The 57481-nt window shown below is 45.4% G+C and carries 53 protein-coding genes, 7 tRNA genes, 1 other RNA gene and 1 pseudogene; 7 read left to right on the forward strand and 55 right to left on the reverse strand.

The annotated features are described in order from the left end of the window. Window positions 1-231: pseudogene (locus AC0YN6_RS28170) on the forward strand (IS3 family transposase); the annotation flags it as partial. 198 nt (window positions 232-429) lie between these two features. Here the strand turns inward: AC0YN6_RS28170 and AC0YN6_RS28175 are convergent. The 10 genes from AC0YN6_RS28175 to AC0YN6_RS28220 form a co-directional block, all read right to left on the reverse strand. Then, window positions 430-1035, reverse strand: a complete 606-nt coding sequence (locus AC0YN6_RS28175) for a response regulator transcription factor (RefSeq protein ID WP_475751263.1) — start codon at window positions 1033-1035, stop codon at window positions 430-432. Beyond that, window positions 1036-2208 carry a sensor histidine kinase gene (locus AC0YN6_RS28180; protein WP_475751264.1) on the reverse strand — a complete coding sequence of 391 codons (1173 nt, stop codon included), beginning with the start codon at window positions 2206-2208 and terminating at the stop codon, window positions 1036-1038. It lies immediately after the preceding gene. Then, window positions 2209-2952: an ABC transporter permease gene (locus AC0YN6_RS28185; RefSeq protein ID WP_475751266.1), complete on the reverse strand. Its 744-nt coding sequence runs from the start codon at window positions 2950-2952 to the stop codon at window positions 2209-2211. 25 nt (window positions 2953-2977) lie between these two features. Further along, a complete protein-coding gene (locus AC0YN6_RS28190; RefSeq protein WP_475751268.1) occupies window positions 2978-3883 on the reverse strand; it encodes an ABC transporter ATP-binding protein in 906 nt (301 codons plus the stop codon). 286 nt (window positions 3884-4169) lie between these two features. Next, window positions 4170-5051, reverse strand: coding sequence for a hypothetical protein (locus tag AC0YN6_RS28195; RefSeq protein WP_475751270.1), 882 nt, complete (start codon window positions 5049-5051; stop codon window positions 4170-4172). Window positions 5052-5075: 24 nt separating this feature from the next. Further along, complete coding sequence (locus tag AC0YN6_RS28200) at window positions 5076-7505, reverse strand: heavy metal translocating P-type ATPase (protein ID WP_475751272.1); 2430 nt, start codon at window positions 7503-7505, stop codon at window positions 5076-5078. A gap of 50 nt (window positions 7506-7555) precedes the next feature. Further along, window positions 7556-7759: a cation transporter gene (locus tag AC0YN6_RS28205; RefSeq protein WP_475751274.1), complete on the reverse strand. Its 204-nt coding sequence runs from the start codon at window positions 7757-7759 to the stop codon at window positions 7556-7558. 579 nt (window positions 7760-8338) lie between these two features. Beyond that, complete coding sequence (locus AC0YN6_RS28210) at window positions 8339-8668, reverse strand: metal-sensitive transcriptional regulator (protein ID WP_475751276.1); 330 nt, start codon at window positions 8666-8668, stop codon at window positions 8339-8341. Between the two features lie 119 nt (window positions 8669-8787). Then, complete coding sequence (locus AC0YN6_RS28215; RefSeq protein WP_475751278.1) at window positions 8788-10218, reverse strand: MFS transporter; 1431 nt, start codon at window positions 10216-10218, stop codon at window positions 8788-8790. Between the two features lie 128 nt (window positions 10219-10346). Continuing rightward, the gene (locus AC0YN6_RS28220; RefSeq protein WP_475751280.1) at window positions 10347-10667 is read right to left on the reverse strand and encodes a thioredoxin family protein; all 321 of its coding nucleotides are present in this window, start codon (window positions 10665-10667) and stop codon (window positions 10347-10349) included. Between the two features lie 396 nt (window positions 10668-11063). On the opposite strand from AC0YN6_RS28220, the gene AC0YN6_RS28225 reads away from it, so the two are divergent. Further along, on the forward strand, window positions 11064-11459 hold the full coding sequence (locus AC0YN6_RS28225) for a VOC family protein (protein WP_475751282.1): 396 nt from the start codon (window positions 11064-11066) through the stop codon (window positions 11457-11459). A gap of 171 nt (window positions 11460-11630) precedes the next feature. On the opposite strand, the gene AC0YN6_RS28230 is transcribed toward AC0YN6_RS28225, so the two are convergent. Together AC0YN6_RS28230 and AC0YN6_RS28235 are read right to left on the reverse strand one after the other, a co-directional pair. After that, window positions 11631-13268, reverse strand: coding sequence for a S8 family serine peptidase (locus tag AC0YN6_RS28230; protein ID WP_475751283.1), 1638 nt, complete (start codon window positions 13266-13268; stop codon window positions 11631-11633). A 207-nt stretch (window positions 13269-13475) separates the two neighbouring features. Beyond that, entirely contained in the window at window positions 13476-14312 is an 837-nt protein-coding gene (locus tag AC0YN6_RS28235) for a hypothetical protein (RefSeq protein ID WP_475751285.1), read from the reverse strand. A 112-nt stretch (window positions 14313-14424) separates the two neighbouring features. On the opposite strand from AC0YN6_RS28235, the gene AC0YN6_RS28240 reads away from it, so the two are divergent. After that, a complete protein-coding gene (locus AC0YN6_RS28240; RefSeq protein WP_475751287.1) occupies window positions 14425-14847 on the forward strand; it encodes a hypothetical protein in 423 nt (140 codons plus the stop codon). Window positions 14848-15107: 260 nt separating this feature from the next. Here AC0YN6_RS28240 and ssrA read toward each other — a convergent pair. Both ssrA and smpB read right to left on the reverse strand, forming a co-directional pair. Continuing rightward, window positions 15108-15473, reverse strand: a transfer-messenger RNA (tmRNA) gene (ssrA, locus tag AC0YN6_RS28245). 264 nt (window positions 15474-15737) lie between these two features. Then, a complete protein-coding gene (gene smpB / locus AC0YN6_RS28250) occupies window positions 15738-16217 on the reverse strand; it encodes an SsrA-binding protein SmpB (RefSeq protein ID WP_475751288.1) in 480 nt (159 codons plus the stop codon). Window positions 16218-16355: 138 nt separating this feature from the next. Here smpB and AC0YN6_RS28255 point away from each other — a divergent pair, with 138 nt between their 5' ends. Next, window positions 16356-17084: a copper homeostasis protein CutC gene (locus AC0YN6_RS28255; RefSeq protein WP_475751289.1), complete on the forward strand. Its 729-nt coding sequence runs from the start codon at window positions 16356-16358 to the stop codon at window positions 17082-17084. A gap of 83 nt (window positions 17085-17167) precedes the next feature. Here AC0YN6_RS28255 and AC0YN6_RS28260 read toward each other — a convergent pair whose 3' ends face one another. From AC0YN6_RS28260 to AC0YN6_RS28305, 10 genes are all read right to left on the reverse strand, one after another. Beyond that, window positions 17168-17368, reverse strand: coding sequence for a cold-shock protein (locus tag AC0YN6_RS28260; RefSeq protein ID WP_028609190.1), 201 nt, complete (start codon window positions 17366-17368; stop codon window positions 17168-17170). Between the two features lie 257 nt (window positions 17369-17625). Next, window positions 17626-20637 (reverse strand): ribonuclease R, encoded by a 3012-nt coding sequence (rnr, locus tag AC0YN6_RS28265; protein WP_475751291.1) that lies wholly within the window; start codon window positions 20635-20637, stop codon window positions 17626-17628. A gap of 170 nt (window positions 20638-20807) precedes the next feature. Next, window positions 20808-21044, reverse strand: a complete 237-nt coding sequence (secG, locus tag AC0YN6_RS28270; protein ID WP_183570711.1) for a preprotein translocase subunit SecG — start codon at window positions 21042-21044, stop codon at window positions 20808-20810. Window positions 21045-21143: 99 nt separating this feature from the next. After that, the gene (locus AC0YN6_RS28275) at window positions 21144-21911 is read right to left on the reverse strand and encodes a sugar phosphate isomerase/epimerase family protein (protein WP_475751294.1); all 768 of its coding nucleotides are present in this window, start codon (window positions 21909-21911) and stop codon (window positions 21144-21146) included. 120 nt (window positions 21912-22031) lie between these two features. Further along, window positions 22032-23324 (reverse strand): phosphopyruvate hydratase, encoded by a 1293-nt coding sequence (gene eno / locus AC0YN6_RS28280; protein ID WP_475751296.1) that lies wholly within the window; start codon window positions 23322-23324, stop codon window positions 22032-22034. Window positions 23325-23351: 27 nt separating this feature from the next. After that, window positions 23352-24890 carry a 2,3-bisphosphoglycerate-independent phosphoglycerate mutase gene (gpmI, locus tag AC0YN6_RS28285; RefSeq protein ID WP_475751298.1) on the reverse strand — a complete coding sequence of 513 codons (1539 nt, stop codon included), beginning with the start codon at window positions 24888-24890 and terminating at the stop codon, window positions 23352-23354. 1 nt (window position 24891) lies between these two features. Further along, a complete protein-coding gene (gene tpiA, locus AC0YN6_RS28290; protein WP_475751300.1) occupies window positions 24892-25650 on the reverse strand; it encodes a triose-phosphate isomerase in 759 nt (252 codons plus the stop codon). Between the two features lie 41 nt (window positions 25651-25691). Further along, window positions 25692-26876, reverse strand: a complete 1185-nt coding sequence (locus AC0YN6_RS28295; RefSeq protein WP_475751302.1) for a phosphoglycerate kinase — start codon at window positions 26874-26876, stop codon at window positions 25692-25694. Between the two features lie 179 nt (window positions 26877-27055). Further along, entirely contained in the window at window positions 27056-28060 is a 1005-nt protein-coding gene (gap, locus tag AC0YN6_RS28300; RefSeq protein ID WP_475751304.1) for a type I glyceraldehyde-3-phosphate dehydrogenase, read from the reverse strand. Window positions 28061-28158: 98 nt separating this feature from the next. After that, the gene (locus AC0YN6_RS28305; protein WP_475751306.1) at window positions 28159-29214 is read right to left on the reverse strand and encodes a sugar-binding transcriptional regulator; all 1056 of its coding nucleotides are present in this window, start codon (window positions 29212-29214) and stop codon (window positions 28159-28161) included. A gap of 254 nt (window positions 29215-29468) precedes the next feature. On the opposite strand from AC0YN6_RS28305, the gene AC0YN6_RS28310 reads away from it, so the two are divergent. Both AC0YN6_RS28310 and clpP read left to right on the forward strand, forming a co-directional pair. Further along, window positions 29469-29543: transfer RNA gene (locus AC0YN6_RS28310), tRNA-Arg, on the forward strand. 322 nt (window positions 29544-29865) lie between these two features. After that, window positions 29866-30450 carry an ATP-dependent Clp endopeptidase proteolytic subunit ClpP gene (gene clpP, locus AC0YN6_RS28315; protein WP_475751355.1) on the forward strand — a complete coding sequence of 195 codons (585 nt, stop codon included), beginning with the start codon at window positions 29866-29868 and terminating at the stop codon, window positions 30448-30450. 158 nt (window positions 30451-30608) lie between these two features. Here clpP and AC0YN6_RS28320 read toward each other — a convergent pair whose 3' ends face one another. From AC0YN6_RS28320 to AC0YN6_RS28440, 25 genes are all read right to left on the reverse strand, one after another. Beyond that, entirely contained in the window at window positions 30609-30878 is a 270-nt protein-coding gene (locus AC0YN6_RS28320; protein WP_028609180.1) for an HPr family phosphocarrier protein, read from the reverse strand. Between the two features lie 204 nt (window positions 30879-31082). Continuing rightward, complete coding sequence (gene whiA / locus AC0YN6_RS28325) at window positions 31083-32012, reverse strand: DNA-binding protein WhiA (RefSeq protein ID WP_475751308.1); 930 nt, start codon at window positions 32010-32012, stop codon at window positions 31083-31085. 6 nt (window positions 32013-32018) lie between these two features. Beyond that, window positions 32019-32984 carry a gluconeogenesis factor YvcK family protein gene (locus AC0YN6_RS28330; RefSeq protein ID WP_475751310.1) on the reverse strand — a complete coding sequence of 322 codons (966 nt, stop codon included), beginning with the start codon at window positions 32982-32984 and terminating at the stop codon, window positions 32019-32021. 33 nt (window positions 32985-33017) lie between these two features. Next, the gene (rapZ, locus tag AC0YN6_RS28335) at window positions 33018-33905 is read right to left on the reverse strand and encodes an RNase adapter RapZ (RefSeq protein ID WP_475751312.1); all 888 of its coding nucleotides are present in this window, start codon (window positions 33903-33905) and stop codon (window positions 33018-33020) included. Between the two features lie 141 nt (window positions 33906-34046). Then, window positions 34047-34997: an ROK family glucokinase gene (locus AC0YN6_RS28340; protein ID WP_475751314.1), complete on the reverse strand. Its 951-nt coding sequence runs from the start codon at window positions 34995-34997 to the stop codon at window positions 34047-34049. A 288-nt stretch (window positions 34998-35285) separates the two neighbouring features. Beyond that, a complete protein-coding gene (trxB, locus tag AC0YN6_RS28345; protein ID WP_475751357.1) occupies window positions 35286-36233 on the reverse strand; it encodes a thioredoxin-disulfide reductase in 948 nt (315 codons plus the stop codon). A gap of 20 nt (window positions 36234-36253) precedes the next feature. Then, entirely contained in the window at window positions 36254-38005 is a 1752-nt protein-coding gene (locus AC0YN6_RS28350; protein WP_475751316.1) for a tetratricopeptide repeat protein, read from the reverse strand. Window positions 38006-38170: 165 nt separating this feature from the next. Next, complete coding sequence (locus AC0YN6_RS28355) at window positions 38171-39121, reverse strand: ribose-phosphate diphosphokinase (RefSeq protein ID WP_475751318.1); 951 nt, start codon at window positions 39119-39121, stop codon at window positions 38171-38173. A 137-nt stretch (window positions 39122-39258) separates the two neighbouring features. Continuing rightward, the gene (hisJ, locus tag AC0YN6_RS28360) at window positions 39259-40065 is read right to left on the reverse strand and encodes a histidinol-phosphatase HisJ (protein WP_475751320.1); all 807 of its coding nucleotides are present in this window, start codon (window positions 40063-40065) and stop codon (window positions 39259-39261) included. A 44-nt stretch (window positions 40066-40109) separates the two neighbouring features. After that, window positions 40110-40802: a bifunctional phosphoribosyl-AMP cyclohydrolase/phosphoribosyl-ATP diphosphatase HisIE gene (gene hisIE, locus AC0YN6_RS28365; RefSeq protein ID WP_475751321.1), complete on the reverse strand. Its 693-nt coding sequence runs from the start codon at window positions 40800-40802 to the stop codon at window positions 40110-40112. Then, a complete protein-coding gene (hisF, locus tag AC0YN6_RS28370; protein ID WP_475751323.1) occupies window positions 40799-41557 on the reverse strand; it encodes an imidazole glycerol phosphate synthase subunit HisF in 759 nt (252 codons plus the stop codon). Before hisF ends, hisIE begins: the two co-directional genes overlap by 4 nt. A 147-nt stretch (window positions 41558-41704) precedes the next feature. Then, complete coding sequence (gene hisH / locus AC0YN6_RS28375; RefSeq protein WP_475751325.1) at window positions 41705-42322, reverse strand: imidazole glycerol phosphate synthase subunit HisH; 618 nt, start codon at window positions 42320-42322, stop codon at window positions 41705-41707. Between the two features lies 1 nt (window position 42323). Next, complete coding sequence (hisB, locus tag AC0YN6_RS28380; RefSeq protein ID WP_475751327.1) at window positions 42324-42923, reverse strand: imidazoleglycerol-phosphate dehydratase HisB; 600 nt, start codon at window positions 42921-42923, stop codon at window positions 42324-42326. A gap of 682 nt (window positions 42924-43605) precedes the next feature. Further along, window positions 43606-44892 carry a histidinol dehydrogenase gene (hisD, locus tag AC0YN6_RS28385; protein WP_475751329.1) on the reverse strand — a complete coding sequence of 429 codons (1287 nt, stop codon included), beginning with the start codon at window positions 44890-44892 and terminating at the stop codon, window positions 43606-43608. Window positions 44893-44953: 61 nt separating this feature from the next. Further along, window positions 44954-45598, reverse strand: a complete 645-nt coding sequence (hisG, locus tag AC0YN6_RS28390; RefSeq protein WP_475751331.1) for an ATP phosphoribosyltransferase — start codon at window positions 45596-45598, stop codon at window positions 44954-44956. Continuing rightward, a complete protein-coding gene (locus AC0YN6_RS28395) occupies window positions 45595-46818 on the reverse strand; it encodes an ATP phosphoribosyltransferase regulatory subunit (protein WP_475751333.1) in 1224 nt (407 codons plus the stop codon). Before AC0YN6_RS28395 ends, hisG begins: the two co-directional genes overlap by 4 nt. 194 nt (window positions 46819-47012) lie before the next feature. Continuing rightward, window positions 47013-47546, reverse strand: a complete 534-nt coding sequence (locus AC0YN6_RS28400; protein ID WP_475751335.1) for an acyltransferase — start codon at window positions 47544-47546, stop codon at window positions 47013-47015. Then, window positions 47539-48204: a pyrophosphatase PpaX gene (gene ppaX, locus AC0YN6_RS28405; protein ID WP_475751337.1), complete on the reverse strand. Its 666-nt coding sequence runs from the start codon at window positions 48202-48204 to the stop codon at window positions 47539-47541. The genes AC0YN6_RS28400 and ppaX overlap by 8 nt, the downstream gene beginning before the upstream one ends. A 22-nt stretch (window positions 48205-48226) precedes the next feature. Then, window positions 48227-49228 carry a prolipoprotein diacylglyceryl transferase gene (gene lgt / locus AC0YN6_RS28410; RefSeq protein ID WP_475751339.1) on the reverse strand — a complete coding sequence of 334 codons (1002 nt, stop codon included), beginning with the start codon at window positions 49226-49228 and terminating at the stop codon, window positions 48227-48229. Window positions 49229-49249: 21 nt separating this feature from the next. Then, on the reverse strand, window positions 49250-50188 hold the full coding sequence (gene hprK, locus AC0YN6_RS28415) for an HPr(Ser) kinase/phosphatase (RefSeq protein ID WP_475751341.1): 939 nt from the start codon (window positions 50186-50188) through the stop codon (window positions 49250-49252). A gap of 123 nt (window positions 50189-50311) precedes the next feature. Beyond that, the gene (locus AC0YN6_RS28420; RefSeq protein ID WP_475751343.1) at window positions 50312-51676 is read right to left on the reverse strand and encodes a DUF4179 domain-containing protein; all 1365 of its coding nucleotides are present in this window, start codon (window positions 51674-51676) and stop codon (window positions 50312-50314) included. Beyond that, on the reverse strand, window positions 51621-52211 hold the full coding sequence (locus AC0YN6_RS28425; protein ID WP_475751345.1) for a sigma-70 family RNA polymerase sigma factor: 591 nt from the start codon (window positions 52209-52211) through the stop codon (window positions 51621-51623). The genes AC0YN6_RS28420 and AC0YN6_RS28425 overlap by 56 nt, the downstream gene beginning before the upstream one ends. Before the next feature lie 205 nt (window positions 52212-52416). After that, complete coding sequence (locus tag AC0YN6_RS28430; RefSeq protein ID WP_475751347.1) at window positions 52417-53538, reverse strand: ABC transporter ATP-binding protein; 1122 nt, start codon at window positions 53536-53538, stop codon at window positions 52417-52419. A gap of 89 nt (window positions 53539-53627) precedes the next feature. After that, window positions 53628-54773 carry a PucR family transcriptional regulator gene (locus AC0YN6_RS28435; RefSeq protein ID WP_475751349.1) on the reverse strand — a complete coding sequence of 382 codons (1146 nt, stop codon included), beginning with the start codon at window positions 54771-54773 and terminating at the stop codon, window positions 53628-53630. 172 nt (window positions 54774-54945) lie between these two features. After that, window positions 54946-55893: a glycosyltransferase family 4 protein gene (locus AC0YN6_RS28440; protein WP_475751351.1), complete on the reverse strand. Its 948-nt coding sequence runs from the start codon at window positions 55891-55893 to the stop codon at window positions 54946-54948. Between the two features lie 124 nt (window positions 55894-56017). On the opposite strand from AC0YN6_RS28440, the gene ssuE reads away from it, so the two are divergent. Next, on the forward strand, window positions 56018-56572 hold the full coding sequence (gene ssuE / locus AC0YN6_RS28445; protein WP_475751353.1) for an NADPH-dependent FMN reductase: 555 nt from the start codon (window positions 56018-56020) through the stop codon (window positions 56570-56572). A 140-nt stretch (window positions 56573-56712) separates the two neighbouring features. Here the strand turns inward: ssuE and AC0YN6_RS28450 are convergent. The 6 genes from AC0YN6_RS28450 to AC0YN6_RS28475 all read right to left on the reverse strand — a co-directional run bounded on the left by AC0YN6_RS28450 (window position 56713) and on the right by AC0YN6_RS28475 (window position 57306). Continuing rightward, window positions 56713-56788, reverse strand: a tRNA-Lys gene (locus tag AC0YN6_RS28450). Between the two features lie 16 nt (window positions 56789-56804). Then, window positions 56805-56889, reverse strand: a tRNA-Tyr gene (locus tag AC0YN6_RS28455). A 38-nt stretch (window positions 56890-56927) separates the two neighbouring features. Next, window positions 56928-57003 (reverse strand) — tRNA-Phe (locus AC0YN6_RS28460). Between the two features lie 16 nt (window positions 57004-57019). After that, a tRNA-Asp gene (locus AC0YN6_RS28465) sits at window positions 57020-57096 on the reverse strand. A 34-nt stretch (window positions 57097-57130) separates the two neighbouring features. Further along, window positions 57131-57206: transfer RNA gene (locus tag AC0YN6_RS28470), tRNA-Val, on the reverse strand. Window positions 57207-57229: 23 nt separating this feature from the next. Then, a tRNA-Met gene (locus AC0YN6_RS28475) sits at window positions 57230-57306 on the reverse strand. Window positions 57307-57481: the final 175 nt, after the last annotated feature.

The following is a 57481-nucleotide window of genomic DNA, read 5'->3' on the forward strand; positions in this document are numbered from 1 at the left end:
AAAGCGTGGTATCAAACAAAGTATGTCCCGCAAAGGCAACTGCTACGACAACGCCGTCATTGAGAGTTTCTTTGGCACAATGAAATCTGAATTTCTTTATTTAAACGAATTGAGCATTTTAAACAAGAGCTCTCAACATACATTGATTATTACAATCACAAGCGCATTAAGGCAAAACTAAAGGGAATGAGTCCGGTACAGTACCGAACTCATTCCCAAAAAGTCGCCTAATGAAATAACCTGTCTAACTTTATGGGGTCACTTCACATGCGGTTGTGGATTTACATGGTGGAGGCGAACCGTGGCTGTGCAAAACCACTATTCAACGTAGTTCCACTTTGAGGATGGAAGAGAAGCAACCTAAGATAGCTCACTCCAAGAGATAATAAAGACTTGAAATACTTGTGATTACTTTTATTAAAGGTATCCTTAATCCAACCATCCCTTACTACGTGCAATATCTATAGCTTCGATCCGAGTATTCGCCCCAAGTTTCCCAATCGCTTCTGACATATAGTTCCGTACCGTTCCATAGGATAGAAACAGCTGTGCTCCAATTTCTTGAAGAGTCAAGCCTTGGGCAGCCAACTTCATGACATCACGCTCTCGAGGTGATAATGGACATGGGTCATCCCATACCGCGAGAGACAGTTCCGCATTAATCACACGTTTCCCATCGTAGACCCGACGAATTGCGTCAGATAGCTCCTCGCTGCCCGTATCTTTGAGAAGATATCCGTAAACCCCTGCCTGCATAGCCCGCTGAAAGTATCCAGGACGTGCGAATGTCGTTAAGATGATGATCCGACAAGCTGACTTCGTTTTTTGAATCGCCTCCGCAATATCCAACCCCGTTTTTAGCGGCATTTCAATATCCATAACAGCGGCATCCGGTTCATATTGTTGAATTAGAGACATCGCTTCTTCCCCATTTTCGGCCTGGCCGACTACTTCAATATCATCTTCTAATGAAAGTAGAGTTGCCAGTGCTCCCCTTAATAACTTTTGATCTTCTGCCAAAATAATACGAATCATCTAAACGGTACCTACCTTTTCATTGCGTATTACCCTAGGAATATGTAAGGTTAATTCTGTCCCTTTGCCTGAGGATGAAGATAGTGAGATACGGCCATCGATCATGACAAGCCGTTGTCGTAATCCTGCGATGCCATTGCTGCTGGTATAGAGTTGATCCTCATCTACCCCAATGCCGTCATCACTTACAGATACACGGACTTCCCCTTCTTGAATGTCCAAATGAACGTTGCACTTTGTTGCTCGACTATGTCGAACCACATTTGTTATGGTCTCGCGAAAACACATCGCCAAAATCGTCTCCTGCAGCGGTGTTAACGGAAGCTTATTGTTCACTAATTCGTCTATCGTCCCTACATTAGAAGGTTTGCGATTTGAAACCGATTGATATTGAAATGCCAACGTTATGCCCGCAGCTGAACATAAAGATACAGCATGCTTATATTCGTCAGCGAAGTAGGCAACTTTCATCTCAGTAACCAATTCACGCATTTGTTTCAAGGCCGCGCGTGCCGTTTCTCGTATTTCGCGAGCCTCTAATATCGCTCTCTCGGGATGACGATTGATCAGCTTCTCAACGACCTCTCCTTTCAATGCAATCAATGACAGCGTATGTCCCAATGTATCATGTAGTTCACGCGCTATCCGCTGGCGCTCCTCCTGCTGCGCCATTCGTTCAGCGGTGTCTGCTCGCAGTCTCGCTGACGTCTGCTGAAATCGAATCGAAGTTCGAATGATATACGGCAGAATACAGACGCCAAATATAGGCACCAGTCCTATCCACAATTGGCTGCTCGCCTGATCCAAGTAAGGAACAGCAATAGCCCCCATACCTATGGGGAATGCAATGGTAATGGATAATAATATCGGCGTCTTTTGTTTACTAAGTGGAGCTGCGATCATAAAGCCGATAAATGTATACATAGGGTGAAATACAGCCGCTAAAATTAAGAGTATACCCACCTGAGTCATTAAGATTTGTGGAGCCCGCTTTGCATTAAAGTAGAATTGACGAAACAGTAGAGCAAATACACCCAACAGAACAAAGCCAAGCCACTGTATACCTGACGGTTCATGAAGTAAAAAGTACATTGGAATAATTAGATTTGTTAACAAAAAATAAGGGGCGACTCCCTCTGATTTCGGGAAGAGACGCCATTTCTCTCGATTCAATTACACCGCTTCCCGTCGATTATATATATATACAGATAGTACCATAAATAAGAGACCGTATCCTGTTAATATTATGAAATCGATGCTTGCCGGAGCTTTTCCAATAATCATATTCCATGCCCCATTTGCGTAACGGTGAGATGGAAGCCATTCCCCGATCGATCCCATCCACTTCGGCAAAGTGCTAAGCGGCATCCATAGTCCTCCCATAATTGCAAGACCCATCTGTAATACATTTCCGATTGCAACTGCGGTATTAGCATTCTTTAGCGTTCCTAACAATGAACCAAGCGCCAGAAAAGGTATACTTCCAATCCATAACCATAATCCACATGAAATCCATTGCCCAGCTGTCAGTTGTATATCATGAACTAGACCCGCGGATAAAAAAATAATAGCAATTACGATCAAGTGAACAGCCATTTGCGATACAACCTTGCTGCCAATCCAGACTGCAGGAGATAGTGGCGTTAATTTCAGCAAGCGTACCCACCCATCTTGATGCTCGAACGATAGACGTATACCGAATTGAGATACTGCTGTACCAATCAGGCTGAATGCAGTCATCGACATCAATGAAAAAACGCCCCAAGTTGTCGATTGAATCGATTTATCCGTTCCATTCATACTTGCAAATAAAAAGTAGAAAGCAAGCGGCATCGCAATGGAGAAGAGTAAGAAAAATGGACTGCGGGCAATTCGTAGACTTTCTGCTTTGGTTTGGGCAATGAACATATGTAACATAGCAATATTCCTCCTAGAATGTTTCTTATCGTGTAATGGTTGGACGATGTGAATCTGTAAGACTTAAGAAAGTATCTTCTAAGCTGGCAGATTGTATATCAATATCTGAAATTCCCCAGTTAGACTGCATCAGTGAAAATAACAATTCATCTGTCTTTTGAGCGTAAAGACGAATTCGCTCGCCGTTGCACTCTGCCTTTTCTACGCCAGGTAGTGTGAGCCATTCCTGATCAGCTGGTGCGTTCGCCGCTCGAAATGATACAGTCCGAAGCGCAGTTTGTGCCTTTAATCGCTCTGGTGTCCCTTCCGCAACAACCTGTCCACTGGCAATTACCGCGATGTGATCTGCGACAGCATCAGCTTCCTCTAAATAATGTGTCGTTAAAAGCACAGTACGCCCGTCTCTTGCCAGTGCTTGGATTGTGTCCCAAAAGCGACCACGAGCCTCGATATCCATCCCCACAGTAGGCTCATCGAGTAAGAGAAGCTCTGGATTTCCCGCCAAGCTTTGGGCGAAAGCTAATCTGCGTCGTTGACCTCCTGACAGAGAGGACGCGCGCCGCTTCGCATCCGCATGGAGACCCGAAATATCGAACAATCGCTCAAGCGACATCGGATTACGATAATAACTACGGAACAATTGAAGCACTTCTTTGACAGTGAGCCCATCTGCCGCTTTAACATCCTGCATAAGCGCTCCAACGCGTTGCCGTAATTCTTTTGTTCCAGACGGCACACCCAGCATCCTAACTTCTCCTGACGTTGGCTTTATCATTCCGAGCATCATGGAAATAGCTGTTGTCTTACCTGCACCATTCGGTCCGAGCAACGCGGATATTTGACCTTGCTCAAATGATAGATTCATATGATTAACGGCACAGTAGTCACCGAATTGCTTTACTAGATTTATACATTCAATCGCTTTTTTCATTTTGTACCATCCTCCACTAATTTCTTCCTCGTTACTTGATGTCCTTATTATATTGAAAAAGAGCGAGATTCAATTAGTGTAGGTTGTCACAAACTGGTTATGACAAATGTCAGAAAAAAGAGGACTGAGCAAAAAAAGAAGGATCCCTAGACCCTTCTTCAGCATACATACGATTGACACTCATTGATTGAGGTGCCTTGCACAGCAAACCTATAGCTAACAATTTTGACATTTTTAATCGAATACAACAAAAACCCCGACCTCTTGCGGTCGGGGTAGTATTATTTTATTTCACTTCAACTACAAAAGGACTGATAAAAGTTTTACCGTTTCGTTGAAATTGCCCCCAAATCTTATATACGCCTGTATTGGGGAAAGTCGTCATGAATTTCGCATCCGGGCCTTTCGCTTTTTCCTCCATCGGGTGTACATGCAAATACTGCTCTGTATCTTCACTTAGGATCACCACGTGCCCAACAGCGCCTAGGTAAGGCTCTAGATCCGTTATCGGATCTTTGGACTTCGCATCCGAAAGTTTGAAGTTCAACTCAATTTCTTTGCCGGCTTCCGGATGCTTGTTCTCGAGTGTGATTTCTACCCCGTCCACGATCACGGAATGTTCATCCGATGGTTTAATCGGAACTTGTTCAGCGGCTAGCCCTTCTACCTTGATCCATTCGGACTTCGTTGTGGCGGATCCACCGGTAGGAATATAGTCGGCGAATAACTTATAATCTCCACCGGAAGGGAACGATGTCGTGATTTCGAATTGCCCATTCCCTTTGTACTCCGGATGAATGTGGTCAAAGTAAGATAAATCTTTGCTAACCACGATGAGATGGAGCTTCTTCTCGTGATTAATATCGAATTCCTCGATGGCCTTCCCTTCCGTATCTTGAATTTGTACGGTTATTAAGGTATTCTCTCCGGATTTCGGCGTTTCTTCAGACCATTTCCAATCGGCATTCGTCTCTAGCTTCTTCGTCTCGTCGGCATGTTCTTCTCCGTGAGCTTCTCCGTGCTCTCCGGCACCGGGTGCAGCGGGTGATGCTGCTTGAGAATTCCCGCCATGAGCACCATGATTATCTGTTTCTTGTTTATTTTGTTTTCCACAAGCAGCAACAAGAACTAGTGCTACTAGCAATCCGATCAAATAAATTCGTTTCATTTTAGCCTCCATTTATGGATAACTTTATACTTTTGCTCTTTGTAGACGTAGCGCATTCAGCACAACGGAGACGGAGCTTAAAGCCATAGCTGCTCCGGCGAGCCATGGTGCAAGGAATCCAAGCGCTGCGATCGGGATGCCGATGACATTATAAGCAAGCGCCCAGAACAAGTTTTGCTTAATGTTTACCATCGTTTTCTTACTCATCGAGATCGCGTCCGGAATACTGTTCAAGTCTCCGCGCATTAAAGTAACATCCGCGGCCTCCATGGCCACGTCGGTTCCCGTACCGATCGCCATCCCGATATCCGCAATTGCCAATGCCGGCGCATCGTTGATTCCATCTCCAACCATCGCGACCTTCTTCCCGCTTTCTTGCAATCGCTTGACCTCGTTGGCTTTACCATCCGGCAGCACTTCCGCCAGCACATGGTCGATTCCAACTTGACTCGCAATGGCTTTCGCCGTACGTTCATTGTCGCCTGTCATCATCACGACTTCCAAACCGAGCTGCTTTAATCTTGCAACTGCCTGCTTCGACGTATCTTTAATCGTGTCCGCTACGGCTACCATACCCGCGTACTTTCCATTAACCGCAACCAGCATCGCTGTTTTTCCAACCGACTCCAGTCGGCTCATTTCCTCAAAAGCAGCCTCCGCGTTCACGTTAGCTTTCGCCAATAACTTTCGGGTTCCAATTAACAATTCGTTCCCTTCGACCGTAGCTTCAATACCAAATCCAGGTATCGCTTGAAAGGAATCGGTCGATGGGAGAGAAATACCTTGCTCTTGAATACCAGCCACGATCGCTTCCGCTAGCGGATGCTCCGAATTTTTCTCCGCTGCGGCAATCCAGGACAAGAGCTGTTCCCGATCATAGCCTTGCTCAATCCGAACATCCGTCAATTCCGGCTTACCTTTCGTTACCGTTCCCGTTTTATCCAACACAATGGTGTTAATGCGATGCGTGGATTCTAAATGCTCGCCGCCTTTGAACAAAATACCGAGTTCAGCGGATCGACCCGAACCGGCCATGATCGATGTTGGCGTAGCAAGACCTAGCGCACATGGGCATGCTATAACCAGAACGGCAATTGCCTTCTCCAACGCCTCTGCAAAATTGCCTGCATCGACAGCGAAGTACCAGATCAAGAAAGTGACGAACGCGATCCCTACGACGATCGGGACGAATATTCCCGAAATCACGTCGGCTACCCTTTGAATCGGCGCTTTCGAGCCTTGCGCTTCCTCTACGACTTTGATGATTTGGGAAAGCGCCGTTTCTTTGCCGACTTTGGTCGCTCGTACTTTAAGCACGCCGTTTTTGTTCAGCGTTGCTCCAATGACTTGATCTCCTGTCTGCTTATCTACTGGGATACTTTCACCGGTTAGCATCGATTCATCGACAGCCGATAACCCTTCAAGCACTACACCATCGACTGGCACTTTCTCGCCAGGTTTAACTAGGAATACATCTCCAGCTACTACGTCTTCTACCGGAATACTAACTTCCTGACCATCCCGTATGACGATAGCCGACTTGGCTTGTAAACCCATCAATGCTTTGATCGCTTCCGAAGATCGGCCTTTCGCCAGTGTCTCGAATAATTTACCCAGCAAGATTAACGTGATTAGCACGGCACTCGTCTCATAATACATCTCAACCTGATGATGTGCGGATGCATTTAATGATTCGATTGTTAAGTAAACACTATAGAAGTAGGCGGCAGATGTGCCAAGCGCTACCAATACATCCATATTCGCACTGCCGTTGCGCAGCGCCTTGTAGGCTCCGACATAGAATCGGCTGCCAATAATGAATTGTACTGGGGTGGCTAATATCATTTGGAACCATGGATTCATGAAAATCTCCGGCACCCATATCCATGACGTAAAGGAGAAATGTCCAACCATTGCCCAGAGAAGCGGCAATGAGAGAATAGCCGATACAATCAACCGGATCTGCAGGCTGCGGACTTCTTTTTTCTTATGATCGCTTTCATTCGTCTGCTCGCTCTTCGGTTTAGCTTTATAGCCGATCTGTTCGACTTTCTTGATCATATCCGCAGCACTTGTCATGGATGGAATAAATTCCACATGTGCCGTCTCCAAAGCTAAGTTCACCGTCGCTTTTACGCCACTCATTTTGTTAAGGCCCTTCTCGATGCGCGTGGCGCATGCTGCGCAGGTCATGCCTACAATATCGAAGTCAATGGACTCCTTTACCGTATCGTATCCCAGGTCTTGAATTTTCTGTTCCAATTGGGACATGTTGACTTGAGAAGGGTCAAAGTTGACGGATGCTTGCTCCATGGCGAAGTTTACGTTTGCTTGTGCAACGCCTTCCAGCTTATTCAGGCCTTTCTCTATACGGTTGGCACATGCTGCGCAAGTCATGCCAGTGATCTGTAGTGTGGCTTGTTGGGTAGGTACTGCTTGATTAGAGTTGTTCATGATCATCACCTATTCCTCTGTCGTATTACCATCTTAACTAAATGACGTTTTCATTTCACGACATCGTAACCCTGTTTCTCAATCGTTTCGACAATGCCGTCCAATGAGATATTACCGTCGTCATACACCAATTCAACCAAGCCTGCGGCTAGATCAACAGTCGCCTTTGCACCGAGAGCTTGGACTGCACCTTCAATAGTACGAACACAACGACCGCAAGTCATTCCTTCTACATTTAACATTACGTTTTTCATTAATATTTCCTCCGTCTCATTTATTTCGCTAATTTGTTAACCATAAAAAAATAGTTCGTCAATCACTTGAAGCTCACCAGATTGAATCTTCTTGACTCCTCTGATTTGTCCTTCGATACAATTCAGCCGCGAAATTGATTTGCCTTTATCGTTATGTTGGCTTTTTCTCTCGTCTTGTGTCGAACAGCAGCTCAATTCTTTCAACTCTTGGTTAAGAACGAGCATTATCATCACTTCTGCAACTCATTATACTATACCCCCCTACAGTATATCAACTACAAAATAATAAATTATTCATTGATGACTCCCTTTAAGTTGATTCGACCTGCATATCCGATTTTCATTAGAATCGGCACTTACAAGCTGGTGATCGCTTCATCCAGCTGAAGAATGATCGGCAAACCTGCTTCTTCCGCACCTTTGCAGAAATTGCTGGTGTTGCTACAATCTCCAACACATCCTTTGTAATTAATGGTAACGTTCTTGAATATAGAATACCCCGGTACCCTATAAGTTGTCAATCAAAGACGATGAAAAAAATATAAAAGCAAATGTACATTAGCACATTTGCTCAGATTATCATTTCATTAGTTTATTTATTGTCGTCAGCAATTCATCGATGGCTCCATGTTCGCCCGATTGAATTTTTTCAACGACACAGCTTTTCATATGGTTCTCGAGAAGTAATTTCCCGACGCTGTTGAGAGCCGATTGAACCGAAGCGATTTGATTGAGTACGTCATCGCAGTACGTATCTTTTTCTATTAACCCTTTGATCCCTCGAATTTGCCCTTCGATTCGGTTCAGGCGACTGGTCAGGTTTATCTTGGTCTTCTCGGAGTGATGGCTATGTTGATGTTGGTGATGATGTTCATGTCCCGCGGTTTCAACCGTTAATTCCTTTTCCATGGCTTATCCCCTCCCCCTTATGCCCTATTATACCCCCTAACCCTATCCGATGCAAAGCTCTGATAGAACAGCAAAATCAGCCGTGAATAACACGACTGATTATTATGTCTATCTCAATATCAATTCTCTGACGTTTTCCCTTTTCGGATGAAAACCAATGCGATAAGTGCACCGACGATAGCTATGATAGCTGCTCCAACGAATGCGGAGTGAAAGCCCGTATTTAATGCTGCGATTTGATCGATCCCTTTATCCAACTCCCCTTTCGTCCAGGAAGAAGATATGGCAACCATGACAGCTAATCCAATGGCTGAACCAATTTGATAACTCATATTGGATAAGCCTGACGCCAAACCGGATTCTTCCGGCCTTGCCCCCGACAAGGAGGCGATCGTTGCCGGGATATAAGCCATCGACATGCCAAGTGCCCCGAGTAGAGAAGCCCACAGTACGTTGGTAACGAAGTTTCCTCCTTCTGGCGTATTCCCAGCGAACAGCAACAGTGATCCCGCTAATATAAGCATACCAATGACGAGATTTCCTTTGATGCCGAACTTGCCGACAAGCCTTCCCATGACTCCGATCATCAAGATCATGATGAGGAACGTCATCGGCACCAGAGCAACCCCGCCCATGAATGCCGAATAGTTCAGAACCTGTTGAAGATACAGATTCAAGAAAAACCAAAGCGGAATCCAAGCACCTGCAAGAGTTGCCAAAATGATATTGCTCGCAAGTAGATTCGGAGCTCTAAATATCCGTAGAGGTACGAGCGGTTCCTTTTTCTTCGCTTGCACGATCAGAAACAGAATGAACAGTACAGCAGCAATAGTCATTAAACCGAATGTTTGCGCTCCCCATCCGTTATGCTCCGAAGTCACGATCGCATATACCGCCAGCACCAACGCAGCCGTGACAGTCAGTGATCCTAAGAGATCGATGCTGCCCTTGTTTTTAGTTCCTTTTGGAAGGACATACAGACTGTACAAAATAGCGAACAAGCCAACGGGGATGTTGATCAGGAATGTCCAATTCCAACTGAGCCATTCCGTGATGACTCCTCCGAGGAAAACCCCGGCCGTACCGCCTGCTGCCGCGGATGCTCCCCAGAAGCCGAAAGCTTTGTTTAACTCCTTAGGGTTAGCGACAAAGAGTTGCATGATGATGGTCAATGCAGCTGGAGCGATTAGCGCAGACCCAAATCCTTGAAGGGCGCGGCCTATATTCATCGACTCCTCGGACCAAGCTATTCCGGCTAACAGCGAAGCAAGTGACAAGACTATAAACCCGAGCATAAACATCTTGCGTTGACCGAATAAATCGGAAAGTCGGCCTCCTAGTAGCAATAATCCCCCAAAGAAAATGACATAAGCATTAAATACCCATTGCAGGTTGTTTTGCGAGTAACCAAGTGCTTCTTTAATCGCTGGGAGAGCAACCCCGATGATAGATGTGTCCATGATAACCATGAACTGGGCCAAGCATAGCAAGAACAATGCCTTCCATCTTAGCCGATTCGCATTAGTCATAGCATTTGAATTTCCTGACATTTCGTATTCCTCCTTGATTTGATTTACATTCGTATAGTATACCCCCCTACCCTATATTGTCAACAACTTTTTCCATAAATAAACTGCTGACTTTGGATCAGCAGTAGACTTGATTTGATTAAAATGGGTTAGGGGATGAGCTGATTGATGGCGCCTGTTAACGTTTCTTTGGGTACAAATCCTGTCACTTTCCCGACTAGCTGACCCTTTTTGTAAATAAAAAGAGCTGGTAAACTCATGACTCCCATTTGCTCTGTCACTTTCGTTTCCATCTCTACATTCACCATGGCCACCGTTACTTTACCTGCATAAGCTTGATCGATGTCCTCTAGAATCGGCTTCATTTGTTTACAGAGCGAACACCATTCCGCCCAAAATTCCACCAAGACGGCATCTTGTTCGGAAACCAACTTATCGTAAGTGTTGTCCGATAAATTTAAGATAGTCATTGCTATATCCCTCCTCTTGTGTAACTTACCCTGATAGGTACATAACCACCACACGCAACGCACAGTTTTTGTTGATGGAGAATCTCAATATACATTACGGAATAATGGCAACCTAGTAATTAGTGCACCCTAAGAAAGCTTGTCTATCTCCGTGAGCAGTTCTTCTTACCTAATGCCCCCCTTACACTTCAACGATTAATGGCTACGCGCCCTGACACTAACTTTAATGAAATCAGACAAACACTATATTAACTCAAATATCGCCAAATTAAAATTTAAGATCGGAACTCTAAAGATCTACATACCTTAAATTTTCAATAATTTTATTATTTATAGGTAGGAAAGGAGAACATAATAATAGAAGAAATTATGGAAGTCAAAACAAAGGAGGACGTTATGGGAAGATTAGTTCATTTCGAGGTTCATGTAGATAATATGGAGCGTGCTAAGAAGTTTTATGGAGAGGTATTTGGATGGACATTTGAGGACTGGAGCAGTTATGCTGGAATGCCCTACTTTGGAGCTGTGACGGGAGATGCAAATCAACTTGGAATCAATGGAGCTTTGATGCAGCGTCAAGGTCCCTCCCCACAACCAGGCCAGCCTATGAATGGTTATGCATGCACAATGGGAGTAGAAGACTACGATTCTACTGAAGCAAAAATTATTAATCTTGGAGGCAAGCTCGCATTGCCAAAGTATGCACTGCCTGGGATGGCGTGGCAAGGGTATTATATTGACACTGAAGGAAATTTATTTGGGATTCATCAGCCAGATGAGAACGCAAAATAGCAGTTTTCCTTTTCCGCATTTTCACAAAAGCCCGGCCTCACGCGGTCGGGCTTTTCATAGTTTGGTGGAGGCGAACCGGGGCTATGCAAATCCACAATTCGCAGAAATGCTATGCCTAGAGGAGAGAAGATCTACCAATTACGGCAGCCCTATAGGTTTAATTAGTTTCCGTTAACAATTTTGTTTTTGCCACTCTGTCCATTTTTGAGCAATACCTAGTCTTGCCTCAGTACTTCTTTCCGAATACCAACACTGGCCTTCGCGCCACTCAGGCACCGATTCGAAATGCACACCGGTAATCTGTTCAAGCGCATTACAACGTTCGCCAAAGATAGAGACTCTTTGATTTAGAGCATCATATTTCAACCCCGAAATGAGTGGCAATATAAAGAGTGGATTTTTAACTGTCGACGCAAGCTTAAGTGCACAATACTTGATATTGGAGTCAGTATCAGAAAAAAGTCGAATAAGATCCTCAGTTAAGTCATCCCACAAGTCCGGATACCTGCTAAATGCATGTAGAGCCCCCATTCGCACATAACTGCTACTATCTTTGAATAATTGTCGTAAATCATCACTTGTTACTAACTTAGAATGCTCGGACAAGATAATGATCGAAGCTGCACGAATTTTGTAAGAAAGGTGTCGTAGCAATGTATGAAAATGCTTAGCCATTTCCAACGAATAGGACTCTGCAAAAAAAGATAATAAAGCTATTGTAGCTTCCTCTACATCCTGACCCATAACTGCTGCTAAACGTTCTGTTTCCTCTTTTCTTTTCCAACTTTTCCAAAGTAAATAAGGGCTTTCTAAGGGCAGTCTTTCTTTTTTGGACATAAAGTTCACTGCAGCTGAAACATCTACTAGCCCAGAGCGCAACTCATCCAATATAGGTTGAGAAATACGACTACTCCCCAGGAGAGCTGATTTTACTTGAAACGATGTCCACGAGGGCCGAGCTTCCCAAATACATGCTGCAGCACCCAGAATGATCGGACCGGAGTAAGATGTTCCTTCCGTTCTCGCATAGCCAATGGGTAAGTCATCAAAGGAAGCTGTGAAATGATTCTGGCGTTCTTCTTCTGATTGAAACGGTGTTGGTAATACAATGTTTTCTGCAGGAGCTAAAATTTCAGGAACCCACTTATTTCCAAAAGTAATTCCTCTGCATCCATGATACGCAAGTACATCATGAATATCTGCATTAATTGGAACGATGACACCCCCAACAGACAATACAGAGGGGGATGCTGCCGGGCCATTGCAGATTAATTCTTTCGTGTTGCCGGAGGATGAAACAACCAAAAGTCCATCATCAGCTAATTCCTCACATAAAATACGAACAGGGTCCGCTTGCCAAGGTAGTAATCCTGTATCTCGTGTCGCTACGACTGTCAAAATGACACCACGGATATTGTATGTACGCCTGTTTACTCTTAGCCATTCCAGAGCTATGCCAAATTTCACTTCAATGTCGTTAGAAGTATAGAAAGGTCCTGTTTCCAGTAAATAGAGATTAGCTGCTGGTGCTGCACCAGAATAATAACCATTGGAAAGCTTCCCTGACCCGGCGGCCGCGGCGGCACTCGAAAGCCCGTGCAATCCCTTTTTCCAAGGACCCTCATTTGATAATATTAAAATGGGCTGTGCAAGATGATCTGATGTTTTAACGATGTATGTATTCCGTTTTTCATTGGACGAAATATCAGAATGATGTGCAAAACTACTATCAATAATGGCGATATTAACATTCTTTCCTGTAAGGTTCTCCGGAATATTGAGAAATGCTCTAATTGAAGTCCACTTCATAAAATGCACCCTTTCTAGTGTCACTCTATAGTCATTTCTCATTCTAGATTTTGAGATCAATATACAGCAAAAACCCCGACCTCTTGCGGTCGGGGTTTACATGGTGGAGGCGAGGGGATTTGAACCCCTGTCCGAAGATCACGCCACACAGGCTTCTACGGGTGTAGTCACAGTTTTGATGTCACCCGAGTATCGATCCTATCATAATCATGAACTGATAGATGTAACTATAGATTTATTTTTTGATACTTTAACACCATGTTCATACTTTTGCGATTTTGGAGATTCATAAATACTATTGAGTTCTTGTTCATAAAAATTGTATAATTGACCTCCTCGTTTACACAAAATCCCTGGATTCTCGGGGCGATCATTTCGATTGCTGTATGTACCAAAAATGATTTTGTCATCATATCGATAAACTTGGTAAGTTGGTGCAGAAGAGAGTAAAAATATATTGACTTTGATATTGGGATTTTCAGAAACTAACGAGGAAAAAAAAGAAATCGACTCATTTGTTTTCGCCTTAATAGATTCTTTACTCTTATTAAACTTATTTGCAAGTTCCATTACCGCAGCCTCATTATTTGGGTCGACAATTGCAACACGAATATTTATTTTTCTCTTTTTGCCCGCTTCTATTAAATTATGTCTGTTACCACTTCTCCATAAATTTCCATAAGCAAATATTAAATCAATATTACTTGTCTTTTCTAGTAACGACGACCATTCCTCTTTACTTATACCGTACACATCATTATAAACCTTAACAATTCCTGACGAGTATATATTGTCAGATATGTTGATTTTACTTAGTATTTCATTTAAAAAATCTCTTTTACCTTTTAGCTCCCACAGAATGACTAAAGCAACTGATGCAATTAGTGAACCCCCAATACTTTGTACAACCGACTGGATTACTTTATAGTTCTCAAATAACGGAAGTGTGGAAAAGAAAAGAAATCCTGACCCTACAACAAAAACAATAACTGCAAGCACCAAAAATTTATAACTTGTTATTTCTTCAACGATATTCTTCTTCATAAAGTGGCTCAGCTCCAAAATAATTGTTTATTTTTATTTGTATGTGGTATCCTAAACTTGTACCCTTTCATATTATACCTGACTTATATTTCCTGCAAGGGAGTATGTAAAATTGTTTATAAAATATCTTGGTCTTTTTATTTTAGATGAATATAAGAATACGCTGCTTGCTAAAAGTAATAATTTACTACCTCATTTAGTATTAGATCCACATATCACCTTAAAATATCGACCAACCTCATTTATAGAGATTAATAATTTAGGATCTATATATGATATTACTATCGACGGTCATGGAAACAATCAGAATAATCAAGGCTTTAGGATAAGTTTATCAACAGAAATTCAAAAAATTTATGAAGGAGCAATCATACCGCATATCACTGTATCTCTCAATATTAATGCTAAAGCCGTTGATACTGCTTATCTAGAATTTATTAAAATTGATCCGTTTAGTATAAAGGGAAGATTAGGATATGCATCAGATCAAGGAATAATTTATAAACTGCCTTTTGACAAATCGAATTTAAACTAATATATTTTTTCCCTTCTCTTTAAAGTGTTATATAAAATATGAATAGATTTTTTAATATTGATACCGAACTCCATCAATTATCTAGTATCGACCCTGTCTAAAGAAAATTTGATAAGAGCTCCAATATTTTTGTGCTTCTCGTATATCTCTTCAAAAATTGTAATAATAATAAAGTGACTAATTATAAATTTAGAAGCATTATATGAAATAGTCTAATAAATGCAAAAAGAGCACCCTATAAGGTGCTCTTTCTCATGGTTTGGTGGAGGCGAGGGGATTTGAACCCCTGTCCGAAGATCACGCCACACAGGCTTCTACGGGTGTAGTCACAGTTTTGATGTCACCCAGGCCGACGCCCCGTAACCGGCTTCGATCTAGGTCAGCCTGATTGTCTTCTTCAGCTCACCGCAGGCGGAGATGAGACAGCGTATTCCACTACTTGTTAGCCCCTAATCCAGTCACATGGACGATGCTGGGTAGAAGCACGCACACAGTTTCTTAGGCTGCGAAAGCGTAGTTTGTTTGTTGTTTGCCGTTTAATAGGCTTTAGCGTTGATGAAGCGGACGACTCCCCGCTACCCGCAACCCGCGCTCGTACAATCCCCGTCGAATCCATAAACGCCCCCAATTTTGCATAAACAATTAGCTGTAGATCAACACTACTCAGAAGAGTACATCCACACTAACGTTTAGCTCAATTGAAGATTTAGGATTAAGGCACAGCATCTGTCAAACAAATCATTTGGCAGTCTGTTCCGATTGTCTAACACGAATGCACTTGCATTGTTTGTCTTGCCGTTGCTACTGTCTTAGTATACCACGAATGAGCAGCTTCCGTGTACAATTGTTATTGGCAACTGTGGTTGCTTACTCCCATGGAAAACAACACCTTAATGAGAAACCTTCTGTTTCTCGCGCAGCACACGCTGGATATCACGCTGAGCATCACGCTTAGCTGCCGTATCCCGTTTATCGTATTGCTTCTTACCTTTACCTAGACCAATTAATAACTTCGCATATCCATTGCGCACATAGATCTTCAACGGTACAATCGCATAACCTTCTTGCTTAGATAAGCCTAGAAGCTTATGAATTTGCATCTTGTGCATTAATAGCTTGCGAGCACGCGTTGGATCTGTGGGATTGTGAATATTCCCTTGCTCGAACGGACTAATATGCATATTGTGTATGAAAATCTCACCATTGCGGATAGTAGCAAACGCATCACTAATGTTTGCACGACCTGTACGCAGTGATTTAATTTCCGTACCCAGCAGCACCATGCCAGCTTCGAATGTTTCCTCAATGAAATAGTCATGGGAAGCTTTCTTATTCTGGGCGAGCTGCTTGCCGTCACTCTTCTTACCCATGCTAGTCACCTCGACTGAATTACGTTAAAATAATGGTTGCACGTATTCTGGTGTTCATTGTAACAACTTTAACAACGAAAATCAAGGCGGCGACAGAGTAACATTTTCTCTAGCCTATGCCAAAAAAGGAGATTTCCCATGCTGCTTGAAATCATTGCTACGACTGCAGATGAAGCGGTTACAGCTGTTGTGCACGGTGCAGACCGTGTAGAGCTCATATCAGCCTTTGACGAGGGTGGTCTAAGCCCGCACCAGGACGTTACGGTATCGGTGCTTGAGTCACTTAAGCGACTTGAACAAGCAAATCAGACACCTCTGTCCAAAATATATCCGGTTCATGCCATGGTTAGACCACATAGCAGGTCCTTTGTATATGATAAGGCCGACCTTAGTGAAATGACTGCTCAAATGATTAAAATGCGCGCTTTAGGCGTTCATGCATTCGTCCTAGGCGTGCTGCGGATGGATGGAACTATTGATACCGATTCACTAGAGAAGCTGCTGGAAGCTGCTGGTGATCGTCCTGTCACCTTCCATCGAGCTTTTGACGAGGTACCTGACCAAGAGGAGGCTTTGTCTACTCTTACAAAATACCCTCAAATCAATTGGGTGCTCACTTCAGGGGGCAAGCCCAGTGTTCTTGAAGCTGTAACTCAAATCAGCAGGTTGGTTAAACAAAGTATTGGGCATACTATTAAAATACTCCCAGGAAGCGGCTTATCCATACCTTCTCTGCCCGCTTTTATTACGTCGACCGGAGTGCAAGCCGTTCATCTTGGAACAGGCGTTAGATCCGGCGGAACAGATTCTCCAATCGACGGAGCACTCGTGCGCCATGCTCGTCAATTGCTTAATGAATTTAAATAAACAAATCCTCACTTAATGATATACACAAAAAAACCGCCTTTAACCCAAAGGTCAAAGGCGGTTTTATTAACGTTCGTAAGCTACTACAGCTTTACAACGTTTTCTGCTTGTGGTCCACGGTTGCCTTGAACAACGTTAAATTCTACGCGTTGTCCTTCTTCAAGAGTTTTGAAGCCTTCGCCAGTGATTGCGGAGAAGTGTACGAATACATCGTTGCCGCCTTCAACTTCGATAAAGCCGAAACCTTTTTCTGCGTTAAACCATTTAACTGTACCTTGTTGCATGTGTAAAAACCTCCAAAAAAATAATATTAATATGCGCCTGGTTTGTCTTTAAACAAAAAATTCACACATTGGAAAGGGTTTCATGACTATAATGATACCCTTTTCAATATGTGAATTCAGGTTCATATTATCGATTGATTTGAGTGTACTATACCCAGAATTAAAATGCAAGTGACGAGCTTAAATATATTTTCCCAAATTGCCCAGTTCACGGCGACTTCCAATTATGACACATAACGGAAATCGCCGTCCCTATTTTACTTACGATTCTTCCGGACAAAAGCAGCTGTGGAGTTACCGCCGCCTCCGCTTTTTTTCTTACGCTTTTTCTTCACCGCATCGCCGCCGCTGCCTTCCACGCTCGGTGCTTCCGCACTACGCTCGCTGCCAACAACACCGCCCGGCGGCGTATTCCTCCGCTTCGCGCCGCCGCTGTCATCGCTGCGCCGCTGCCCGGCTCCACGACCATTACCGCCTGGCCCACCGCTGTTGCGGATGGGCAGGCCCCACATATCCGTACGCGCATTATTCCCGCGCGCTCTATCTCTACCTTGGCCCGGCGAAGTATTCGCCTCTTGCCCAGTTCCGCGCTCCGCCGACATTCCGCCGCCGTTCACGTCAGCTCCGGCTTCGCCTGCGCCACCCCGTCCGCGTCGCTTGCCGCCGCCGCGTCCGCTATCAGGAGCATCGATGCGCCATGGATTGGCCTGCTCGACAATACCAACTACGCTGCGATCCACTCCGCTGTTATAGCCGCGGCCACCGCCGCCTTTACCTCCGCGTCCTTTGCCGCCCGCATTTGCTCCGCGCTCGCCTCTTCCGCCTCGGTTTCCTTCGCCTGCTCCACCTTGGCCTCTGCCGCCTGCATTTGCTCCGCGTTCGCCATTTCCGGATCGGTAACCTTCGCCTGCTCCGCCCTTGCCTCTGCCGCCCGCACTTGCTCCGCGCTCTCCTTTGCCGCCTCGGTTTCCTTCGCCGGCTCCGCCTTTGCCTCTGCCGCCTGCACTTGCTCCACGCTCGCCTCTTCCGCGATCACCGAATCCGCCGCGCTTTTTGCCGCCTCGATCACCGCCGCCGAAACCGCTGCTCGGAATACCCTTATAGCCGCTGCGCGGCTTCATATCCACAAGAGCAAAGTCGATCGTATGCTCCGTCATGCTTACGCGAGTGACAAGAATTTTCACTTCATCGCCAATCCGATACACTTTAGACGTACGTTCGCCGACCAATATCATATGCTGCTCATGGAAATTATAATAATCATCGGACATATCACTTAATCGAATTAACCCTTCAACCGAGTTATCCAGTTCGATAAACATACCGAAGCTCGTTACGCTGCTAATAATACCTTCGAATTCCTCGCCGACTTTATCAAGCATGAACTCGCATTTTTTCAGCTGCTCTGTATCACGCTCTGCATCAACTGCTACACGCTCGCGTTCTGATGAATGCTGTGCAATTTCCGGCATCCGTGCCGAAAGCGTCTCATGGCGAGCTTCCGTCAATTGCCCCTTTCCTTCAAGCACCTCGCGAATAACCCGGTGAATGACTAAATCGGGATAACGACGGATCGGTGACGTAAAGTGCGAATAGAACTCTGCAGCAAGCCCAAAATGCCCTAAACTCTCTGCATCGTACTTCGCCTGCTTCATCGAACGAAGCATAACGGTCGAAATAACAGTCGCTTCCTTCGTACCTCGGATATCCTCAAGCAGTGTCTGCAATGCTTTAGGATGAATTGAATTGCCCTTGCCTTTCACCACATAACCAAAGTTCGCTGCAAATTGTACAAAGTTGAGCAGCTTCTCTTGCGATGGGTCTTCATGGATTCGGTAAAGAAAAGGAACACGCAGCCAGTGGAAATGCTCAGCTACCGTTTCATTTGCCACAAGCATAAATTCCTCGATCAGCTGCTCAGCAACAGAACGCTCGCGTTTTATAATATCAACCGCTTTGCCGTTCTCATCTACGATGACCTTTGATTCCTGAAAATCGAAATCGATTGCGCCGCGCTTCATACGCTTCGAACGCAAACGCATCGCAAGGTCCCCCATCAAAGCAAACATATCAAGCAGGCTTGCATAGCGCTCTTTAAGCTCTGTTTGAGGCTCTTCTTCCGTCGCCGTCAATATTTTCTTCACATTCGTATAAGTCATACGTTCTTTCGTACGGATCACACTCGTGAACACATCATGACGCACACGCTTAAGTGTTGCTGCATCAAACTCCATCTCACAGGAAAGCGTTAGACGATCCACCTGCGGATTGAGTGAGCAAATACCGTTCGACAAACGATGCGGCAGCATCGGAATAACGCGATCCACTAAATATACGCTGCATCCTCTACGGTATGCTTCTTGATCAAGCTCTGAATTTTCTTTTACGTAGTAGCCAACATCGGCAATATGTACACCAAGCAAATAGTTGCCGTTCTCCAGACGCTTCACATGCACCGCATCATCTAGATCCTTAGCATCCTCGCCATCTATCGTTACAATGACCTCATCGCGCAAATCTCGTCTTCCTTGCTTCACGATCTCATCATCTGTTATAGAATCCGGCGCAGCTTCAGCCTCTCTCATCACTTCATCCTCGAAGCCCTCAGGAAGTTGATGCTTGCGAATAATCGACAAGATATCGACACCAGGGTCATTCTTATGTCCCAAAATTTCGACAATTTCACCTTCAGCTGCGGAACGCCCTTCTGGATAGGAGACAATTTTTACGACAACCTTCTGACCAGAGACCGCGCCTTGATAGCCGCCCTTCGGTATGAAAATATCTCGATTTATCCGTTTATCATCCGGCACGACAAAAGCATATACATCGTGATCCTCGAACGTTCCAACGATTTGGGTAACGGCACGTTCTACAATACGAACGACCTCTCCCTCCATACGACCGCCGTGCTCACTTCTCGATGTGACACGAACGAGAATGACATCTCCATTCATCGCACTTTTCAAGTCATTCGCGTGCAGGTATACATCACCATGATCCTTTTGATCCGGAATCAAGAAACCGAATCCCTTTGCATGCGATTGCAGCTTGCCGCGCAGCAGATTCATTCGTTCCGGGACACCGTAGTGATCATTTGGTGTTCGAATGATTTTCCCTTCGTCCTCTAATTTATTCAGCAGTTTAAGGAACTCCTTAAACTCCACTGCATCTACGATACCAAAATGCTTTTCAAGCTCTTGGTATGTCATCGGTTTATAAGCCGTTTCTCTCATAAAATCAAGCAGTTCCTGCTCGTAATTGATCATTATTATTTTTTCTCCTCATAAACCTGCCAAATTGCTCTAGTGTGGTTTGAAACAGGTTGATAGATTATCATATAACATGTAGTATACACGAAATGGAAGCCGCGCATCCGTGAATATGATTAAAATACAAAAAAAGCGAGGAATATCCTCGCTTTCTGCGTGTGTGTCCGTTATTGTTTTACGAAGTAAGAAACAACAAGCGCCAATATGAAGAATCCAGCTGCTAATACAACTGTCAAACGTTGCAAGAACAAATCCAAACCGCGAGCTTTCTGTTTGCCGAAAAGGTGCTCAGCGCCACCCGTAATCGCTCCGGACAAGCCTGCACTCTTACCTTTTTGCAGCAATACGACAGCAATTAGGCCGACAGAAAAAATAACGAGCACGATTTTCAATAAGATATCCATTCATTCCACCTCCAGCATAGGAGCTCCGTAAATACACATAAGCTGAGTGTACCATAGCTGGGCACAAATTACAATAGTACGGGCCCTAAGTCTAGTTAATTACGCGAATCCATTTTCTTTCAAATACAGAAAGTTATTGGCGGCACTCTCAAGCGAGCTTGATTCATATTGCTCCTGTTCAACAAACATATAGGATACGCCAGCAGGCTCCAGCGCGCTTAATAGCTGATCGTAACCAACCTCACCCTTGCCAATTTCCGCGTCCTTCCTCCCTTTCGAGAAGTCTTTCAAATGCACTAAAGGAACGCGGCCTTGATATTTCATCAAATAGTCAGCAGGGTTATAGCCTGCAATATGGATCCAGCCCAGATCGAATTCCATGATCATTTGGTCCGCGGCGATTTTCGACAAAATATGATCAATTACAGGTTTCTTTTCGACCATCTTAAATTCAAAGTCATGATTATGGAAGCCATATTGCATACCAGCAGCTTTCACCTGCTTCGCGCATTCCTCGAATACATCGACCAAGTATTGTACATTATCCATTGTCGGAAGCTCAGGGAGCGGCACCCACGGCGTAACAATATAGGATACGTTAAGCTCCTTTGCATATTCAATCTGCCCTGCAAAGTCAGACGTCAAATGTTTGGTATCGCTAAAATTTAACGGAACATGTACCGAGGGCGCAATTAGTCCCAGCTCATCCAGCTTACTTTTTATTTCCTTCGCTGGTATTTTGAAATAACCTGTGAATTCTATCGCTTTATAACCAATCTCCGCTACTTTCTCAAGCGTGGTCAAAAAATCAATCTCAGTATGATCTCGAAGCGAATACATTTGAATGCCTATGACTGGTTTTGCCACTTTCCCACACCGCCTAATTACTTAATGCTTTACAGCCTTATTATGCCCTGTATGCAATCAAAAAAAAGAAGGGCATGCCCTCAATAGGCATACCCTTCTCAATAAGCCGCTAAACGCGTCCTATTTGATGTTTTTCAAGTTGTAGAAAGCTGATTTGCCAGCGTATTGAGCTGTCGAACCAAGTTGGTCCTCAATGCGAAGCAATTGGTTGTATTTCGCAACACGGTCCGTACGGGACGGAGCGCCTGTTTTGATTTGGCCAGCGTTTGTAGCTACAGCGATGTCAGCAATTGTGCTGTCTTCGCTCTCGCCTGAACGGTGAGAGATAACTGCTGTGTAACCAGCGCGTTTAGCCATTTCGATCGCGTCAAAAGTTTCAGTAAGCGTACCGATTTGGTTGACTTTAACTAGGATAGAGTTACCTACGCCTTTGTCGATACCATCGGATAGACGCTCAGTGTTCGTAACGAACAAATCGTCACCAACGAGTTGAACTTTTTTGCCAATCTTCTCAGTAAGCAATTTCCAACCATCCCAATCGTCTTCGGAGCAACCGTCTTCGATTGTAAGGATTGGGTATTTGTCAGCCCATGAAGCAAGTAGATCAACGAACTCAGCAGGTGTGAATGATTTGCCTTCGCCTGCAAGCACGTATTTGCCGTCTTTGAAGAATTCAGTAGAAGCAACGTCCATACCGAGGAATACGTCAACGCCTGGCTTGTAGCCTGCGCGCTCGATAGCGGAGATGATTGTAGTGATTGCTTCTTCGTTTGAACCAAGGTTAGGAGCAAAGCCGCCTTCGTCGCCAACAGCTGTGTTAAGACCTTTTTCATGCAATACAGCTTTAAGGCTGTGGAAGATTTCAGCGCCGATACGAAGCGCTTCTTTGAAGCTTTCAGCACCAACAGGAAGAACCATAAACTCTTGAACGTCGATGTTGTTGTCAGCATGCTCACCGCCGTTGATGATGTTCATCATTGGAACCGGAAGCACTTTAGCGTTGAATCCGCCTAGGTAAGTGTAAAGAGGTACATCAAGTGCGTCAGCAGCTGCGCGAGCTACTGCCATCGATACAGCTAGAATCGCGTTAGCGCCCAGCTTAGCTTTGTTTGGAGTACCGTCAAGCTCGATCATTTTGCGGTCGATAGCTACTTGATCAAGAGCATCTAGACCAATAATTTCAGGAGCGATTTCAGTATTAACGTTCTCAACAGCTTTCAGAACGCCTTTACCAAGGTAACGTGATTTGTCGCCATCACGAAGCTCAACAGCCTCGTAAGCGCCAGTGGAAGCGCCGGATGGAACGATTGCGCGGCCTTTGCCGCCGGACTCAAGAGAAACCTCTACTTCTACAGTTGGATTCCCGCGGGAATCAAGCACTTCGCGTGCATATACATCAACGATAATTGACATGAGAGAAAACACTCCTTTAAAGTTTTATTATTTGTTAATTAAAGTAATACCCGTCATTTCTTTTGGCTTAGCAAGCTCAAGCAAATCAAGAACCGTCGGTGCGATATCTGCAAGAATACCGCCGTCACGAAGAGTCTCGCCTGCTTTCGTTACGATAAGCGGTACAGGGTTCGTCGTATGCGCCGTAAACGGACGGCCATTCTCGTCGAATACCATGTCAGCATTACCATGGTCAGCCGTGATGATGCAGACGCCGCCTTTGGCAAGTACTGCTTCGACTACTTTGCCAAGACATTCATCCGTTGCTTCAACCGCTTTTATCGTAGGCTCCAGCATGCCGGAGTGACCTACCATATCGGGATTAGCGAAATTCAGAATGATTGCGTCATGCTTGTCTGACTCAATCTCGCGTACTGTTGACTCAGCAAGCTCGTATGCGCTCATTTCCGGCTTCAGGTCGTACGTTGCGACCTTAGGGGAGTTGATAAGCACACGAGTTTCACCAGGAAGCTCTGCATCGCGTCCGCCGCTGAAGAAGAACGTAACGTGCGGATATTTCTCTGTTTCTGCTGTACGTAGTTGTGTCTTGTTGTTTTGCACGAGCACTTCGCCAAGCGTATTATCGAGGTTCTTTGGTGAATACGCAACGAATCCGCCTACGGTTTCACTGAATAGCGTCAAACAGACGAAATACAGATTAACAGGGTGGTTCTCGCCGCGTTCAAAGCCGCGGAAATCCTCATTCGTGAATACTTGCGACAATTGAATCGCACGGTCAGGACGGAAGTTGAAGAAAATAACTGCGTCCTCGGATTCTACAAGACCAACTGGCTTGTTCTCTCCATCTACAATAACCGTTGGCATAACGAATTCATCATAAACCGATTTCTCGTAGGATTCAACTACCGCTTGAATCGGATCGAAATATTGAGGTCCTTCGCCGTATACCATGGCGCGATAGGATTTCTCCGTACGCTCCCAGCGCTTGTCGCGATCCATTGCGTAGTATCGACCTTGAACCGTTGCAATGCGGCCGACGCCAACCTCTTCGATTTTCGCTTGCAGTCGCTCTAGATAACCCTTCGCGCTATCTGGAGACACGTCACGGCCATCAAGGAAAGCGTGAATGTACACATCCTCAAGCTCTTCCTTCTTCGCTAGGTCAAGCAGAGCGAACAAGTGCTCAATATGGCTATGTACGCCGCCGTCAGACAACAAGCCGTAAAGATGAAGTTTTTTGCTATTCGTTTTTACATGACGAACTGCACCAAGAATCGTTTCATTGTCGAAAAACTCGCCGTCACGAATTGATTTAGTAATACGAGTCAGATCCTGATACACGATGCGGCCTGCACCGATGTTTAAGTGACCAACCTCGGAGTTTCCCATTTGACCTTCAGGAAGTCCAACCGCTTCGCCGCATGCCGTTAATGTCGTATGCGGATAGGTCGACCAGTAACGATCATAGTTCGGTTTTTTTGCTTGTGCAACAGCATTTCCGGTCACATCATCGCGCAAACCGAAGCCATCAAGAATAATGAGTGCTACAGGTTTAGGAGCAGCCATATTACTTGGCCCCCTCGACCAGTGCGATATAGGATGCAGGCTCTAAGCTAGCTCCGCCAACAAGTGCACCGTCAATATCAGCTTGACCCATGTACTCAGCAACATTGTTAGGTTTCACGCTGCCGCCGTATTGGATACGAACCGCATCTGCAGTCGCTTGATCATAAAGACCAGCAACAACACCGCGAATATAGCCGATAACATCTTGTGCATCTTCAGAAGTAGACGATTTGCCTGTTCCGATTGCCCAGATTGGCTCGTATGCGATAACGACTTCAGCTGCTTGTGCTGCAGATACGCCCTCAAAAGCAGCTTCTGTTTGCACTTTGCATACGTCCTTCGTTTGTCCTGCTTCACGCTCTTCAAGCTTCTCACCTACACAAACGATAGGAAGCAAGCCGTTTTTGAAGGATGCATGAACTTTCTTGTTCACGATCTCATCGGACTCTGCGAAATAAGCGCGACGCTCGGAGTGACCGATAATCACGTATTTAACACCTAGATCCTTCAGCATTACGCCGCTGATTTCACCAGTGAAAGCACCGTTGTCTTCAAAGTGAACGTTTTGCGCTCCGATTGCGATCGAAGTACCTTTTGCTGCTTCAACAAGTGCTGGAAGCGTTGTGTAAGGCGCGCAAATAACGCTCTCTACACCATCAACTTCAGCTTTGCCTTTAATTTCGGAGAAAAATGTTACAGCCTCGGATACCGTTTTGAACATTTTCCAGTTACCTGCAATAATCGGTTTTCTGTTGCTCATGCTTAAGTCCTCCTCAAATCATATTATTTTGGTAAAGCCTATTATTTATCGTTAAGAGCTACAACGCCTGGGAGTATTTTGCCTTCCATGAACTCTAGGGAAGCGCCGCCGCCTGTCGAGATAAAGTCCATTTTGTCAGCAAGGTGGAATTTCTCAGCTGCTGCTGCGGAATCGCCGCCGCCGATAACTGTGTAACCAGTTGTTTCTGCGCAAGCGCGAGCAACGGCTTGTGTTCCATGGGAGAATGGCTCGATTTCAAATACGCCCATAGGTCCGTTCCATACCACTAGCTTAGAGTTCTTGATTACATCAGCATAGATCTCACGAGTTTTCGGTCCGATGTCGATGCCTTCCCAATCAGCAGGAATGCTGTCAATGTCAACAACTTTAGTATTAGCATTAGCGCTGAAATCGTCAGTAACAACGATATCTACAGGGATCAAGAAGTTTTTGCCTAGCTTTTTCGCTTTTTCCATAAACTCAAGAGCTAGATCAAGCTTGCTGTTATCAACAAGTGATTGACCAATTTCGTGGCCTTGTGCTTTAAAGAATGTATAAGACAAGCCGCCGCCAATGATGACATTGTCAGCAATCTCAAGCATTTTATCGATAACTGCGATTTTGTCTTTTACTTTTGAACCGCCAACGATAGCTGTGAAAGGACGCTCTGGGTTGTTAAGTGCTTTGCCTAGTACTTCAAGCTCTCTTTCCATAAGAAGGCCAGATACAGCCGGAAGAATATGAGCGATACCTTCTGTTGATGCATGTGCACGGTGAGCAGCACCGAAAGCGTCGTTTACGAACAAGTCAGCAAGCTTAGCGAAAGCTTTAGCTAGTTCTGGATCGTTTTTCTCTTCACCTTCGTAGAAACGCACGTTCTCAAGCAATAGTACATCTCCGTTGTTAAGTGCTGCAACTTGCGCTTCAACCGCTTCGCCAATTGCTTCGTTCGATTTCGTTACTTGCTTGCCAAGCAGCTCAGATAGACGCAATGCTGAAGCTGTGTGACGAAGCTCTTCTACGACTTGACCATTCGGACGGCCAAGATGACTTGCTAGAATAACTTTTGCGCCTTTTTCGATCAAGAAGTTAATTGTAGGAAGCGTCTCACGAATACGCTTGTCATCTGTAATTTTACCGTCTTCCAACGGCACGTTGAAATCAACGCGAACAAATACTCGTTTACCAGCTAGCTCTGCAACATCACGTACACTTTTCTTATTCATCAATGAAGCCTCCCGAAAATGTAATATGGAAAGGTATAGCGGTAGAATTATAAAAAAAGAGGGCGTTCCTTCAAAGAAGAAACGCCCTCATGATTTACGACTCCTAGAAGCCCCAAATCAAAGACCTATGCTTTACTCCGCATGCGCGGAGAGCTGCGGCCTCAGTCCGTCTTCTTTGCTTACAGACCTTTGCTAGCGATGTAAGCAGCAAGATCTACTACGCGGTTCGAGTAGCCCCACTCGTTGTCGTACCATGAAATAACTTTAACCATGTTGCCTTCAACAACCATAGTCGAAAGACCATCAATTGTAGAAGAAGCAGGATCAGTGTTGTAGTCGCTTGATACAAGCGGCAATTCGTTGTAGTTCATGATGCCTTTAAGAGCGCCTTCTGAAGCTTCTTTGAATGCAGCGTTAACTTCTTCAACAGTTACGTTAACTTTAAGCTCAGCAACAAGGTCAGTTACGGAAACGTTAGGCGTAGGAACACGCATAGCCATACCGTTCAATTTACCTTTAAGCTCAGGAAGAACTAGTGAAACAGCTTTCGCTGCGCCAGTTGAAGAAGGAATGATGTTTTCTGCAGCTGCACGAGCGCGGCGCAGGTCTTTATGAGGAACGTCAAGAACGGATTGGTCATTTGTGTATGAGTGAATTGTAGTCATCATACCTTTAACGATTCCGAATTTGTCGTTCAATACTTTTGCGAAAGGAGCAAGACAGTTCGTTGTGCACGAAGCGTTGGAAATAATGGTATGTGCCGCAGGATCGTATTTATCTTCGTTAACGCCGATAACCACAGTGATATCTTCGTTTGTAGCAGGAGCGGAGATGATAACTTTTTTAGCGCCGCCTTGCAAGTGAAGCTCAGCTTTTTCTTTAGCTGTGAAAATACCAGTTGATTCAACTACGATTTCAACGCCTACAGAACCCCATTGAAGATCAGCTGGGTTGCGCTCTGCAAATACTTTGATTTCGCGGCCATTTACGATAAGCGCGCCTTCTTTAGCTTCAACAGTACCATCAAGTTGACCGTGAGTAGTATCGTATTTCAGAAGATGTGCTAGTGTTGCAGTATCCGTAAGATCATTTACTGCTACGATTTGAACATCAGGGTTGTTCAGTGCTGCGCGGAATACGTTACGGCCGATGCGACCAAAACCATTAATACCAACTTTAACCATTTTTTGTTTCCTCCTAAGCGTTTTTAAAAGATTAATGTATATATTTCAAGATATTTTGCAATAAAGCCCAGCGGCTAAATGCAAAGCATCATGATTCCTTATTGCTTGCTCATCGATTGATCTTTTTCTTGATCAATCAGAGCGACTATTTCCAGTGCTGCTGCTTCATCTGTTACGAGTACATCATTGTGTCCAAAGCGCATCACTGCCGCTATAGCCTCGCCTTTGCTCTTACCTCCGGCGATACCTATAACAACTTCAGTCTTAACAATATCCTCGAGCCGTAACCCTACTGTTTGCATTTTGTGCACGACAGCGCCTTTACGATCGAAATAAAACCCGAACGATTCTGCCAAAGCACCTTCAGCTTCCATAGCGTCAATAACCTCACGCTCAAGCCGTCTGCGTCTTGCCATTACAATAGCATCTCCGATACCATGTACAACGATGCGAGCACTGCGGATGACATCCACAATTTCCCGAATGTTGGGTTCCTGCATAATGGAAGCGAATGCTTCCTCGCCTAGATGATCCGGTACGTGCAGCAGTCTGTACTGCCCTCCTGTACGCTTCGCCATCATGGAAGCAATGGTATTCGCTTGATAATCCAAGCTCTCCCCAAGGCCGCCTCTAGCCGGTACGAACAAGTTCGTCTTTAGCTGTGAGGAACTAACCAGTTGATTCGAAAGTTGTGCAATCGTCGTACCACCTGTTACTGCCACTACGTCGCTCGGTTGCATTACCTTATTAAGCACCTGACATCCTGCACGACCAAGCTCACGCTTTGTCTGAGCAGAAACTTCAGAATCGCCAGCAACAATAATGACCTGCGATAGTCCGTAATGACTGCGAATCGCTTCCTCAAGCTCGGATAATCCGAACATTGTTTTGTAAAATGGCTCAAGCTGTTCTAATAACAGCTTGCCAGAATCGCTAATTCGCATGCCCCCCGAAAGAATCTCGAGAAGACCTTGTTCTTTCAAAAAATCGGTCTCAGCCCGAAGCATACGCTCCGTCATCGATAATGCCGACGCCAATGTCCGACGTCCGATTAAATCCGACAGCATCACCTGATGCAAAATCGAATACCGTTTTTTCATGACCTCGAGCAGATCAGGCACAAGCTGCTGCTGCAGTTCAATGATCTGACGCATCTCTCATCCTTCACTCCATCGGCCTATAGCGTATTCGGCTCAAATACGTTGGACTTATTTCGTCCCGCGGTATCATTTTAAGTCCCACCATTAGTTTATCGGAAATATGCGATTGTAGCAATAGCCGTTTTCCTTTTGCAAACGTTTACTGACACATTTTTCACAAATTTAATTTTTGACATTCCCTTGCTTTAACATCATAAATATCATATAATCATTTTTGCGACTATTTTCAAATATAAGTAAGTACTTGTGCGCCCGTGGTCCAATGGATATGACGCAGCCCTCCGAAGGCTGAGATCTAGGTTCGATTCCTTGCGGGCGCGCCAATATTTCTTTTTGATCAGAGTTTCCACACTTCAAACCCTATAATGATACACACGAACCGTTCCTATACGTTGGAACGTTTTTTTATTTTCTGGCAGCGCCACGCTGTTCCTCTACCCAAAACATCCACTCTAAGTCTCATAATAAACACTCCTAATTACGCTTGCTTTTTTCATCCAAACTGCTTAGAACCTATTTTTTTCTCATACCCTGCAAGGGATTCATAGACTTGTTTGACTATCTTTGACTTTTGACTTTTCATCCGTTATTATGAGAATACGATTTAACCATTCATTGTTTTTTAGGAGGGGGCTTACGTTGGATATGAATTTCGTTCCTATGGTTATTGAGCAAAACAATCGGGGTGAGCGTGCGTATGACATTTACTCTCGCCTATTGAAAGATCGCATTATTTTTCTAGGATCCGGTGTAAATGACGTGGTGGCAAACTCCATCATCGCTCAGTTGCTGTTCCTTGCAGCTGACGACCCTGAGAAAGACATTTCCCTTTATATCAACAGCCCGGGCGGTTCAATAACGGCAGGCATGGCTATTTATGATACGATGCAATATATTAAACCAGATGTTTCTACAATTTGTGTCGGCATGGCCGCTTCCATGGGTGCCTTCCTGCTAACTGCAGGCGCAATTGGTAAACGATATGCGCTTCCGAACAGTGAAGTGATGATTCATCAGCCTCTCGGCGGAGCTGAAGGTCAAGCAAGCGATATCGCCATTCGCGCGAAACGCATTATCGGCATGCGTGACAAGCTGAACGGTATTTTGGCAGAGCGCAGCGGACAATCGCTTGAACGTATCGAGAAAGATACAGACCGCGATTACTTCATGAGTGCTGCAGAAGCCAAAGAATATGGCTTAGTTGATAAAGTTATCGAGAAGCTTGTCTAATTATTTTAAATTGAACGCAAAAAAAGAAGAGCAGATTCGGATATCCGGGTCTGCTCTTCTTTTTGCGTTCATCATTGCTAGCTGCTCTGCATTCCATATAAAAAAAGAGCTGTCGCCGCAAGTTCATAACGAACCTGCGTGACTTCTCTCCTTCTTCCTTATTGGTTCTCCAGCTCTTCTTTGCTTACCAAAGCGACTAAAGCGTTTACAGCCTGTTCTGCGTCCGAACCCTCGGCACTTATGGATACTTCAGTGCCAGAACTGATAGCCAAGCTCATAATTCCCATTATGGATTTAGCGTTCACTTTTTTGTCGTCTTTCTCTACAAATACTTCGGAGGAAAATTTGTTCGCTTCTTGTACGAATAATGCTGCTGGTCTTGCATGTAGTCCAGTCTTAAGACGAACAACAACTGGAAGCCTTGTCATGGAAACCATACCCCCTATATTTTACTCATTCATTAGCAAGCGGCACAAGCTTATACGGCTCTATTTGCCGTTTTCTGGCTGCAAAAGCTCGTTCCCGGCAAAAGATAAGACTTTAGACATAATAATCGCCTATTCCTATCTTTATAATTTAAGTCATTTTGAATTATTATATCATTATACCAGCTGATGCACTAGGATGAAAGCTCAGACGCCACGGATTTTTTCCGCAAGCTCATCAATTTTACGTAAACGGTGGTTTACGCCTGACTTACTGACCTTTCCCCCAAGCATTTCGCCGACCTCTGTCAAATTCATATCTGGATGCTGCAGCCTAACTTCAGCTACTTCCTTCAGCTTGTCAGGAAGACTGTCCAGTCCCACTTCACGTTGCAGCAGCTTAATGTTCTCGATTTGACGAACAGCTGCACCAATCGTTTTATTTAAATTAGCCGTTTCGCAATTAACGATTCGGTTTACAGAATTACGCATATCGCGCATAATTCGTACATCCTCAAACTTGAACAAAGCTTGGTGCGCACCAATAATATTAAGAAGCTCGATAATTTTCTCGCCTTCTTTGATGTAGAAGATAAATCCTTTTTTCCGTTCAATACATCTAGCGTTCAAATCAAATTTGTTCGCAAGACTTACCAGTGATTCGCAATGTTCTTGGTACATCGAGGCTATCTCCAAATGATACGAGGAGCCCTCCGGATTGTTAACCGATCCGCCAGCAAGAAATGCACCGCGCAAATAGGAGCGTTTGCAGCAGGGCTTGCGAATTATATCCTTATCGATGCCTTGGTTGAACATAAAACCTTCGGATACAATTTTGAGCTTGCTTAATAATTCTTGAACTCCCGCAGGAATACGAACGATATAAACATTATTTTTTTTCAGCCTCATCTTTTTGCGGACGAGCAGTTCTACATGTATTTCATAATGCTTTTTGAGCAGGGAATAAATCCTTCTGGCAATCGCGGCGTTTTCCGTTGAGATGTCCAAAACGACTTTGCGGCTAGATACGCTAACCGAACCGTTCATCCGTATAAGTGCAGATAACTCCGCTATCTCACAACAGCTGTCCGCCTCGATTAACGTCAGCTCTTTCTTTGTTTGGGCCGCAAATGACATTATGTATCACCTCTTTCGTAACATCCAGTTCTCAACCAGCTTATATATATGATGGCTTAAACGTTCGGCATCATGCCGAAGAAAAGTGCGGAATAATACAAGGCGGTCCGCAATGACTTCGTAACCCTTCTCGGTTACAGCATCTAAATCCAAATGGACTGCTTTCGCGCCCATTTCAGCATATCTGCTTTCAATTTGCGGTGGAATCTCGCCGTTATTTACGATAACGTAATCAAATAAATGTTGTCCGATATGAGCATGAATGGCATCAAGATGATCGCCTACCGAAAAATTATCCGTCTCGCCAGGCTGCGTCATTACATTGCAGACAAACAGCTTTACTGCTTCTGATTGCACAATGGCACTTGCTAGTTTAGGAACGAGCAGATTTGGAATAATACTTGTATATAGACTGCCCGGACCAATTAAAATAGCATCTGCCTGTTCAATCGCTTCAACCGCCTCTTCCAACGGTTCCACATCAGCAGGCTCCAAAAACACTCGTTTGATGACTTTGCCGGCCTTCGGAATCATGGATTCGCCTGTAATAATCGTGCCATCAACCATCTCTGCTTTGAGCACGATCGCTTGATTCGCCGCAGGCAGCACTCGGCCCCGCACTGCTAGGACCCGGCTCAGCTCACGGATACCGGTTACAAAATCGCCGGAAATATCCGTCATTGCTGCGAGCATAAGGTTTCCAAGGCTATGCCCTGCAAGTCCCGGTACCGTTTTGAAACGGTATTGCAGTACCTCTGTTAGAAGAGGCTCCGCATCAGCCAGTGCCATGAGCACATTTCGAATATCGCCAGGAGGTGGAATTTGCAGCTCATTTCTTAGAATGCCCGAGCTCCCGCCATCATCGGCAACCGTAACGATAGCTGTAATATCGAGAGGTTTTTCCTTTAGACCTCGCAGCATAACAGAGAGACCTGTACCGCCGCCAATAACGACGATTTTAGGCCGTCTCATTATTTTGTGTCTACTTTGCATTTTCTCACCCCGTCAATGCTTGTCTCGCTCGGCATCGCGATGGCTGACACGCACACGTTCCGTATCACTGCTGCCGAGCATGCGTCCCAAATATTCAGCAATGGCAACGGAACGATGTTTCCCGCCAGTACAGCCAATACCGATAACAACCTGACTTTTCCCTTCCTTACGATAAAGCGGAATAAGGAATTGCAGCATATCTAGTAGCTTTGTTAGAAATTGCTGTGTTTCTGGCCATTTCATCACGTATTCATATACTTCAGGGGTTTGACCGGTATTCGGACGCAGATGCTCCACATAATGTGGATTCGGCAAGAAGCGAACATCATAGATCAGATCCGCATCAATCGGAATTCCATATTTAAAGCCAAAAGAAGTTACGTTTATCGACATGTTATTTTGCTCTAAGTTAGTAAAGTGAGAAATAATCCGTTCCTTCAAATGAGCCGGCTTCAAAATACTTGTATCGATAACCTGTGAAGCCCATCCCTTTAAATCCTCAAGCAGACGACGCTCATTGCGTATGCCTTCAAGAGGCAATCCCTCAGGCGCCAACGGGTGACGTCGACGGCTTTCCTTATAGCGCTGAACAAGTACAGCATCCGTTGCATCCAAAAATAAGATTTCGCAACTAAGCGTGTAATGCTCTTTAATATAGGCCAGCGATTCGGAGAGCGCCGTAAAAAACTCGCGCCCTCTCAAATCAATAACAAGCGCTACGTTGCCGATTTTACCGTTAGACTGCTCGATGAGCTCAGCAAACTTAGGAATAAGGACGGGTGGTAAATTATCTACGCAGAAGAAACCGAGATCCTCCAGGCTTTGGACAGCAATTGTCTTGCCCGCGCCAGACATCCCGGTTATTATGACAAGCTTCGCTACTGTTGCTGTCGTTTCCATGAATAAACCTCCTAAAAGGTTTGCGGATGCAAACCTACTTCGTAAGGATATGCTTAGACTTTGCGAATGCAAAGTCACTTCGTAAGGATAAACTTAGGCTTTGCGAATGCAAAGCCATTTCGTAAGGATATGCTCTTTAAACTAGCCTCTTAGAATAAGTCCTGCCGCGCCAACTACACCAGCGTTGTTACCTAGTGTTGCCGCAACGATCTTCACATTTTCTTTGGCTTGATCTTGTGTATACTTCTCGAAAACTTCGCGAATCTGGTCGAATAAGAAATCTCCAGCTTTGGAAACACCGCCGCCGATAATGAAATATTGCGGATTAAGAACGATTGCCATCATCGCCATCGATTTACCCAAGTAATAAGCTGCACGATTCACGATGCGAGTTGCAACTTCATCTCCAGCTTTCGCAGCATCAAGAACGTCCTTCGCCATAATATCTTCAACGAGTGATAGCGACGTACGATCTCCGCGCTCCACAGCATCCTTTGCCATACGAATAATGCCCGTTGCTGAAGATACGGTTTCAAGGCAGCCAATTTTTCCACAACCGCATACAATAGCTTCAAGATCTGGCACGATTGCCATATGACCCAGCTCACCCGCCATACCCATATAACCTTCAACGATTTTACCATCTATTATAATGCCGCCGCCTACGCCAGTACCGAGTGTATAGCATACGCAATGCCCAATGCCTTTGCCAGCTCCGCCCCAAGCTTCGCCTAGTGCTGCGACATTCGCATCATTATTAACTTTAACCGTCTTATTTAGCGCCTGCTCCAAATAAGCCTTAAGATTGACGTTCTCGATTTTCAAGTTTGGTGCAAATTTCACAATACCATTCGGAATATCCAAGAAACCAGCAATCCCAACGCCTACCCCGTCAACTTGCTCCCAATCATAGTCTGATTCAGCTACGATTTGTTGTACATAACTCGCAATATTTTGAAGGATAGTGTCCGATCCTTTACTCGCCTCCGTCGGCCCCTCAAACGTCCGGAGCAATTGACCATCCGAATTACAAATACCTAGTTTAATAGAAGTTCCGCCGACATCGACTCCAACGTAAATCTTTTCAGACATCACTAGTCCACCTCATCAATATGTTAATCTTCTCTGTAACACTATAAGCGACCTTTATCCTCTGGTCAAGATAGCGGAATACTGGTAAATCAAGCGTTCCAGGCCAAGTAAAAAAGGTTCCTGCATCCTAGGGTTGCTGCTTACTGGAGCAGCATTGATGAAGAAATATAAAATAAATAAAAGCAAATGATTTACTTTCTTAATTCTTTAATGAAAAAGCTATACCGTCAAGCATAACGCTCTGCTGGTATAGCCCTATCTTTATCTTATGATGCTCCTCGCTATGTATTAAAGCGATTTGCTCCAATCATGCGTAATTGCACCTTCTAAGTATCTTTCGCAATCCAGTGCAGCCATACAACCACTGCCTGCCGCTGTAATCGCTTGGCGATATTTGCTGTCTTGCACATCTCCACAAGCGAAGACGCCTGGCACGTTCGTTTCGGATGTACCTGGTTTCACAACAATGTAACCATGATCGTCCGTATCGATTTGTCCAGCAAGGAATTTCGTGTTTGGCGTATGGCCGATAGCGATAAAGATACCGTCCGTCTCAATAACGTCCTCTTCACCCGTCTCGTTGTCACGAACTTTAAGTCCAGTGACACCCATTCCGCTTGCTACGACTTCAACCGGCGTGCGATTCAAGCTCCAGCTAATTTTCTCGTTCTCACGAGCACGATCCTGCATGATTTTTGAAGCACGAAGCTCATCACGACGGTTAACAAGCTCAACATTGGAAGCAAAACGAGTAAGGAAGTTAGCTTCCTCCATGGCAGAATCTCCGCCGCCTACTACGATAATTTTCTTACCGCGGAAGAAGAAGCCATCACATGTCGCACACGTACTTACGCCGCGTCCAACATTTTCTTTCTCACCAGGAATGCCGAGGTATCTAGCCGATGCACCCGTAGAAATGATGATGCTCTCTCCAACAAGCTCGCCGTGACCTTCCACTTGAAGCTTGAATGGACGCTCCGACATATCTACACTGTTTACCCAGCCCGTAATAAACTTAGCGCCAAAACGCTCCGCTTGTTTACGCATGTTTTCCATAAGCTCCGGACCCATAATGCCTTCTGGAAAACCAGGGAAATTCTCAACTTCTGTCGTTGTCGTCAATTGGCCGCCCGGCTCAGGGCCTTCAATAATAAGCGGGCTCATGTTCGCACGAGCCAAATATATAGCCGCTGTAAGTCCCGCAGGACCTGTTCCGATAATAATGGATTTGTACATATGCTTCACCTCATCAAAGTTTATTCGTCCTGCAATTCCTGTGTAAAAAATACTGAACTCATCGACTTCATCTTTTCTTTGATGCCGCAAATCTCGTCAATCACCTTGACGTTCTTGCTTACAGTGGCAATGGAAGTTCCGTATTTAGTCGAAACCTCATGGTACGAAATAGCACGACGATGCATTTTTGCAGTCAAATATTCTAATGCGGCCGCCCAGCCTTCTGGCTTCGTCAGCTTCGGAGTGTTCGGGTATACTCGCGTCAAAAATTCTACCCATAAGGTCATCAAATCATGCTGCTGAACCAAATCGTATTGCTTGCTCATCCGATCGAGCGCGAAGTCTACGACTTCCTGCCATTTATCTTCCCAGACGGGGAGGCTTGAAGGGACACGATTTGGTTCAATGACCGTTTCTTTCCCTTCCAACACCACATGTAAAGGCTCTTGAACGCCCATCGTTCTCAGAACAAAAATAGCAATCCGCTTTAAATAGTCGTCCTCTTCCCTCTCCATCAAAAACGTCTGAAGAACGTCCTTCACTTCGCTGTCCGCAATCATACCTAGTGCCTGAATGACCTGCAGCTTCGTATCTTGATCGCCATGGCGCAGCGCCCAGAAGAACGAAGAACGCACTAATGGATCACGCTTGAGATGATCAGGTATACCGTCCGAAGACTTCTCCCAAAGCTTGAATTGCTCTTCGAATGGCAAATGGTAATGATAGCTGATCGCCGCTGTCTGCTGCCCGCTTCGCACAAGCTCAAGCTGCTCCATGTAATATAGCGGAATACTTGATTTCGGATCAAGCTTAATCGTCTGCTTCCACAGCCGTTCTGCTTCCTGCAATCTTCCGATATTGCAAGCTGCAACCGCAGCATAATGGTACATACTAGGATCCTGAGTGAGCTCTGAGTCTTTGAGCAGTCTGGAGAAATGCTTATATGCAGCACCATGCTCTCCTAAGATGCCCATTGTAGTTGCCAGTTTAAACACATGCTCCTGATGGAATGGCACTGTCTTCGCAAGCAGCTCTACAAGCGGCTTCAAGCTCTCATCATCGTTTTTGTGCTGATAAAAAATAGCAAGGTTACACAGAGCATGCAGGTTGCCCGCTTCGAGATCAAGCACCTCATGGATCGTGTCCATCGCTTTATCGAACATACCCATATAGTAATAGGCTAATGCCAAATTATTGCGAGCAGCTAGAAAATCAGGCTGACCTTCGATAATTTTCTCCAAAATGCGCACAGCCTCGGTAAATTTGCCTTCTTCAAGAAGCGTCCGCGCCAAATCATGCTCTACCATGCCTTCACGCGATTTTATGTTAGTCAGACGAGTAGGGCGCTCCAGCTCATAATGCAGCAGATCCATCATATCTTCTGCTTCATCCAGAAACTGACCTTCCAAGTCCTCTTCTAAATATCGTATAAGCGAGCTTTCAGCTGCTTCATATTGCTCCAAATTAGCAAAATTGTTTGCCACATAAAAATGACATTCCGTCATTGTCGGATCAAGCTCATCTATAATCCAGCTCAATATTTTATTCGATTCCTCATAGTTGCCCATTTCAGAAAGAATGCCGGCCATATTACAATGGTTTACCGGATTTTCCGGCTCGTATTCGACGGCGCGACGAAAATATTTAAGTGCCTTGTCATAATGGAGCCGATCAAGCGACCGTACCGCACGTTCGAAAAAAAACGTAGCGTCCCATTGAACCGGTATGACTTTCGTCTGTTGATCTACGGCAACTCGTTTCTTCTCTTTCACCCGCAAGGCACCTCCCGTTACTTCCGATTTTCTACGATTATACCATAGCAATACCCATGAGAACATGAAAGAATATGTGGGAAAATCGCGGATGGCAAATACACCACCCGCGATTTCCCACGGCATTACTATTCATTTCGCACTCTTCGCATTCATCTAGAACGCTTATACACCATTGCTTTTGAACAAGGTGCTGATCGATCCACCTTCCAAAATGATGCGCGTAGCTTCTGCAAGCAATGGCGCAACGGAAAGCACTTTGAATCGCTCTGGAGTCGATTCCGGCAAGCTGATTGAGTCAGTAACGATAATTTCTTTAATATTTGGATGATCCAAACGCTCAATGGCCGAGCCGGAGAATAATGGGTGCGTTGCGCATACGTATACATCCTCAGCACCGCGCTCCTTCAAACTTTCCACAACGTTTACAATCGTAGATCCCGTATCGATCAGATCCTCAATAATAATCGGTGTCTGTCCTTCAACATCTCCGATAACGTGTGTAATAACCGATTCATTGTGCGCAGGGCGTTTCTTGATCATAATCGCAAACGATGTATCCAAGTAGTTCGCAAGCTTCTCAGCAGTTGAAGCACGTCCTGCGTCCGGCGATACTACAACCGGATTCTTGATGTTTTTTGACTTCAAATAATCGCTGATTAAATCAAGCGCAGTCATATGATCGACCGGAATGTTGAAGAAGCCTTGAATAGCTGGAGCATGAAGGTCGATTGTAATCACACGGTTCGCTCCAACAGTCGTAAGCACATCTGCCAGCATTTTCGCTGAAATAGGCTCCCGAGGTGCTGCTTTGCGCTCCTGACGCGCATAACCGTAATAAGGCATGATGATGTTAACCGTTCTTGCGGAAGCACGCTTCGCCGCATCAATCATGACAAGCAATTCGACAAAATGCTCGTTGATTGGATGTGAAAACGATTGTACGAGAAAAACGTCGCAATTTCGAATCGTTTCCTCGTAATGCACGTAAATCTCACCGCTTTTGAAACGGGACATCTTGATCGCGCCTAGCGTCAGACCAAGCTCTGCACTAATTTTCTGAGCCAATACCGGATTAGACGAACCCGAAAAAATACGCACCTTGTCGCTTAACATGATACCCTCCTGAGCGTTAAAACCAATTAATTTGACGGAACTAGTACTCGTCTTTGTCAGATCATTCGACAAAACTTGTCGGATCATTCGACAAAGCTTGTTTGATCATCTATATTATACATGGAATTTACGATATTTCAAAAATCAATCTTCATTAATTTTCGACAATTGAATGTCGCAAGCTGCTTATACCCTACTTCTTTGAGCAAAGCGTATGCTTGATCCAAATATTGGCCAAGTCTTTCGGGCTGATGAGCGTCTGATCCAACCGTAATCGGAATGCCTAATTCAAGTGCATATTCAAGCATTCTGCGGCTCGGGAACATCTCAGCGGCAGGAGTGCGCAGCCCCGATGCATTGAGCTCTATAGCAAGTCCATGCTTCTTGACTGCTTCAAGCGCAGCATTTTCCAAGTGTGTAACATCTTCCTCTGGCTTAAAGCCAAAACGCTTGATAACATCAATATGCCCAATATAGTCATAAAAGCCGCTTGCTGCCGCTTTGCCGACGGCTGCGTAATACTGCTCATATACAGCCATCCGATTGCGGCCCTCCCAGCCTCCCGTTTGCCGGAAATCCGTAATGTCCCACTCTTCGAGAAAATGAACAGAGCCAATGACGTAATCCCAAGGGTAAGCGTTCACGATCGCAGCGATTTGCTCCTCACAGCCCTCAATATAATCGCCTTCAAGCCCGACGCGTATGTCGATTTGACCTTTATACTTTTGCTTAAGCTCAAGGCATTCTTCCACATAACGAGGAAGTTCATCCATTGGCATTGCCATTTCTGGATAATAAGTCGCAGGATCCACATGGAGCAGCGGCATATGATCGGAAAGGCCGAGCTGCACGAGTCCGATCTCTATTCCCTTCCGTACATATTCCTCTAGCTCTCCGACGGCATGACCGCAGCGAGCATGATGCGTATGGTAATCGATAAACATGTGCGTACCGGCCTTTCACTTGGAATTTTTAAGTAAACTGCAAACTATCTCATTTTGTTCGTCGTTGGCTTGCCATGACGATTGTTGATTTCCGTAATAACATCATCGAAAGGCAGACCGCGTTCACGAAGCAGAACCATCAAGTGGAAAATAAGGTCTCCAACTTCACTCCGAAGCTCGTCATTATCTTGATTTTTCGCTGCGATAATAACCTCGGACGCTTCCTCGCCAACTTTTTTCAAAATTTTATCTACACCTTTGTCGAACAGGTATGAGGTGTAAGAGCCCTCAGGGCGCTCTGCGTAACGCTCTGCGATTACGCTCTCTAGCTGTCCAAGCGTAGCGAATCGGTCTGCAGAGGATGATACAGCCTGTGAGGAAGCATTTGTATTGCCGCTTACTTCAACCGGATTAAAGAAGCAGCTATAACGTCCGGTGTGGCACGCCGGCCCCTTCTGATCCACTTTAACGAGCAATGTATCGCCGTCGCAATCATAAGACATTGAGATGATGCGCTGAGTATTGCCGCTTGTTGCTCCTTTATTCCAGAGCTCATTACGTGAACGGCTCCAATACCAAGTTACGCCGGACTCTACGGAAAGCTGCAGAGACTCTTTGTTCATATAAGCCAACATCAGAACTTCTTTGCTTTGCGCATCCTGTACAACAGCCGGCACTAAACCCGCGTCGTCCCATTTGATTTTTGAGATAAGCTCGTTATAGTTATTTTCCGTCATCGTACCTCTACTCCTTTCAAACGCAAATCGTCTTTCACTTCACGGATCGTCATTTCTTTGTAGTGAAAAATAGTAGCAGCTAGAGCCGCATCCGCATGAGCCTGCTGGAACACATCATTAAAATGCTCGATTCTTCCCGCTCCACCTGAAGCGATAACCGGAATACCGAGTGAATCTGATACCGCTTGCGTGAGCTTGATGTCGAAGCCGTCTTTTGTTCCGTCCGCATCCATACTCGTCAGCAAGATTTCGCCTGCACCCAGGCGCTCCGCTTCACGCGCCCATTCAAGCGCCTTAATTCCAGTCGTCTTGCGTCCGCCATGCGTATAAACTTCCCACTCGCCCCACTCCGGATTGAACTTCGCATCAATCGCAACCACGATGCACTGCGAGCCGAACTTCCGTGAACCCTCTTGAATAAGAGCTTTATTTAGAACAGCTGCTGTATTGATGCCGATTTTGTCTGCGCCTGCGCGCAGCAGCCGCTTCATATCGTCGACATGAGAAATACCGCCGCCTACTGTAAAGGGAATCGTAATTTCTCCTGCCGTCCGCTTCACGACCTCTATCATCGTCGCTCGTCCTTCAACGGAAGCGGATATATCCAGAAATACTAGCTCGTCAGCGCCCTCTTGGTCATAAGTTGCCGCCAGCTCAACGGGATCACCTGCATCGCGCAGATTCACAAAATTGACGCCCTTCACCACGCGGCCGTCCTTCACATCAAGACAAGGAATGATACGTTTCGCCAGCATGTTGCTCTCTCCTTTATGCCCGTTAGTCGAGCTTGATTTTTATTTGGTATTACTTTATATCACTTTGTATTTCTTGGCGTTACTTCAAATACACTACTTGGCGTTAATGAAATACAATCGTTTGAGCCAAGCAGTGTACCAAAACAACTATGAGCTTTGGCTGCTTGTTAGAGCAAGGAAATTGCCTAGCAGCTGCATGCCAAGCTCTCCGCTTTTCTCGGGGTGGAACTGCATACCGTATACATTGCCGCGACCGACGATTGCAGTTACCTGCTGATAATAGTCTGTTGTCGCAAGCAAATCAGAGGCAACCTCCGGCTTCGCATGGAACGAGTGTACGAAATAGACATGACCTTCGGTCAGACCATTGAACAAAGGAGACTGTTCCTGTAGGAAAGACAGCTTGTTCCAACCCATATGCGGGATCTTGTAATCCCCTGTGAAACGGCTGACCTTGCCAGGAAGCAGGTTTAAGCCCGCGTTCGTTCCGTACTCATCACTCTCGGTAAAGAGAAGCTGCATGCCAAGGCAAATACCAAGCATCGGCTTGCCCGAAGCTGCATACGCTTTGGCTACCTCATCCATTTTCGTGTCACGAAGGTTTTGCATCGCATCACCGAAAGCACCTACACCTGGTAGGATCGCTCCGTCTGCAGCAGCAATCGTTTGCGGATCGTCTGTAATAACTGCTTCATAGCCAAGTCGTTCAACCGCTTTGCTTACGCTGTGCAGATTCCCCATACCGTAATCAATAATCGCGATCATATTAGAGTACTCCCTTCGTTGAAGGCACTCCTTGTACGCGAGGATCAATGCTAGTTGCTTCATCAAGCGCACGTCCAAGCGCCTTGAACACCGCTTCAATCATATGATGTGTGTTTTTGCCATAGTGCACGATAACGTGAAGCGTAATGCGCGATTCTAGCGCAAGCTTCCACAAAAACTCATGAACAAGCTCTGTCGAGAAGCTTCCAACCTGTGCAGAAGGGTACTCCGCGCGATATTCAAAGTGCGGACGGTTGCTGACATCAATAATAACTTGAGCAAGCGCCTCATCCATAGGTACGAATACGCTAGCGTAACGTTTAATACCGCGTTTGTCGCCTAGAGCCTCGCGAAGTGTTTGACCGATACAAATCCCGATATCCTCCACCGTATGGTGATCGTCGATATCGATATCGCCGCGCGCTTCCAAATCAAGATTGAACTGGCCGTGCTTCGTAAACAAATCTAGCATGTGGTTAAGGAAAGGCACATCCGTTTCAATTTTCGTCTCGCCTGTTCCATCTACTGCAAATGTAAGTTTAATATCTGTCTCATTCGTCTTGCGTGCTACTGATGCTTCACGTACGCGATTTTCTGACACTTTCATTCCTTCTTCCTATATAATTTTATATTTGTTTTCTCAGCTTGGTAACTGGTTAGCCCACTAATCATGCTACTTAAGTGATGACTATGCTTCATAAGCTTCACATCGTGCAGCAGTCCCCATGCGGGCTGAAGCTTCTATCTGCGTTGTACTTTCTGCAATAGAAATGCCTTTCCGTTGTGCCTTTGCGGCTGCGTTGTACTTTCTGCAATAGAAATGCCTTTCCGTTGTGGCTTTGCGGCTACGTTGTACTTTCTGCAATAGAAACGCCTTTTCCGTTGTGGCTTTGCGGCTACGTTGTAGTTTATGCAATAGAAATCCACCACTTTGAGCATTCCCCTCTACTTTCGGCCAAATCTACTGCATTTCTGCAACGTAGCTCGATAATAGTGGTCTCATGTTAGCTTTCTATTGTAGTTTCTGCAATGTAGAACCCTTCTTCGGAGGTTGGCTATAAATAGTCAGCACAATAATAGCCTTTTGGCCATAAGCCTGCCGAGTTTCCCCTCTACTCCACGTTGTCCATAAGCCTGCTCGGCACTATCGTGCTGCCATCCGCACTCGCAATTCCATCACAAGCCGCTAAAGAGCATAAGAGTTATTACCTAGGTAATAACTCTCCATTACATGATTACCTGCTTAAAAGATTCATCTGTCTATGCTAAAGTTAGTTTCTAATTTACCCGCGTTCTTTCTCAAGGCGGATCTCGATTGCGCGAGCGTGACCTTCAAGTCCCTCATGACGGGCAAGCGTCATGATTTTGTCGCCATTAGCAAACAAAGCTTCTTTACTATAGTAGATTAAGCTTGATTTCTTCAAGAAATCATCAACATTCACTGGCGACGAGAACCTTGCTGTGCCATTCGTAGGGATGATGTGATTTGGTCCTGCAAAATAATCCCCGACCGGCTCCGAGCTGTATGGCCCCAGGAAAATTGCCCCGGCATTCTGAATATATCCGAGCAGACGCATCGGATCTACTGTCAGCACCTCTAAGTGCTCAGGTGCCAGTTGGTTTACCACGTCGATACCCTCTTCAATCGTGTCGACGAGCAATACAGCACCATAGTTGTCGATGGAGCTGCGCGCAATATCATGACGCGGCAATGTGGACAGCTGACGCTCAACCTCCGCTGCTACAGCTTCCGCAAGCTGCTGCGACGGCGTAATAAGTATCGCCGATGACATTTCATCGTGCTCTGCCTGAGAAAGCAGATCCGCGGCGATGTACGCGGGATCTGCGGAATCGTCAGCAAGCACGACGATTTCACTTGGTCCGGCGATACTGTCGATATCGACGGCACCGAATACGGCGCGCTTCGCAAGCGCCACATAAATATTGCCCGGTCCGCAAATTTTGTCGACCGGAGCAATGCTGGCCGTGCCGTACGCAAGCGCGGCTATGGCCTGTGCTCCTCCGACCCGGTACATCTCCTTGACGCCCGATTCTGCGGCGGCAACGAGAATATACGGGTCGATGCCCTCCTTGCCGCCAGTTGCAGGCGGCGTCACCATAACGATCTCCGGCACACCAGCTACCTGTGCCGGAATGACATTCATCAGCACGGACGACGGATAAGCCGCCTTGCCTCCGGGCACATATACACCGACCCGCTTCAGCGGTCGCATAATTTGCCCGAGCATCGTTCCGTCCTGCTGCAAATCCATCCACGAGGTCCGCATTTGCTTCTCGTGGAATACCCGAATATTCACGGCCGCTTCGCGAATCGCCGCAAGGAAATCGGCGTCAACAAGCTCATACGCCGCCTGTATTTCCTCCTGCGTCACACGCAGCGACGCGGCGTCCAGCTTAACGCGGTCATGCTGCTCCGTATACCTCAGTAGGGCTGCATCACCCTCAGCCTTAACGTCTGCGACGATCTTTAATGCACTTTCATTTTGCTCGGGTGTCCCATACTCCACCTCGCGCTTCAAACCAAACTGCTCTGCTCGCATAATACGCATATCATCCACTCCTTCCGTTACTCGCCTTACCCATCTATTCTTTTATTTAGAGTACTCTGCCCTATACCCGCTTACCCAGCGCTTCCTGCAAGCGATCACATAGACCTTGAATCGCTTCATTCTTCATTCGGTAGCTCACACGGTTGGCGATTAGGCGGCTCGTAATACCGAAGATCGACTCCATCTCCACAAGTCCGTTCTCGCGAAGGGTTTGGCCCGTCTCCACCATATCTACGATCCGATCAGCCAGCCCAATCATCGGTGCCAGCTCGATTGAGCCATTCAGCTTGATGACCTCAACCTGCTGCCCAAGCTCACGGAAATATGCCGAAGCGACATTCGGGTATTTGGTTGCCACGCGCGGGTTCATTGTTGGCTTCCAATCCGGCATGCCGATAACGGACATCCGGCATTTGGCTATGCCAAGATCAAGCAGCTCGTAAACGTCCTTGTTTTCCTCCATTAGTACGTCTTTACCGACGATACCGATATCCGCCACTCCATATTCTACATATGTAGGTACGTCAACCGGCTTCGCCATAATGAACTCCATACCCACCTCAGGCAGTTCAATGATCAGCTTGCGCGTATCATCAAAATCGCTTGGAATCGGCAATCCCGCTTCACGAAACAGCTTTGAAGCTACCTTATAGATGCGGCCCTTCGGCATCGCCACTTTCAATATTTCCTTTGTCGCTCCGCTCATGTGGCGCTGCCTCCTTTAATGCTTTTTCCGTCAAATGTCAGCAAAGCCGTATAGGCTACACCTTTATACGTAAACGCTTGTTGATCATCCGTATTTCCTACTACGACGTTGTTCTCATCAAGCCGCTCCGTTACAACGTTAACACCCTGCCCGCGCAGCTCCTGTGCTTTAACAAGGGCTTCGCTGCGTCCATCCGTATCATAGATAATAAGCGTACGCTCTATTTCACTCTCCGCTTTATCGCCGAGCAGCTCCAAAATACGCGTCGTCTTAAGCGCAAACCCCGTTGCTGGCGCAGGTCTGCCAAACTGTGCAAGAAGGTTGTCATAGCGTCCGCCGCTTACAACTGGGAAGCCCAGATCAGCTGCATAACCTTCAAACGTCATACCTGTATAATAGGAGAAGTCTCCAATCATCGTTAGATCGATGAGTACATGCTCACATACGCCATATGCCTTCAGCACATCCCAAATCTCGCATAAATGACGAATGGATGCCTGAGCTTTCTCATCAACACTTAGCTGCAGAGCTTGATCACAAATCTCCTGTCCGCCGCGTAAGCGCAAAACACCCTCAAGCTCGCGCTGTACAGTCTCATCGATCGATAACTCACGCAGTTTCTGACGATAGCCTACAAAATCACGGCCAAGCAAGCAGCTCTTCAACTGCTCCTGCGCTTCCTTACGACCCGGCAGTGATTCCTCCAATAAACCGTTGAGGAATCCAACATGCCCAATAGCAATTTTGAAACGTTCGACGCCAGCTGCCTTAAGCGATGCTATTGCAAGCGCAACTACCTCTGCATCTGCCTCCGCTGAAGAATCTCCAACTAGCTCAACGCCCGTTTGGAAAAATTCAGCCTCACGGCCAGCTTCCTCTTCTATCGCCCGGAACACGTTCGAATGATACGACAGACGTTGCGGGAAATCCGCTTGCTTCAATAACGAAGACACTACACGGGCGATTGGCGCCGTCATATCCGAGCGCAGCACCAATGTCGTACCTCGATTGTTTAGCAGCTTGAACAGCTTCTGATCCGATGTAGAGCTGGCTACGCCTACCGTATCGTAGTACTCCATTGTTGGTGTAATGATTTGCTCGTAGCCCCAGCCCTGCATGCAGGCTAGAACCTGACGTTCTATATGACGCAGCTTAGCCACTGCGCTTGGCAAATAATCTTTAACGCCTATCGGCTTCTCGAATACTTTTGGTTTAGACATCCTATATCACCTTCGCTTACTTTAGTTGTTTAAAGCGATACCATGTTACCATGCTAACAAATTAAAGAGTTTAGTCGTAATATTAGCATGAAAAGCTTATTTTCGTCAAGCTGAAATCCGCCTAATTCACACCAAAAAGAAAGCCTCGTCCTACTGCGAAACGTTCTCGCGCGGACGAAGCTTTCCATAGCCGATTAGTTTAAAATGTTGCGCACACTTTCATCGAACTCGCTTGGCACGACCATCTCACTCCGTCTAATTTCCCGCATCGGATTTCCGCCTACAAAAGAATAAGCAGGTACATCCTTATGGACAATAGAGCCGGCAGCTACAATGGCGTGATCACCGATTGTTACACCTGGCAATATCGTCGTATTCGCACCTATCATTACATTGGAGCCAATCACGACGTCACCGAGTCGGTACTCCTTGATCAAATATTCATGAGTCAGAATGGTTGTATTATATCCGATAATTGTATTATTGCCTACCGAGATACGCTCGGGGAAAAAGACATCGACCATGACCATAAGCGCAAATGCGGTATGCTCTCCGACCTTCATGCCGAGCAGGCGGCGGTAAATCCAATTTTTTAACGGAAGAATCGGACAATAACGCGCTAGTTGAATGCATATAAAGTTACGAACCGCTTTGAATCGGCTTACCGTTGAATATACTTGCCACAGCGCGTTAGGCCCTTCCACCGGATATCGTTCAACTTTACGCAAACGTCTCCCGCTCCATTCCGACAAAGGAATAGAGATCACGCATATCGTGGATGACATGATGGGCTCCAGCACCCTTTAGGATCTGCTCGCCTTTTAGCGACCAAGCGACACCGACCGCTATCGTACCTGCTGCAATTGCGGATTCAATATCAACCGTGCTGTCTCCAACCATCATGGTGGTTGCCGGGTCTGCACCAAGAAGCCCGATGGCTTTGGTCACTGGTTCTGCATGGGGTTTGGCATGAACAACATCATCAATCGTGACAATTGCATCTACAAAGTCAAACAGCCCGACGTATTTTAAACCGCGCTCCGTTGTTAGCCGCATTTTTGTCGTGACAACTCCGATTTGAATACCATGTTTATGCATTCGCTCTATTACTTCAATGACATAATCAAACGGCTTTACATACTCGTCATGCAAACGCAAATTCACTTCACGATATGCCGCCACAAGATGATCTACGTCTTCCAGACCTGAGAATAGCTTCATCTGATCGGTAAGCGGTTGTCCCATACTAGGAATAATATGTTCTCTTCCGAAGCCTTCAGGTGCTACACCCTGCAAAGATTCTATGAACGAGCGAATAATAAGCTCATTGGTGTCGATAATCGTGCCGTCCAAATCGAACAGCATCGTTTTGATATTGCCCGTCATCGATAAACCTCCCTAAATTACGTTAATGCTTGTCTGCTTTATCCTCTTTAGTAGAGCCATTCGAATGATCAGAACCCTTTGGTGCAGAGCCTGTATCAACGTTTCGCTCTGGCCTCGTTGTCGTAATCGGATCAAGATAATATGCATTCGCCAGACCGGTCTTGCGGCGAACGATAATAAGAGCAATTGCTCCAACAATGAGAAGCAAAGCGAGTACTTGAGAAATTCTAATGTTGCCGTATGCAGGGTCCAAGTACCCTTTGGTAAACAAGACCTCCATAGGTGTCCATAGAGCGTCTACGAAGGATGCCAGCCATGATGGTCCTCTAAACGCAAGACTATCGGTACGAAGCGCCTCAATAAAGAAACGACCAATGGAGTACCAAATGAAGTAGCTGGCCATAAGCTCACCTGCACGCAAAAACTTTTGACGACGCAGCACGAACAATACAGCAATTCCGACTAAGCTCCATACGGATTCATACAAAAACGCCGGGTGACGATATTCACCATCAATGAGCATTTGATTCACGATAAACGCCGGTAAGTGCAGCGTATCACTAAGGAAGGACTCACTAACCACAGCACCATATGCTTCTTGGTTCATGAAGTTACCCCAACGACCGATCATTTGACCTGCAAGCAGTCCAGGTACACAAATGTCCACCAATCGCCAGAAATTATAGCCTTTATAGCGGAAATAGAAGAACCCGCAAATAAAAGCCCCGATAATAGCACCGTATATCGCGATACCGCCATTCCATATTTTGAACACATCAATTAAGTTATCCTTATAATCTTCCCATTTGAACGCCACATAATAAATTCGCGCTCCGATAATGGCGGAAGGCACACCTAGAAGCAGCAAGTCCATAAAAAAGTCCGGCTTAATACCGAATCTCTTCCCTTCTTGCACCACGAGTAATAGCCCTACTAATGCCGCCATTCCCAAAATAATGCCATACCAATGCACTTCAATCGGTCCTAATGTGAAGGCAATTGGATTTAGTATCAATGTCTTCATTTAGTTATATCCCCTTTAGGTTCAATCGTATTCGTCCATATCATCAGCAATCGTTTCTGTTAGCTTATTTGTAAACTGAAGTGCCGCATTGTAGCCCATCCGTTTCAAACGGAAGTTCATTGCTGCTACCTCGATAATAACTGCTAAGTTCCGACCTGGCCGGACTGGTACCGTGACAAGCGGAATGTCCGTATCGATAATACGCGTCGTTTCCTCGTCAAGACCAAGTCGATCATATTGTTTATCCTGCTGCCAATTTTCCAGCTTAATTACAAGGCCGATACGCTTCTGCGTACGAACTGCCCCTGCTCCGAAAAGTGTCATTACATTAATAATGCCTAGACCTCTAATTTCGAGCAAATGACGAATGAGCTCTGGCGCACTGCCGTGCAGCTGTGCATCGGAGGTTTGCATAATCTCGACCGCATCATCGGCTACAAGGCGGTGTCCACGCTTGACAAGCTCTAGCGCAGTTTCGCTTTTACCAATACCGCTTCCTCCTGTAATGAGCATACCTATGCCGTATACGTCAACAAGTACACCATGAATGGTTGCAGTGGGCGCTAGCTTTCTCTCCAAGAAGTCAGTAATTCTGCTGGACAAAATAGTCGTTGCCACATTGCTCCGCAGCAGCGGAATTTGCATTTCATTACATTGATCAACTAGCTCCTGAGGTGATTCCAGACCTCTTGTCAAAATAATACATGGTGTGTCCTCGTTGCACAGACGAACCATACGATCCTTGCGCTCATCACCGTCCAACATGTTTAGGAACGATATTTCCGTTCTTCCAAGCAGCTGTACGCGTTCGCTTGGATGGTAGTGGAAGTAACCAGCCATCTCAAGACCGGGCCGATACAAATCATCTACAGTAATAGCTCGTTTCATTCCATCCTCGCCAGCAATAATTTCAAGCTGAAATTGCTTGACGAGCTCAGATACTTTCACTTTTTTCGGCATCGTAGAGCCTCCTTCATATGACAACTGCTAGTGTGTGTATATGTATGGTATTTTCCAATGTCTTCATCGTAAAGGAAAAAGGCGCCGAACGCAACGTTTCCTCCGCTGCTCAGCGCCTTCAACTTACTTAATCGGTACACTTATTGATTTCAATACGTAGCCAGGGTATTCCTTGATATCGAATGTTAAAGGCTGCTGATAGTCCGCCTTTGGAATCCGAAAAACATAGGACACTTTGTCTTCATCGGAATTCCATTGCACTCCTCGATTATCTGAGATAGGATAGGACACACCTGCCGCGTCTGTAAAGCTTCCGCTATGCGCAAATAACGTATACCAAAACTTCTTATCGATTTCATTTAATCTGAGCAAATCAAACTTTACTTCGTACTCGCCATCAAGGAGCTCTTTGCTGGATAATTGAAGCCTGTTTGCTGGCGATGATATCATCTCCATTTTGTCTATATCAACCGTTAGGCTCATATGGTTATCTGACAAATACAAGCCATCTGCAACTAATGTCAATTTTTTGGGCTGAACGAAGTAGCTGCTTTTGAAATGAAGAGTTATTGATGTATCCAGCTCGCCAAAAGCCGAATTCGATTCATATCGCCTGCCTTTCTCATCAACCAACGCTACATTTATAAAACCATTCTCGTGCTTTTCATTATTTGGATCCGCCTCAACTGTCAATGCGATTTGAAGCGGCGTAATGACTGCATCCTTAATCGTAAAACGTTGTCCCCCAACCTCAACCTCTTGCCCTATTGAGATTTCTTCACGCTTATCCGCGAATCTCTCATGCTCAATAGGAAAGTCGATCTTAAGCCATTGACCGCCAAGCAATAAGCCAAATTGCAAGCTCTGCGGCATTTTTTGGTCATCAGCTATTTTAATATCCAAATAATGAAGAACAGGAATATTTGAGACCTCAGCATCGTCACTTGGATAATGAGATGACCCGATAGAAGCAGCCAAATCTTTGCCATCACTCGTCTTCAATTCATAATCGAGAAATCTTGTATTTCCGTTAATGCCTGGCCCTTCCACTGTATATAAAATAGCCATACGTTGATCATCTGCAATAATGCCATCTACTGTAAATTTGTAACCATTCCTTTCAACAGTTTGTTTAATCGGCTGAATGAATTCATTTTCCATAGCCGACATCAACGACTTATCCCCCTCAATCAGCTCAACAAATCCACTGAACCCAGGAATATCCTTCACTATCGATGCAAAAGCAGGAGATACGCGAACGAATGCGGTGATTAGCAAAATTACACTCAATACAGCTGCAACCATGCTCATACTCCATCTCTTTTTGATTTCCCGTATTGAACGCTTCTTCCCCTTCTCTATTCCTCTTTGTATGGCATCATCCAGTGCATGTTCTGGCAACATAGCAAACTCTTGATTCAATTGATCGACGTCATTCTGCAGCTTTTGACCGTTTTGCCTGTGCTCCTTCTCCATATCCTCGTTCATCCCATATCCCCTCCTCCATATCTGTCATATCAGCTCTTAAACCTTTTAACGCTTTATTCAGCCAAGTTCGAATCGTTCCATCTGGCTTCTCAAGCAGCTCAGCGATTTCTGTGATCGTCATGTCCCTATAATATTTGAGTGTAATAACCATCTGGTAGTTAGGCGGAAGCATCTGTACTTGTGCTGCCATATCCAGTCGTTCCTCCGCACCATGATCAATCGCTTTCGCTCTCCTGTCATATTGCTGAGCAATAGATTCGGTAGGCCTCTCCCTCGATTGCTTCTTCCTAGCATCCATGCACACACGGATCAAAATTCGAATAGCCCATGTCGTAAAAAACTTTGGCTCTCTCAAGCTGCGTCTCTTTGTCCATATTCGGCAAACGGTCTCCTGTATCGCTTCCAATGCATCCGATTCATTCCGCATATAAGAGTAAGCAATACCATACATTTGATGCTTATCCAGCTCGATACGCTGCAGCAACGCCGTTTCATCGCCCTTTACCGCCGCCTCAGCCCATTCATCCTTATTCATGTCTCCATCCCTCCTGCCAGGCTGCTGCTTATTTCTCAAGCACTGATATTCCTATTGTTGTATTAGACTATCGAAGCATCGAAACGGTTTTCATATAAACACTTATATTTTGTTAGCATACTTCTTTTCGACATATCTCTCCGATATGTTTAAACAAAAAAAAGAACGGTCGGATAATCCGACCGTTCTTCTTCCATACTATTTATTAAGCTTCGAAAATGTTAAGTTCTGTAGCTTTGTCGAACAAGTGAATTTTGTTCATGTCGATCGCAAGTTTAACAGTTGTGCCATCACGAACTCCTGAACGGCCATCTACACGAGCGATAACAGAGTCAGTACCAATACCGTTTAGGTACAAGTACATCTCGTGACCAAGGTTCTCAGCAACCTCAACATTCGCGTTCACGATTGTTTGTGGGGAAGCTTCCAAGAATACTGGCTCTTCGTGAAGATCCTCTGGACGAAGACCAAGAATTACTTCTTTACCGATGTAGCCTTTTGAGCGAAGCGTTGCTGCTTTGCCTTCTGGAACTACTACGTCAACGCCGCTTGCTTTGAAGCGAAGCGCGCCGCCTTGCTCTGAAAGCGTACCATTGATGAAGTTCATCGAAGGAGCGCCGATAAAGCCAGCTACGAAGATGTTAACAGGGTGGTTGTACAGTTCCTCTGGGGAAGCTGTTTGTTGAATGAAACCGTCTTTCATAACAACGATACGGTCACCCATTGTCATTGCTTCGATTTGGTCATGCGTTACATAGATTGTAGTTGTTTCAAGACGTTTTGTAAGTTTGCTGATTTCAGCACGCATTTGTCCACGAAGTTTCGCGTCCAAGTTAGAAAGCGGCTCATCCATCAAGAATACTTGTGGCTCACGAACGATTGCGCGTCCTAGAGCGACACGTTGACGTTGACCACCGGAAAGTGCTTTTGGTTTACGGTCAAGCAAATGCTCGATATCTAGAATTTTAGCAGCTTCACGAACACGTTTGTCGATGTCTGCTTTTTTGAATTTACGAAGTTTAAGGCCGAAAGCCATGTTTTGATAAACGTTCATATGCGGGTACAACGCGTAGGATTGGAATACCATCGCGATGTCGCGGTCTTTAGGAGCAACATCGTTCACAAGGCGGTCGCCGATGAACAATTTGCCTTCGGAAATTTCTTCAAGGCCTGCAATCATACGAAGAGTTGTCGATTTACCGCAACCAGATGGTCCGACCAATACGAGAAACTCTTTGTCTTTAATATCTAAGTTAACGTCAGTAACCGATGCTTTGTCAGTACCCGGGTATTTTTTGTAAATGCCTTCTAAACGTACGCCTGCCATGATATTTTTCCCCCTAGAAAGAAATTTCGTTATGCCTATATCTTATCCCACTGAGGAGCCTATGACTATGCACATACTTTACAAAAAAACTAATTTCTTTTCGTAACTTTGTACAATAGTAATATAATTTTGACTAGTACCGCATCTCTAAACTGACGAACATCAAGTCCAGTCTCTTGTTTGAGCTTGTCTAGACGATATAATAATGTGTTTCGATGAATGTATAATTTCTTCGCCGTCTCACTAACATTACAATCCAGCGTAAAAAATGTTTCCAATGTGCTCAGCATTTCTGATTCCACGAATAGATCCGCTCTTTTTAACGACTGCTCTAAATATCTCGCTCGGTGTATTTCTGGAATCGCATTCAATAAACGCTCCAGCTGAAGCATCCAAGGTAAATAAATATTCGTTCCGACATGGAATTTTCGCCCGAGATTAATCGTTTCCCGAAGCAGCATCGTCGTTTCAATCATACCCTTAGCCGGTGATGTAGGGTGAGCGACTGCCATATGACATTCGCCAATCCATTCACTCGCAAGCATTTCATGTAATCCAAGCCCAATCGAGGCTAGGCTATCCTCTAACGTCTCTTCCTCTTGTTCATCGAAACCATCCGAGTCCTCATCCCTGAGCAAGGACATTGAGCCCCATATGAGCCACTCTTGACTCTTAAGCGGGATAAGCAAGACATCATCGGACATAAAAGAACGAAGCAGCTTTTCTAACTCTGAATAGGTCGCATGCTTTGTGCCAGTCTGCTCGGTAACTAGTAAGAAAGGAATCATTTCATTAAATAAGCGACTGCCAACAGTTAGATGATCCGGTAAAGAATAAGCAGGCTCATCGGACTCCAGCTGCTTCTGAATCCAATCGCCTAGCTTAAGCGCTTGCCTCTCCGTTTCAGATAGGGCTGCGTTTTTTTTCTCCGTCAAATGGCCTCGGTTAAGCTGCAGTGTCCAGCTAATCAGTTCCTTTTCCGTTGCCTGAAGAGATTGACATGCAATTTCTAATAAATCCACTTCATATTGTGCAGATGTCATAACAATCCACGTTTTTCCGTCTTTTTCAACGCGTTGGCCTTCTATAGGAGAAGTTGCTTTTGCATGATCCCCTAGCCATACCTCATCTGCATTGCTAATTAAATTGTTCCACTCCGCTATAGATTTCGAAACAGCATGTACCGGACAGTTCAAAATGTGCTCCAGCGGCTTTAACCAGTCTGTCGTGCTCATTTCTGTATCTCCTATCTCCACAAGCATTAGCGGCTGCGTGCTTCCTCATATTGGGGCACATATTGCAATTAACAGCTCGATATAAGCGGATTAATGAGTAAAAAAAGTTAATTCTCACTTTTATGTGGAATATCGCTTTTTTTCGTCATTGTACCACAAGAGCTTGCTTAATTCAGCCTATCACCAGTAAAAGAATAATTGACAGCAATGCAAACAATGCTGCTATCAAATAGAGAAACGATACCGTTTGCACCTGATTAAGACCCCACTTCATCAAAAGATGATGCGTATGCAGCTTGTCCGCGCGATGCAGGCCCTTACCGCTTAACAGCCTGCGCAGCATGACATAACCCGTATCAAATATAGGTAACCCTAGGGCAAGCAGCGGAACAAGTAACGTAATAATAGTCGCTTTCTTAAATGCTCCATCGACTGCAATGACCGCTAACGTAAACCCTAGAAAGGTAGCACCAGCATCCCCCATAAAAATTCGAGCTGGATAGAAATTGTGAACCAAAAAACCGAAGCACACACCGGCTACAATAATAGCAAGAAGAGCTGTACTTGGCTGTCCTTTTATAAGCGCCACCGTAAAGAGGGTAAGTGCTGACACCGTACTTACGCCTGAGGCCAGTCCATCCACACCATCTATAAAATTGATCATATTGATCAATGCGAACACCCATAGCGTCGTCGTAAGCCATGACACCCAGTCGGGAAATGAAATAAACAAATGTGTAAACGGATTTGTAATGCCTGCGATTTTGATATGAAATAATGTCGGTATCGAAGCAGCACCCATATAGAGGATTACACGCGGCCATACCGGAAAATCCCGCCCCTTCGCCTTGGCCCCATCGTCTAGAAGCCCAACGATAACAAGCACAGTTCCCCCTGTAACTATGGTCCAAGTAAGCGGAGTGAAGCCTAGAAAAATAAACATCGTAATTACGCAGCCAACAAAAATAGCCGCGCCTCCCATTAGAGGAATCGGCTTATTATGTATTTTCCGCTGATTGGGACGATCAACAAATCCAAGGCGCAACGCGAATACACGAAGCGGTGGAACGCTTGCAAACACAATCGCAAAGCTAATTAATACCGCTAATACGTATACCATTGCAATTACCCCTTTTTCTAATTCATCTTTGCATCTATACATTGTTCCCTTATATCGATAAAATACAAGAAACAATTCATACCTGTTTGACGTCCTACTAATTATTTCAAAGAGGAGTGCACTTATGCCGAATATCGTAATTATTTCCGGTAGTCCCAATGCAGCATCTCGTTTAAACGGAATCACACAGTATGTTGAACAGCAATTGATTGAGAGAGACCTTTCAGTTAAAACCATTACTGTCGTTTCTTTGCCTGCAGAAGACCTTATTCACGCTCGTTTTGGCAGCCCAGCTATTCTAGAAGCTAACAAATTAGTTGAAAGTGCCGATGCTGTCGTGATTGCAAGTCCTGTTTACAAAGCTTCCTACACAGGCGTTCTCAAAACATTTCTAGATCTGCTGCCACAGAAGGGCCTAGATGGAAAAATCATTGCTCCTTTGTTTATCGGTGGTACCATTGCACATCTGCTCTCTATTGACTATTCCCTCAAGCCGGTTCTCGCATCCATGGGAGCTAAACTTTATGTTAGCGGCGTCTACGCCGTCGATTCGCAAATTAATCGTACCCAGGAGCCTAACGAGGCACCCGTATTTGAATTAGCCGAGGAATTGAAGCTGCGTCTTAACGAGACGGTTAACGAGCTTGCTGTTGAATTAAATTTACGGATTAATAACTAAGATAAATTATTGATTAATTATCATTGAGAAAGGGTCTGCACCTCAGATATTATGGTGCAGACCCTTATTTATTTTATATGGAATAACAAAAAAACCGTAGATCCTAAGATCTACGGTTGCGTATGTGTGTTTAGTAAAAATGGTGAGCCATGTAGGATTCGAACCTACGACACCCTGATTAAAAGTCAGGTGCTCTACCAACTGAGCTAATGGCTCTTACTAAAGAAAAGAATGGTGGAGGATGATGGATTCGAACCACCGAACTCAGAGAGAGCAGATTTACAGTCTGCCGTGTTTAGCCACTTCACTAATCCTCCATACTATTACCTATTTTCCGTTAAATCGGAAAATAAAGTGGTGGCTCGGGACGGAATCGAACCGCCGACACGAGGATTTTCAGTCCTCTGCTCTACCGACTGAGCTACCGAGCCTTACTTTAAAGAAAAATGGCGGAGCTGACGGGATTCGAACCCGCGGTCTCCTGCGTGACAGGCAGGCATGTTGGGCCACTACACCACAGCTCCAAGTGGATTCGATTAAGAAATCGAATAAGTAAGATGGTGGAGGATGACGGGATCGAACCGCCGACCCTCTGCTTGTAAGGCAGATGCTCTCCCAGCTGAGCTAATCCTCCATATGTTACGGTAAAAAAGGTAATGGTAGCGGCGAAGGGGATCGAACCCCCGACCTCACGGGTATGAACCGTACGCTCTAGCCAGCTGAGCTACACCGCCACGCTTGTCCCCCGAATAGTTGTCGATTGCAGCGTTCGGGGACGCTTGCAAAGTCAGAACATTACGCCCTGAAAACTGGATACGAAAGATAAGGTTTGCTGAAAACCTTCATGCTGCTGTCTACCGGATGTATGGGTCACGGCAAACGTGTTTAGGATAAGCCCTCGACCGATTA

This window comes from Paenibacillus sp. J22P15 (assembly GCF_056269345.1).

What these genes read in the sequence shown, in the direction of transcription:
- AC0YN6_RS28175 (WP_475751263.1), bottom strand. Translation starts at nt 1,035, where the DNA reads ATGATTCGTATTATTTTGGCAGAAGATCAAAAGTTATTAAGGGGAGCA.
- AC0YN6_RS28185 (WP_475751266.1), bottom strand. Translation starts at nt 2,952, where the DNA reads ATGTTACATATGTTCATTGCCCAAACCAAAGCAGAAAGTCTACGAATT.
- AC0YN6_RS28190 (WP_475751268.1), bottom strand. Translation starts at nt 3,883, where the DNA reads ATGAAAAAAGCGATTGAATGTATAAATCTAGTAAAGCAATTCGGTGAC.
- AC0YN6_RS28195 (WP_475751270.1), bottom strand. Translation starts at nt 5,051, where the DNA reads ATGAAACGAATTTATTTGATCGGATTGCTAGTAGCACTAGTTCTTGTT.
- AC0YN6_RS28200 (WP_475751272.1), bottom strand. Translation starts at nt 7,505, where the DNA reads ATGAACAACTCTAATCAAGCAGTACCTACCCAACAAGCCACACTACAG.
- AC0YN6_RS28205 (WP_475751274.1), bottom strand. Translation starts at nt 7,759, where the DNA reads ATGAAAAACGTAATGTTAAATGTAGAAGGAATGACTTGCGGTCGTTGT.
- AC0YN6_RS28210 (WP_475751276.1), bottom strand. Translation starts at nt 8,668, where the DNA reads ATGGAAAAGGAATTAACGGTTGAAACCGCGGGACATGAACATCATCAC.
- AC0YN6_RS28215 (WP_475751278.1), bottom strand. Translation starts at nt 10,218, where the DNA reads ATGTCAGGAAATTCAAATGCTATGACTAATGCGAATCGGCTAAGATGG.
- AC0YN6_RS28220 (WP_475751280.1), bottom strand. Translation starts at nt 10,667, where the DNA reads ATGACTATCTTAAATTTATCGGACAACACTTACGATAAGTTGGTTTCC.
- AC0YN6_RS28225 (WP_475751282.1), top strand. Translation starts at nt 11,064, where the DNA reads ATGGGAAGATTAGTTCATTTCGAGGTTCATGTAGATAATATGGAGCGT.
- AC0YN6_RS28230 (WP_475751283.1), bottom strand. Translation starts at nt 13,268, where the DNA reads ATGAAGTGGACTTCAATTAGAGCATTTCTCAATATTCCGGAGAACCTT.
- AC0YN6_RS28235 (WP_475751285.1), bottom strand. Translation starts at nt 14,312, where the DNA reads ATGAAGAAGAATATCGTTGAAGAAATAACAAGTTATAAATTTTTGGTG.
- smpB (WP_475751288.1), bottom strand. Translation starts at nt 16,217, where the DNA reads ATGGGTAAGAAGAGTGACGGCAAGCAGCTCGCCCAGAATAAGAAAGCT.
- AC0YN6_RS28255 (WP_475751289.1), top strand. Translation starts at nt 16,356, where the DNA reads ATGCTGCTTGAAATCATTGCTACGACTGCAGATGAAGCGGTTACAGCT.
- AC0YN6_RS28260 (WP_028609190.1), bottom strand. Translation starts at nt 17,368, where the DNA reads ATGCAACAAGGTACAGTTAAATGGTTTAACGCAGAAAAAGGTTTCGGC.
- rnr (WP_475751291.1), bottom strand. Translation starts at nt 20,637, where the DNA reads ATGATCAATTACGAGCAGGAACTGCTTGATTTTATGAGAGAAACGGCT.
- secG (WP_183570711.1), bottom strand. Translation starts at nt 21,044, where the DNA reads ATGGATATCTTATTGAAAATCGTGCTCGTTATTTTTTCTGTCGGCCTA.
- eno (WP_475751296.1), bottom strand. Translation starts at nt 23,324, where the DNA reads ATGTCAATTATCGTTGATGTATATGCACGCGAAGTGCTTGATTCCCGC.
- gpmI (WP_475751298.1), bottom strand. Translation starts at nt 24,890, where the DNA reads ATGGCTGCTCCTAAACCTGTAGCACTCATTATTCTTGATGGCTTCGGT.
- tpiA (WP_475751300.1), bottom strand. Translation starts at nt 25,650, where the DNA reads ATGAGCAACAGAAAACCGATTATTGCAGGTAACTGGAAAATGTTCAAA.
- AC0YN6_RS28295 (WP_475751302.1), bottom strand. Translation starts at nt 26,876, where the DNA reads ATGAATAAGAAAAGTGTACGTGATGTTGCAGAGCTAGCTGGTAAACGA.
- gap (WP_475751304.1), bottom strand. Translation starts at nt 28,060, where the DNA reads ATGGTTAAAGTTGGTATTAATGGTTTTGGTCGCATCGGCCGTAACGTA.
- AC0YN6_RS28305 (WP_475751306.1), bottom strand. Translation starts at nt 29,214, where the DNA reads ATGCGTCAGATCATTGAACTGCAGCAGCAGCTTGTGCCTGATCTGCTC.
- clpP (WP_475751355.1), top strand. Translation starts at nt 29,866, where the DNA reads ATGAATTTCGTTCCTATGGTTATTGAGCAAAACAATCGGGGTGAGCGT.
- AC0YN6_RS28320 (WP_028609180.1), bottom strand. Translation starts at nt 30,878, where the DNA reads ATGACAAGGCTTCCAGTTGTTGTTCGTCTTAAGACTGGACTACATGCA.
- whiA (WP_475751308.1), bottom strand. Translation starts at nt 32,012, where the DNA reads ATGTCATTTGCGGCCCAAACAAAGAAAGAGCTGACGTTAATCGAGGCG.
- AC0YN6_RS28330 (WP_475751310.1), bottom strand. Translation starts at nt 32,984, where the DNA reads ATGAGACGGCCTAAAATCGTCGTTATTGGCGGCGGTACAGGTCTCTCT.
- rapZ (WP_475751312.1), bottom strand. Translation starts at nt 33,905, where the DNA reads ATGGAAACGACAGCAACAGTAGCGAAGCTTGTCATAATAACCGGGATG.
- AC0YN6_RS28340 (WP_475751314.1), bottom strand. Translation starts at nt 34,997, where the DNA reads ATGTCTGAAAAGATTTACGTTGGAGTCGATGTCGGCGGAACTTCTATT.
- trxB (WP_475751357.1), bottom strand. Translation starts at nt 36,233, where the DNA reads ATGTACAAATCCATTATTATCGGAACAGGTCCTGCGGGACTTACAGCG.
- AC0YN6_RS28355 (WP_475751318.1), bottom strand. Translation starts at nt 39,121, where the DNA reads ATGTTAAGCGACAAGGTGCGTATTTTTTCGGGTTCGTCTAATCCGGTA.
- hisJ (WP_475751320.1), bottom strand. Translation starts at nt 40,065, where the DNA reads ATGTTTATCGATTACCATACGCATCATGCTCGCTGCGGTCATGCCGTC.
- hisIE (WP_475751321.1), bottom strand. Translation starts at nt 40,802, where the DNA reads ATGACGGAAAATAACTATAACGAGCTTATCTCAAAAATCAAATGGGAC.
- hisF (WP_475751323.1), bottom strand. Translation starts at nt 41,557, where the DNA reads ATGCTGGCGAAACGTATCATTCCTTGTCTTGATGTGAAGGACGGCCGC.
- hisH (WP_475751325.1), bottom strand. Translation starts at nt 42,322, where the DNA reads ATGATCGCGATTATTGATTACGGTATGGGGAATCTGCACAGCGTAAGC.
- hisD (WP_475751329.1), bottom strand. Translation starts at nt 44,892, where the DNA reads ATGCGTATTATGCGAGCAGAGCAGTTTGGTTTGAAGCGCGAGGTGGAG.
- hisG (WP_475751331.1), bottom strand. Translation starts at nt 45,598, where the DNA reads ATGAGCGGAGCGACAAAGGAAATATTGAAAGTGGCGATGCCGAAGGGC.
- AC0YN6_RS28395 (WP_475751333.1), bottom strand. Translation starts at nt 46,818, where the DNA reads ATGTCTAAACCAAAAGTATTCGAGAAGCCGATAGGCGTTAAAGATTAT.
- ppaX (WP_475751337.1), bottom strand. Translation starts at nt 48,204, where the DNA reads ATGACGGGCAATATCAAAACGATGCTGTTCGATTTGGACGGCACGATT.
- lgt (WP_475751339.1), bottom strand. Translation starts at nt 49,228, where the DNA reads ATGAAGACATTGATACTAAATCCAATTGCCTTCACATTAGGACCGATT.
- hprK (WP_475751341.1), bottom strand. Translation starts at nt 50,188, where the DNA reads ATGCCGAAAAAAGTGAAAGTATCTGAGCTCGTCAAGCAATTTCAGCTT.
- AC0YN6_RS28420 (WP_475751343.1), bottom strand. Translation starts at nt 51,676, where the DNA reads ATGAACGAGGATATGGAGAAGGAGCACAGGCAAAACGGTCAAAAGCTG.
- AC0YN6_RS28425 (WP_475751345.1), bottom strand. Translation starts at nt 52,211, where the DNA reads ATGAATAAGGATGAATGGGCTGAGGCGGCGGTAAAGGGCGATGAAACG.
- AC0YN6_RS28430 (WP_475751347.1), bottom strand. Translation starts at nt 53,538, where the DNA reads ATGGCAGGCGTACGTTTAGAAGGCATTTACAAAAAATACCCGGGTACT.
- AC0YN6_RS28435 (WP_475751349.1), bottom strand. Translation starts at nt 54,773, where the DNA reads ATGAGCACGACAGACTGGTTAAAGCCGCTGGAGCACATTTTGAACTGT.
- AC0YN6_RS28440 (WP_475751351.1), bottom strand. Translation starts at nt 55,893, where the DNA reads ATGGTATACGTATTAGCGGTATTAATTAGCTTTGCGATTGTGTTTGCA.
- ssuE (WP_475751353.1), top strand. Translation starts at nt 56,018, where the DNA reads ATGCCGAATATCGTAATTATTTCCGGTAGTCCCAATGCAGCATCTCGT.